Source organism: Burkholderia sp. Tr-20390 (assembly GCF_017104595.1).
GTDB lineage: Bacteria > Pseudomonadota > Gammaproteobacteria > Burkholderiales > Burkholderiaceae > Burkholderia.
The window spans coordinates 1-42,933 of the sequence record NZ_JAAGPC010000068.1; the positions used below are offsets into that span (position 1 = coordinate 1).

The window sequence follows — 42,933 nt, forward strand, 5'->3', positions numbered from 1 at the left end:
GACGGCCTGGCGCTGGCCGAGGAACAGCAGGCGGCGGCGGAGTAGGTCAGCACGGCGATGGATCCAGCGTCAGCGAGCGGGCGGGGCGGCTTTACGACTTGTGGCACGAAGCGGATCCGGCCGAGCGGCAGAAAATGTTGGCGGCCAGCGCCGGCCGATTCGCCACGACGGCGTATGACCTGAAGGACGGCCGATCGCCCGTGCTGCAATTTCGTGGTGTCGATGACTCGCCGGCCGGGGCGCTGGCTTTATCGAGTGTCGATGAACTGCGCTTCGCGGACACGTCGGCTCGTCGGTTCAATGCGGGGGCCAACCCTGCAACCGGACGGGAGGCTGACACCGTGCGCGACCAGCTCGCTCGCGATGTTTTCGAAGCGCGCGCAGCGCGCCGAGACTCGCCACGTGCGGAGTTTCAAGAGATCAAGCGCACGCTCGACGCGACGCGACTACTCGCGAAGCTCGCTCACACGCATGGCGTCATCCCGGCGAAATATCCGGTCACGAAGGGGCGGGACGGCAGCGACCGGATCCGCGTCGGTAATCGAAACCTGAACGTATCCGACTTTCTGACGAAGGAACTCAACCTACCGTGGAGCGAAGCCGCGCGCACGATGCGCGAGGTATATCGTGAACAGACGGGCGGCACCGGTCGCCATGCCGCGCGTCAGGTTCCTGCGCCGTCGTTGTGGAGGGAATTCCAAGGCCACCGCGATGACCTGGTCGCGCGGGAGCGTGCGCAATGGGTGGAGCAGGGCAGAAGCGAGCGGGAGCGCCGTAGCGCCGTCAGGTCTACATTCGTGACCTCGCGCAGCAGAATCAATGCTGACGAGGCGATGACGCCGGCGGAGAGGCGGGCCGCAATTTCGATTGCCCGGATGGCTCGTATCGAGCAGGAGAAGCTTTTGCGAGCGTCGATCGAGGCGGAGCGAGCCGATCTGAAGGAACGGATGCGCGTGCCGCTGGACGAGCGCTACCGGGCGTTTCTCGTTGAGCGCGCGCAGGCTGGCGACGATCGCGCGTTGGACGAACTGCAGCGTCTGCGGCCGGTCGACCTGCAGGATGCAGATCCGCTGCGCGCGCGGATCCGTGCCGCACGCCAGCTCGAGGCGAACGCGATCATTTACCGCTCGAGCGCCATCACGCACGAGGTCGGACGGAACGGTGACGTGACATACAAGCGAAACGGCGCGTCGATGTTGGTCGACGAGGGGAGGTCGGTTCGCCTATGGGAAAGCGATCGTGATGCGATCGAAACCGCGTTGCGACTCGCGCAGCAGAAATTTGGAGACACGCTCGCGCTCAGTGGCCCGGAGGAATTCCAGCTCGAGGCGGCCCGCGTTGCCGCCGAATTCGGGCTTATGGTGCGATTCGAGGATCCGATGCTTGACGCTGCGATGAACGAACGCCGGCGCGAGATCGAGGCCGAGCGAACGGCGCAGCGTGACCTGCAGCGCGAGATTGACGCGGTTGCTCGTCGACAGGCTCAGGAGCGCATGGGTAGCGTGCGTTCCGATCCGCCGGCACCCGGTGCCGATCGGACTCGGCCGGCGAGCGATGCTCCCGAGCGCGATAACGGCGATCCAGACATTGACCTCTAGCACCGGTGCTGTATGGATATACTGTATATCCATACAGCTTTGGTTGCTAAAAATGGGGACGGTTTGGGAGTATCGGTACGAGTACACCGACCTCGACGACGGGCAGGTGAAGTTATACCCGTTTTGGCTGACGCCAGCCGAGGCAGGGCACTGTTACACGCTGCTCGAGCACGATTTCGGGCGAAAGCTCAAGCACACGCGGCGGGAGCGGGTTGGGCCGCCTGCGTGGCGTGAAGCGCTGAAGGTGAAGCCACGCGGGCCCAAGCCGTTACCGGATTTCGAATCACCGGCCCACAGTGAGCTAGTCGCGTTGTACCGGCGTGAGCGCGATCCTGACGTTCGTCGTGCGATTCTCGAGATCGTCCGCGTGCGTCGCATGATGACCGAAATAGAGAGTCTAACGGCCACGATTCGCGCCGAGTATGGCGACAAGCTTGTGGCTCTTTACATGCTTCGCACTTTGCTGCGCAACGAGCGCCAGCGCACGGGCGAGATTGGCGAATAAGCCGCGACCGCCGGCCGCTAGGCCGCACCAGCACATTTTCTGTTTACGGGATCAGCATGCTCAACCGATTCTCATCGGCGTTGAACCGCGATCGCATTTCCTCATCGGTCGTCACAGCGAGCGCAAGGGACAGGCTACGCCAAACGCTCAACATGCCACGTGCTGCACTGATCGCTTCCGCTTTTCTATCCAGCTCGCTCGCGTAGGCAGCAATGACGTGCCGGCGGATCTCACATTCGACTATTTCAGTCACCTTCTCGTAGTTCAAAGTGTGCTTTCGGGGCAGCAGGGAAAGCATCGATGCTTCGGAGTCGGATACAGCGATTGCGGTCTTCAACGGAAGTGTTCTCATTCGCTTACTGCCCGGTGTGCGGCGGTGTCTATGTCTTGACGGAGCGGGGTAGAAGGGCGTTTAAGCGCGCCTGTGCTGCACCACGGCTCATCCCTTTAGGCAACATCGCGTCGGGATCTGCGGCCGCGTCCTGCAGGCACGAAATGACCGCGCTCGCAACGGGCGGGCGATCCTGTACGCGGCAGGTCATACCGAGGCCTGCGATCAGCGCTCGATCCTGAGCCGGCATGGTCAGAATCGACGGCCAGACCAACTGAATGCGCGCGATCGCACGCTCGCCTGCGTCATGACCGGCCTTGCGGCCGAACCACGTCGACGCGGCCCAAAGCGCCCAAAGCGCGGCCAGCGAGACGATGCCGGCCGCGACCATCATCCTGCGGCGCTGCTTGATGAGGAGATTGGTCATTACGCGACTGAAGGGTAGAAGCGGTGCAGCTTCGCAATCAACGGATGCTTACGCTTGAACTCGATTTCCTGCTCGCTCGCCGCGCGCTTCGCGTTGAATGCCGACATGAACGGAGCGTGTCGCTCCCGTGCTTCCTCTTCGCCGTATTTCTCAACGCGTGCTTCCCATCCTATAGGCCCGTCAGGGTCTTCGTTTCTCACGCGTTGCAATTCGTCATACGCTGCACTGTCGGCGTCCAGTAGAGCACGGTATTCGGTGAGCAGGCTGGTGCGATCTTGCACCGAATAGTGCATGTCGATCGCGCGCTGCAGGGCGATTTCCTCGAGCGACGTGGCGATGAGCTGCAGCGTGTCGAGCAGCTTTTCTTCGTTCTTTTCGTTCACTTTGAAACCCTCGTACTGGTGGACTTGTTGCGGCTTTTGAAGGAAATGCCGCCGCTGAGAAATGCGATTCGGATCAGCACAACGGCCAAGGCAGGGGTCGTCACATACGCAGCCGCCGAATAGGCCGCATGAAGGAGGCCGGCTGCGCAAAATTCAACGTCGTCGCAGCTCGTCATCGCTCGTCCGAACCACGCGAACGCAGTGAGAAGGAGGAAGAAGACGAACACAAACCAGAGTGGTGCACCGGGCCCGGTACTGTTATCGCTCGGCATATGATGGTTTGCGATTTTCATGGTCGGCATCCTAATGCTCGTACGTCAGCGATGCGGCAACGGCTACCAAACCAATCAGCATGATCGCGCCGTACCACATCTCGCCACCGTCCGGAAGGATCGAGCTAGGTACGTTCGCGAACAGCTTGAGCAGCAGAAAGATCGCACCCGAGAGGGCTAACGAGATCCCCCATTTCAGAGTATGGCTCACAATGTGCCCCTATTATTTGACATAAACTAATTTATCAAATTCGCAATAGCTCAATACTATCGTGACCGGCACCACGCGCGGATGCCAACGGCCTTGGTCCCAAGCCACAAGAACCGAGGAACGGTAACGGTCTCGACCGACAGAACGTCCAGGTCGTCGCGCTCGATCGCAGAATTTAGCGCCGTGATCGCCGCATCGATTTGTGCTGGCGGGTTGTTTGCATCGAGCTGGAAGAATGGAATTTCAATTACTCGGATGGTCATTACTTTTCTCAATGGCGCTTGTTCAGTCGACCAGTCCCAAGAGGCCCGGACTGCCGCCGCCGAACGATCGCATGTGTCGCATGACTTGCCAGTATGCCGGCGGACGGCTTCCGTCCTCGCTGACGATTTCACCGTTCGGCCGGGTGAGGCTAACTCGTTGACCGTCCGTGCTCCATGTCACTTTCCACCGCTCGACCACACCACTACTCAGGCGTACGTCGACGGACTGCTTTCCGGTCAGGATCGTGCATCCGGGCAAATCATCGTCGCACCGATCGGGGCCGTAGATGGTCTGCTTGTGGCCATCGATCAGCACGGGTGCATACCGATCGAGCGCGATTGTCGGCTGGCTGGCGCGCGCCGCTGATGGCTGCTCGGTAGCCGGTGCCGCCTGAGCGATCGACGCGACGAGCATCGCGAGCGCAAAAAGTGCTTTCGTTACCTTCATTGTCTAGTTACTCCTTCGGCGTCGTATCTTCGTCGGTAGCCGCTTGACTCAGCGACACGCTTCGCAGCCCGCTCGATGGAGTGACCGCAGATCTCTCGAGCGCGGTCAATCTGATCGACGCCGACAGGGTTTGCGGCAAGCCGTTCGATTGTTGGATCGCTCATGGTTACTTACCCTCTTATTCGTGTAGTTCGAATGCCAACGCCGCTACCCCCACGACGATGCAAATGAAGAAGCCGGCGGCCCAACCAATCTGTATTGCAGTCGGAAGGGTGCTCGTGGGAATAAATAGCGCTGGTAGGCCAATGGCCGCGGCTGTAAAAAGAAGAGCAGTGCTGGACTTCATCGCCGCGTTACATGCGCTGCAGCTCGACCGGGCCGAGGAAGGTCATCGCGAAGTAACCCGTCTTCGTCGTGAAGGGCTTGTTGCGCCCGTTATCCGACCAGCCGGCCGGCACGTGCACCAGGGCCGTCCCCTTCGTCTGGATGCCGACCGGATCGACGTCGACCGGATGATTCACCAGCTTTTCGAGATCGGCTTTCGTGAACGGAAGCACGTCCTGCGCATTTCCGGCGTCACCGACCCACGCCTTTTTCGGGCGACGCCACTCTCCCTTGCTGTACTCGTACAGCACGTAGCCGGCGGTTGTGTCGCCCTTCTCTACCTTCAGCAGCGGCGTGATTTTTCCGTCGTTGTGGAGATCGGCCCCGTACACACCGACCAGGCTGTCGACCGCCGGCGGCGTTGACTTCTCGCAGCCGGCCAGCAACACGACGCACGCAAACAGGAACAGGAAAATTCGCTTCATTGTTGAACACCTCTTCGTTGACTAATTAGTTCTTGCTACCAGCTTTGAATCCCATGAGCGCTCGATATCCTGCACCGTCTCTGACGTTCCGATCGCGCGCCCTATCTGCGAGTTTGTTGTCGTAGTCGAGAAGCATCTTGAACGTTGCGCTCTCTACCTGTGATAGGGCGTCTGCAATGTCGGCCTTGGCCTGCGTAGAGACCTTGTCATCTTCAGCAATCCAATGAAAGGTTGCATCCGGTACAGCACTCGCCTCGTCGATGTCGTAAACGCTGGACAGTGGACGGAGACACCCGATTGTCAGTGCGCCGCTAACAATGCTGAGAAGACATCCAAGCACGCCTAGCGCTGACGGTTGAGCGAGACCAAAAAGAGGCAGCATCGACCAAATGAATACGGCACCAGACAAGACGAGCGCGCCGAAGAAGTACGCCCAAGCGTGATTCTGTTTGTTTTGCTGATCAAGATATCGTTGGAGGGAGTCTCGAATTTCCATTGTCGATTCCTTACTATTATTTCGACTTCAGTTTTTCGAGATCCGCTCGCTCACGCTCCATCATCGCGAGACGCTGTTTCAGCTCGTCGAGGCTCTTTTCGATAGCCGCGCTGTCGACTACTGGTATCGAAGGTCCGGTGTTCCACGTGCGCGTCGTCATCGGGACGCCGGGGTGAATCATCACTGCTGTAACCGCTGCAGTGACTGCCGCTGAAGCTGAAATTGCAGCAGAAGTCAGGGCGATTAGAAGAGCGACCGGGAATTTAGTCTTCATTGGGCGTTACCTCCATGCCGACGCATCTGGAAAGACAGGTAGGCGTCGTACACAATTTCGAGCACCACGACCGCGGCCATGATCCACCGGCCGAACAAGAAATATGCGTCCGGAGCAACCATGCGCCACGTGAGGGCGGCCAGAATGGTGATTAAGATCCGCGCGACAACGCCGACGCCGAGAAGTCGATCAAGGGATTTCAGAAATCGCATCACTGGTTGCCCTCACTTTTTAGGAGCACGGTATTGGACCATGTTGCTGATGTCAATCGGAATTCCGATATTTCAAGGCGAGCGAGGCCGATCATGTGCTCAAAATCAGCCCCGCTTTAATGCGTTGATTAGACCTCGATGACGAGATCCGTGTACTTGGCCAGATGCCCGTCTGCGGTTACGAGCCGCAACGGCTCGGTCATAGCCTGTGCGACGAGCAACCTGTCGAACGGGTCACGATGAATGTCGGGAAGCCCGCGCACCATTGCAGCGTGTGCGACACGCACGGGTAGCTCTACGAAGCCGGCGGCCGAGATCTCTGCGACGAGCTCGTTCACGTCGACATCGAGCTTCCCGAGGCCGGCCTTGATCGACGCTTCCCAAATGGTCGCGGCACTGACAAAGACCTCGTCCGCATCCATGATGAGCTTGCGAGCGCTCTTGGATAGCTTCCTGTCGTCGAAGACAGACCACAAGAACACGTGCGTATCCAGCAGTAGGCGCATCACCGACCCTCGAACGAAGCCAGCACATCGTCAGGCAGCGGCGCGTCGAAGTCATCAGCGACCCGCCCCTTGCCCTTCAGGCCGCCGAAGCGCCGTTGCCGCTTTACCGGCTCGATGGGAACAAGGCGAGCTGCAGGTTTGCCAGCCTTGGCAATCACAATCTCTTCGCCGGCGGCTGCAGCGTCGACGAGCCGTGAGAAGTTGGTTTTCGCGTCGTGGATATTGACTGTGTGCATGACATGCTCCATGTGGACTAACTTGGACTAAGTATGATGTTAGTCCACCTTAGTCCGACCGTCAATAAAAAAGCCGGCCACGATCGTGACCGGCAAAGCGCCCCAATGCTTCCCCATTACCGAGGCGGGAAACGGATCCACACGGGGGGGGCTACTCAATTACTCAACTCAGCCCCTCACCAGACGAAACCAGCGCCGACACCAGCCGCGACAGTCCCGCGCGTGTTCGTCGAGCCGGACGCTTTGAGGATCCAGCGGCCGGCATAGGTGGACAGCCCGACTGCGAGCGCGGATTGGCCGGCATACGTGCCACCGCCTACCGACACAACGCTCTTGCCAGGCGCAGGCGCCTGCGGCAGCGACGCGATTGCCACTGCCGACGCGGTGCCGCCATTGGCGTCTGCACGGTCATGCTCGATCTGCGACCGCAAGCCGCTCATGGAGTCGTTGAGCTGCTTGACGTTGACTGCATCCGTGGGTGCTACGCCGGCCGACACATTGGCGAGCGTTCGGGTTACGCCAGTCGCGCTGTTGCCGAACGAAACGGTGTTGTCGCTCGAGGCGACCGAACCCTGACCTACCGCGACCGAACCATTGCCGAGCGCCGACGAGTTCGCGCCGATCGCCACTGCCCCGCTGCCGCTCGCTTGCGCCCCGGATCCGACCGCAACGCTGTTCGGGCCGCTCGCGCTCGAGTTGCCGCCAGCAGCGACCGACTCGGTGCCGCTTGCGCTGGCTGCAGCGCCGCTAGACGAGGCCGCAAAGTATTTCAGGTAATCAGGCACTGAGGTCGGCTGTACAACCGGCTGCTGCGCATGAACAAGCCCGTCTTTCACGTCGCTCAGGTTGTTGGTGAGCGCGTTGATCGCGTTCGTGTTGGCGGTAACGGCAAGATTCGTCGCATAGAGCTGCGAACCGTTCACCGCATCCGTGCTCGAGGCCGAAAGCGTCGCCGGCGCAACATTCCGCAGCACGACCGGAACGGTCGCACCCACACCGCCGAGCGTCACAATCGACCGGGCCGCGTTGTCGTACATCACCGCGTTGTCGGCCACGTTCGACACGGCTGCAGTGAGCTGGCCGACGTTGACCGCATCGGTCGTATCGACGCCGGCGGCCACACCCTTGAGCTGGCGCGCGCCGGCGGTGCCGGTCACGTCGACGGCCGAGCCGCCGGTCGTCGCGCCGACCGTGATCGTGCCGTTGCCCGGTGCGCCGCCCTGCTGTTGCACCAGCCCGACCGTGCCGGTCGAGATCCCGGTCGACAGGGTGCTGATCGCCGTCGTGTTGCCGGCGACGGCCTGATTGGTCGTGTAGAGCTGCGAGCCGTTCACCGCGTCGGTACTCGAGGCGGCCACCGCGCCGGCCGCGACATTCGACAGTGCGACCGGTGCGCCGGCGGCCGTGCCGCCGAGCGTCACGCGCGTGCGCATGGCGTCGTCGTATTGCACCGAGTTGCCGGCGACCGCACCCACCGCGTTGAGCTGGCCGACGTTCACCGCGTCGGTCGTGTCGACGCCGGCGGCCACACCCTTGACCTGGCGTGCGCCGGCGGTGCCGGTCACGTCGACGGCCGAGCCGCCCGTCGTCGCGCCGACCGTGATCGTGCCGCTGCCCGGTGCGCCACCCTGCTGCTGCACCAGCCCGACCGTGCCGGCGCTGATGCCGTTCGACAGGTTCGTGACTGCCGCCGTCGTGCTCGCAACGGCCTCATTCGTCGTGAACAACTGGCCGCCGTTGACGGCATCGGTGCTCGATGCCGACAGCGCGCCGGCCGCGACGTTCGTGAGCGCGACGGGCGCTGTAGCCCCTGCACCGCCGAGCGTCACCGACGTGTGGCCCGCGTTGTCGTACTGGACAGAATTAGCCGCGACGCTGGCAACCGCGTTGAGCTGGCCGACGTTGACCGCATCCGTCGTCGCCGTACCGGCCGCGACGCCTGAGAGCGCGCGTGCGCCGTCCGTCCCGGTGAAGTCGACGGCCGAGCCGCCGGTTTGTGCGCCGACCGTGATCGCTCCCGAACCCGGTGCGCCGCCGGTCTGCTGCACCAGACCGATCGTGCCGTTCACGACGCGCCCCGACAGGTTATCGAGGATCTGCTTGTTGACCGTCACGGCCAGATTGGTCGTGTTGAGCTGAGAGCCGTTCACCGCGTCCGTGCTCCCTCCCGACAGCGCGCCAGCCGCCACATTCGTGACCGTTGCCGGGCCAGCGCTGGCCCCCGGCGTCAACGCGTTACCCATCGTCACGACGTTACCGCTGATCGTGCCGGGCAACTGCCCGACGTTTGCCGCGTCTGTCGTCGTCGTGCCAGCAGTCACATTCGTAACGGCGCGCGTCAGCCCGCTTGTGCCAACGCTCACCACCTGATCTCGGCCGCCATCGTTGCTCTGGTAGCCGATGGCGACGGATTCGTTCCCTGTCGCGGTAGCTTGCACGCCGATGACGGTATCGCGCCATCCAGCAAACGAGTTAGCGCCAGCGGCTACCGAATTGCCGGAGGCATGTGCGCCGACGCCCAAGGCTGCACCGACGCCACTCGTATACGAGTCCTGCCCGATTGCCACGCCCCCGTTTGTCCCGAACGACGACGGATCGGCAAGAGCGTTGGTGCCAATCGCAATCTGCCCGTCGATCCCGGTATTTGCTCCGTTGCCGATGGCAATTGCGGCACTCGCGTTGTGGCTCGATGCTCCGATCGAGATCCCGCCCGAGCGCTCGGACAATGCCCCCGTACCGATTGCGATCGCGTTTGAAATGTCGCCTCCGCCAACAGTTCCGCCAACTGTGGCATTCATGCCAATAGCGAGGTTTCCGGAGGAAGTAGCCGCACCACCAGGAGCGATCGTCGCCCCGTAGCCGAGCGCCATCGACCCTGTGTCGGCGGCAGGAACGACGCGCGCTTTCGTGCCGATCGCAGTGCTGTCACTGCCGGCGGCCGTTGCGGCCGAACCGACGGCTACGCTGTCGGTTCCGGTTGCCTGAGCAGCCGCCCCGGTGGAATTGACCGCGACGTATTGGGCGTTCGCGTGGAAGGAAAGGAGGAGGAAGGTCGACGCAACAGCAGCCGAGACGAGCGTTTGACGCGCGCGCAGGCTACCGGCCGGAGAAAGACGGCTGGATTGATTCATTTACAATTACCCCAGAATAACAACGGTGGTTTGTGAATTCGCGCCGCTATCCGTCTCCCCGCCAAGGTCATCGGATTGCGGCGATTCTTTTTGTGCTGCAGGAAAGTTGCTCGCTGGTTAGTCCTCCTTCGGCGCGAAGTGCAACCATGTCATGAGCGTTGCGCGGCTTTCGGAGCAGACGAGCCACCGGTCGGTGTCTGTCCAACCTTGACTGAGCAACGTGGCTTGCGACGTGTCACGTGGGCCGGTCGTGAACGCCCGCACGTCGAAGACCGATGCAGCCCGCTCGAGCAGTTCCGCGTACCGTTGCTTCCCGTCGTGTGGACGCATGAAGTCGTGGATTTCCACGATCACATGCGCATGTCGAAGATCCTGCAGGCATTCAAGCGTCAACACATCAAACTCCGCGCTCTCGATGTCGATTAGTACGGTGGAGCGCGCCAGGTCGACGCCACGATCCGACAACTCACGTGCGAATGTCGGCGTCGCCGCGCCGTACAAATGAACTCGCTCCTGTACGCCGTTCGCTGCCGCGATCGCGGCGATGTTCTGGCGACTGGCATCCTCGATTTCGAAGCAGTGGCATTGCTGATACACGCCCGTCTTGACCATGCCGACCGCATAGAAGCCGTCTGCCCCGCCGAGGTCGACCAGTGTTTCGCGATCGACGGCCAGCTCGGCCAGCAGATCGCACACTTCCTTCTCGTAGAAGCCCAACAGCTTCGCCCCGTTGTCGCTCGCGCGCCACGTTGCGCGCGTGCCGATGTTGAAGCCAGCCAGCGGCCCGTGCTGCACCACACCACCGGTCACGTGCATGAGGCGCTGAGAAAGAAGAAACCGGTAGAGGTCCGCGCCATTCTCGAAGCGCTCATGCAACATTTCCAGCGCTTCGTCGTGAGAGATCGAACCGCCCCGCGACGACACCAGCTCACTGAACTTTGCCGCTTGGTCACGCTGGAAATCCAGCATCTGCAGCGCCTCGTCGTGCGTCAGATAGCGTTTGATGTGCTGACTCATACACCCGCCCTATCAAGCGTTGATTTCGAAGTCACGCGGATCCCTGCCACGGATCCACGCGGGCTCACGACCGCGGCCCGTCCACGTCGCTCCGCTCACCGGATCTCGATACTTTGCCGGCGGCTTCGGCAACGTGCGACCGCGTCGACCACCGAGATCCGCCGGCGTGATACCGAACTCGGACATTTCCTGTCGAATACGAGCGATCGCGTCTCGCTTCACGGCCTCGCGCGCCTTCTCGACGCGCTGCTGCAGGTCGCTCAACTCGGTCTTCAGTTGGAAATACGATTCAACACTTCCTTGCATAACAAAAGCTCCTTGCGTTCAGTAGGTGGAGTTGAAGGCCTGCGCGCTGCTCCAACGGCTTTCCCAATGCTCACTGTACTGCTTCGCTAACTCCGGATGGTTCCAGAGCACGATCGCGTTTTCGCTATTCGATCGCTCTGCAGCGGCACTGTAGTTAAATGAGCCCGTCTCGACGTGTTTTCCGTCGACGATCAGAACCTTGTCGTGCTGGATTTTGTACTGGCCGTTTACGCGCACCGGCACGCCGGCATTCACCAGAATATTCATCGCGGCGACTGCCGCCCTCGAGTGGCTTTCGCTCGCGTCGACAACAACGCGCACATCAACACCCCGACGCTTGGCGCGAACGAGCGCACGGGCAATGTCGGGGGCGGTAAAGGTGTAGGCCATCATGCGAACGCTCACGTCGGCCCGGTTGATGACATCAAGCACCAATGCCTGTGCGCTGCCTTCCGGCGAAAATCCCGCCTGTACAACAGCCTCCCCCACAGGCGCCGCGCGTGCGCCAGCGAGCAACGTAGGCGCGTATGTCGCCGCGACCGAGACTGCCGCGACCACCGAAGCCAGCCCACCACGGACCCACCATTTACGTTCGTTCATGTCTATTTTTTGAGGCTCGAAAATATCGCTTGCGGTCACTAGACGGCGGCAACCGCAAGCATTCAGTTACCAGTGAACGCGTTGGTTAAACTGGTTGTCGATGTACACATCGATCGCGCGCGGGCTTTGGTACTTCTGCCAGATCACCCGGTCGTACACGTTGACGCTATGTTCGTCCCCGTTCATCTGACTGCCGGCGACGTAGTAGCCGATCTTATTGCCGATGCAAGCTTGCGGCCCGGTCGTGAAATTCATACCCGGAAGAGATTGCTGCTCGGTAATCTGCGGCGCGCCAGCGAGCGTGTAATCCCTCTCCGTAGGGACAAACCACGTCGGCCGCGAGCTGGCCTTTTTCCCCTCGACTACCCACGTTCCTGCAGGTGCCGCCTTCAACGGCGACGGACACGGATCGTAGGGGGCCGTCACCTGCTTTGCGTAGCTCGAACCGTCGTTGCCGTCCGCCATATCGCACGTCGGGAACGGCCGGAAGTGCGCCAGATCGTCGAACAGCTTCGTGATCGGCGCGACGCACTCAGCGACGCCCATCGGGCCACCGTTCGACGACGGGTTCGCGAGGCACAGGAGCACCGTACAGCCGTAATCGCTGGCGTTCGCGTGGCCAGCGCCGGCGAGCATTCCGCCCGCCACCAACGCGCACCGAAGCGCCTTGAAAATCAGGTTAGAACGGGTGGTCGTCTTCATCGAAACCTCCGGTTTCTGCTGCGTTTTTGGTGGATTGGGAATGCTGCTGACCATCGCCGGACTTGCCCTGACCGCGCACGATCATTTGCATTTGGTCGGCCACGATCTCTGTCGAATAGCGGTCCTGCCCGTCCTGCCCCTGCCATTTGCGCGTCTTGATTCGCCCCTCGATGTAGACCGTCGCCCCTTTGGAGAGGCCTTCGGCCGCAATCTCTGCGAGCCGGTTGAAAAACGCGACGCGATGCCATTCAGTCGCCTCTTTCCAATCGCCACTCGCCTTGTCCTTGTAGCGCTCGGTCGTCGCGAGACGAATGTTCGTTACCGGATCGCCGCTCGGCAAATAGCGCGTTTCCGGGTCAGCGCCGAGATTGCCGACGAGGGTTACTCTGTTTACAGATGCCATGATCGTGTCCTCTTCAGTGTGGGAGAAGGTGAAGCCAGTTCAGCGCCAACAGCACAAAAGCGCCTCCGAACAACGTGCCGGCCGCCGAGCACACAACCAGCTCGAGCCAGCGACCAGGCGCGCGGGTGCGCGGCTCGGCTGCCACTTCGCGCACGGCCTCGAGAAGCCGCGTGCGCGCGTCGTCGGCGGCCTGAGTGGCGACGGCCGCGATCAGCGCCTCCTTCATCGCGCCAACCTCCTTGACCGCCTCCCGGAACTGCGTCGTTCGGGTATCGAGGCCGCGAAAAACCCTTTCGGCCTCTTCCTTGAACCGGAGCACCGCCAGATCGCCGCCGTTCTCGATCTCCTTGCGAGCCAACGGGATAGCGGCCGACATCGCCGTTACCACGTCGTGCAACTGAATCAACTCGCTCAGGACTTCGGCCAACAGCGCGTCACGTGCCGTCGTAGCTGTCATGGATTGCTCACTTCGTGAGTGCCTTGAACACGCTGTCCAGCTCGGCCTTTACGCCGACAGCGAGTCGCTTGATCGACACCATGCGCGCGAGCCGTGCCTTGTCTTCTTGCGTGTGTGCTTCTCGAATGAGCGCGCGATAGTCGGTCGGATCCGACAGGATCTCGTCGATCGACTGGTGAGCGTCGGCGGCCAGCGAATAGATTTCGTTGACGTGCATCACGGCCTCACGCCGAAGCGTGAACGTCCGGCGATCCGCGTAGTACGCGAACAGCGATTTGAACTGTTCCTCGACCGAATATCTCGGATCCACACGATTGAACACAACGCGGATCCGCTCTTTCTCGATGCCGATGTCTTCGGAGAGTGCCGCGATCGTCGAAATCGTGTCGTTCCCCTGCTTCTGGTCAGGCACGGTCGGCACGATGAAATAGTCGAATTCTTCGTGCGAGCCGACATAGCTTTTCATCAGCTCGACGAAATCCTCGACGTTCGACGCGCCAATATCGACGACGGCGCTATCGAGCATCATCATGTTTTCCTGAATCTCGCCAAACTGTTCGCCGCGAACCGTTGCCGCTCCGGCACCGCCCGCGTTGATCGACTCGACCGAGATAATCGGCGCGTTATCGAGGCGCGGTGCAAGCAGATGAATCGCGACGGTCGACTTGCCTACGTTGCCCGAGAAGTTGATGACGACGGCTTTTTTGTGGCTCATGTGTTGAATTCCTTAGAGGTATTGCGTGAATGAAGACGATCCCGTTAGCGGCTGATTTCCATGCCCGGATCGCTCTTGGATTGCGTCGGTTGCGACTGCGTCGGCTGTGCAGCGCCACGGTCAAAGAAAGCCGCGCGGGCCTGCTCGACCGTCGACCGCGTTGCTTGCGGAGCAGGAACATCAAGCGCACGGCCCTTCGAAACAGCGTCTACAGCAGCCGCATTGAAGTCAGCACGCACGCGGTCTTTAACTGTCGTCGGCTGGCCGTCGATCTTTTGCTCCATCACCTTGCGAGCAGCAGCGGTAGCGGGGTTGTGCAGCTCGCGGCGAGTCGCGGCCAACAGGTCGCGCGCCTGGTCGTCCGGAACGTAGCCGGACACCTCCATGCCCGCCAATTGAGCTAGCACCCACGCCCGACGATCCAGATCGGCCGGCGACGTGCTGGCGTGCGACTGCGCGATCGAGCGCGCGTCGGTCTGCAGTGCCGCGTCGCGTTCTTCCCGGATCTTGCGCACCAGATCGGCCGGATCGTCGGTAGATGCCCTGCTCTGGTCGCCCTGTGCGGGCCGATCGGTCGCCGGCGGATCCGTGCGATCGACGGCCGGCCCCGAGGCCTGCTGAATGGTGTTCGTGTTGTCACGCTCGCCCCCGTTGATGCGCATTTCCTGCCGGGCCATCTCGAGCAGCGCGCGATCGCTTTCCTTCGGGACGAAGCCGCGCAGCTCGACCCCTGCCAGCTCTGCCGTGATCCACGCGTTGCGGCGAAATTCTTCCGTTCCGCGTACCTCGAGGACTGACCAGTTCTTCGCCTTCGCCACGTCGACCATGTGCGCGATGACCTGTCGATCGTTGCTTTCAGTGGACAGCGCCTTGCCCTTGTCCTCGAAATGCACCGACTCGCTCTTGCGGTCGTAGAACTTGCCTTCGTGAGCGTGATACTGCGATGCGACGCGCTTCGGAATGCTGTAGCCAGTCTTCTCGAACACCGGCTTGACGGCCGGCGCGTCGGTTGCTCGAACGTCCGCCGCGTCACGATCGCCAGCAGCAGCCGGCGACGACGCGCTGTTGGCCCGCTCCTTGCCGACCGTCCGGGCGAGTGTGGCGCGCTCCTGCAGGAGCGCTTCGGCCGCCATCCGATCCGTTTTACGGGCCGCCTTGACCCGATCCAGATCGGTCGCCTGCAGGCGCTCGAGCGTCGGCTTGGCAGGCTCGTTGCTGGCTTCCTTGGCGTTCGGCTCGTTCGCGGCTTCTCCGAAGCTTTCCCGCTCGAAGACCTGCACGCCCGGAATCTCGGGGTCGCCCTCGAGCGCCCGATGAATGCCCCGGTCGGCGGCCTGGTGCCGGAATTCCGTTGCGATGTCCGTCTCCGGGTCGATGAAATCGGGCGTCGGCGCGTCGGTACGCGACTCCCGCCACACGTCGGCCGCCGCATACCAATCGAGGGATGCGAGATCGCGCAAATCGTCGACCGACTTGTTCAGCGCTTCTTTGTCGGTGCGCCAGTCCAAGCTAGACAGTTCGGCACGCAGGGCATCGGCGCGTTCACGCACCAGTTCCGGGCTATGTACGTCAATGGTGTTCATGCGGTTTGTTCCTCATTTTGGTTACGTTGGCTTTGCGAATCGACAGTCGCCATCACCTCCTTGAATGACGGCATCAGTTGACAAAGCGCGGCGACGATCTCGCCTTGATTGGCAATGTCGGCCGCCTGCAGGACGGCCAGCTCGTCGACGCCCACCGGCACCAGTTCGGCCCCCTTCGCCGCATCGGCCGCAGCACTGGCCGCCGATGCGGCAACCATTGCCGCGTAGTGAGCTTCGATGTCGATGATCGGAACCTCGACGGACAGCTCGCCCTTAACGAGTGCCGCGTCTTCCAGTTGCACCTGTGTCGGCATCTTCTTGCCGAGGGCTGCCAACGACGGGCTGAGTGCCTTCAACCGATCGATGAACAGCGGATCCTTGTAGAAAAACGCCTTCTCGCAGAGGATCGGCTTGCAGTTTTGGAGCGTGATGATTTGCTTGCTAGGGCCGAGCGTGCGAAGCTCCTGAGCCATCATGAGAGCGCGCTTTTGATCCGACTCATTCACGCTTCGCGTGGTCGACTTGCCCGTACTCCGGCCCTTCCCCTTGGAAACCATCGTGAAGTAGCCAAGCGTGCGCTCATAGGCTTCCGCGTCGTCCTGATCGCTCGGCGGATAGAGGATCTGCGCCACATGGTTCGTCATGAACGCGCGCGTTCCCTGCTTCCCATACAGCTTGTCGTCCTCGAGCTGCGACGTGCTTTGAAAGATCGAGAACAACCGCAGGTCGTACGAACGGATGAAGGCCGTAGCTGACGCAAGCAACGGAATACGCCCCGCTGCCGCGATCTCGTCAGCAAGGATCAAGCATTGATACTTCAGCTCCGGGTTGTCGGCCGCCTGCTGACGCATGTTTCGCCGCAGCAGGTCGGAGAAGAACAAATTGATGAGTTCGCCGGCGTCTTCCAGCATGTCGGGCTGAATGCCGAAATAGATCGACATACGGCGCTTGCGAACGTCCGCGAGATCGAAATCAGATGCGCTCGTTGCAGCGTCGACGAACGGATCGTCGAAGATCTGCATCGGCCCGTCGAACGTCGAAAGCGTGTTGCCGATCGTGTTTTCCGGCTGGCTCAAAAATCGCTGCAGAGCGTCGCGACATTGCGGGCTCAACGCCGGCAGTCGGCCACCGACAGCGCGATCCTTGAGCACGCCGGCAAGGTAGTCCTTGACCGGCTTTCCCTTGCCCGATCGCTGGCGCAAGATCTCGCCCATCGTGCACGGGAGATCAGGCGTTTCCAGCAGGAACAGCGCCAGGCCAATAAAGAGGTTCCGCGCGGAGTCGTTCCAGAACTTCGATTTCGGATCGACCCGCGCGGGCCAGAACGTCTGACCGATCGAGCGGCACTCGGCCACGCGGAACCGAGCCGGCCGCTTCTTGACGGAATCGAATATGTTCCACCGATGCGTTTGGCCAAGCTCCGAAAACGGCGCGAACAGATAAACGTCCTGCCCGTGCCGTTGCCGAAAAAGCGACGTGTATTTGAAGTTTTCGAGCTTGAGGTCGATCGTGACCGTCGAATCCGGATAGGTGAGCAGGTTCGGGATCACGACGCCGACGCCCTTACCCGACCCCGGCGGCGCAGCCAGCGCGATGAACTGCTGGCCGCGCAGCGTGAGATAGCCCAGCTTCGGATGCTTTCCGATGATGACGCCCGGATGCTGTCGCGCGCTCATTTACGCACCTCCACAAGCCCCGCCTTCCGAATTTCATGCACATTCGCAAAGCGCGCGCTCCCGTGCAGCTCGATGCGGCCATTTCCCCGGATCAGGTAGACGATTGGGATCAGCAGCGGCAGCGCCGACACAATCGCCGCAACGGCCGTGCTGGCCACCAGCGCACGCTTTACCGCGACGATGTGACCGAACGCGATCCAGTACCGGTAAAGCGTGGTGATGCCGATCGACGAATCAGGGAGCTTTTCCAGTTGCGCAAAGAGCGTCGCGCCGGCGAACTGCCCGGCGACTGCGAAGCCGGTCAGCACGGCCAGGCCACCGACCACGCCAACAATCACTTTGGCCGGCTTCATACCTGGCCCCGCTGCAGCTTCCACTTCATCACCGGGTCATAGAACAACTGCGTCATCTTTTTGGTACCAGTCTCCATGAACAGCACCACATCGACCGTCCGCCGGACTTCGTTGAAAACGAAGTCCCAATCGAGATTCATACCGACCGGGCTTTGCTTGATGAGCGTGGCGATACGCACAAACGCCGAGATAGGATCGTTCGCGTGAACCGTCGTCAGCCCGCCGGCGTGTCCGGTATTCAGCAGCGACAGGTAATCCCATGCCTCATCACCGCGCAGCTCCGAGATATAGCAACGGTGCAACTTCGCGCGCAGGCTCGAGCGCACCAGCTCGCGCGCCGGCAGGCTGTCGCTGAAGAACATGTGGACGCGGTTCCAGTGGTACGGCAGCGAGAATTCGTGCACGTCCTCGATCGTGCCGATCCGCTCGTCGCGCGGAACCAGATCAGCAAGCGCTTTGAGAAGCGTTGTCTTTCCCGACCCGGTTCCGCCAACCGGTACGACGTTCAGCTTGTTGGCGATCGCCAGCTCAAAAAAACGCTGCATGTCGCCGTTCGCTTTCGCTTCCAGCATGTCAAGCTCGAATTGCTCGAGCTTCACGTCGGCAGGTACGTCAAGATGCATCGATACATCGCGGAAGCCGTCGAATGTGCCGTACTCATGCAATTGCGCGATCGTGAAGCGCTTGTCGCTCGGGATTCGGATCGTGATCGAAACCGTGCCGGCCTCGACGGCGGGCGGCACCATTACTTGCCCGCGCTGACCATCAGGCAAGGTCACGGGCTTGATCGGCTCCTTGGCCGAGATCTGCCCTTTCTTGTCAAACACGACAAGGGCATTGGCGAGCTTCTTCAGCCGCTCGAGGCTGCAGTCGGGCGCATCGTGCCGCACCCAACCATCTCGACCTTCCACAGCAATCTCGCCCGCGCGGTTCACGGCAACTTCCGTGACTCCCTCCGCAGCGAGAAACGCACCGATCCCACACTGACGCAGAAGGCTGCGCACAGTTTGCGAGCGATCCATGTCATCGATCGCGACAACGTTCGCTTCGTTCATCGCGTCACCCCTTGCGCCGGCACCAGTTCGAAGAAGCTGGAAAAGTCGATATCGCGAGCGACGTAGATATACGTAATCGCGCCTTGATTGACGTACCCGGTCGGCGGAATGTTGATTGTGTTGCGCAGCGTCTCGTTGGCGAGATCCTGAGTCGATTGCGCCGTGCTGGTGAGCGAAATCGTCGAGTTGTTGCTACCGACCGACCGCTGCGCGATGGCTTGGCCGAAATCGCTCACAAGCCCGACCATCAGCGCCCCGCCGAACCGCTCCCAGAAATGGCGCTCGACATACGCAGGCATGCCACTCGCGCCGAGTGCGTCGGTCACGGGCGAGTCGAGCGGAATCGTCCGCTTTTGATCGTCGATTCGCGTATACATCGCGAACATGCGGGCTTGCCCCTGCAGCAGCGCCTGTTGCTGCTCACCGAGCGCCATCGCACCTTTCCGGATCAACACGGTCTTGCCGTCCGCGGATAACACGTCTTGGGTGAGCTGGCACGATGTCATGCTGGCATAGGTCGACACCATCCGATTGCCAATGCAGGGAATCATCGTTCCACGCTTAAGCAGATACGTGAGATCCGGCAACAGACCCGGCTTCACGACTGCCGCACGAGAGGCCGAAGAGACGGCCATTTGTTGATCCAGAGCGCCCTTTCCAGAACCACCGCCGGCGGAAGCGCCACCACCAAGGAGTGAGCCGCTGCTGTCACCAGCCCCCGCGACACCCGCGAGATCGGTCTTGCTCGAGCCGAACACGTCAACGCCTTCCGACAGCCTGCGTTCAGCCGGCGTTTCAACGTGTTGACTGGAACCTGCACGCTGCGCCGTCTGCGTTGTCGCGGGTGCGCTGGCTGCTGCATCCGCTGGAGCCTGCATATTGCCGTGCGCCTGCGAGGCAGCAGCATCAATCGCCGCCTGTCGACGGCGCTGCGCGTCTTCCCGCTCCTTGATCTGCTTCTTCGCCGCCTCGAGATCTGACGTATCGGCGGTTTGCCCGGTACCCTTCGGACGCGCAGCCGCTTCGGCTTTATCCGCGTCCGCCTGGTCGCCCAAGCGCTTGACATACAGTGCCGCCATACTGGCCAGAAGGATGACCGCGACAATCGCAATGCCGGTGAACAGAAGCGTATTCATGCGAGTACGTTTCTTGCCTTCGAGCGACGGGATGCCGCGTTCCTCGTCAGGCGCGGTATGGATTTGGTTCTGATCCGTCATTTCGATTGCTCCTTCGTGATACGCACCATTCCCGGCACCGTCGACCCGCTCGCGTTGTAACTCCCGTCCGCCGGACCGTCGTTGCGAATACCCATCACGGCATTACCGAGGCGGAGCAGCCATTCGCGGCCGACGCCGTGAACTACGAGCGTGTCCCCGTCCATGTGGACGTTCGCGAGCGCTTCGGAACCGTCCGGCAGGATCGCGAAAACGCGCGGCAGGTCGCGCCCCGTGGCGTATTGGAGGTACGTCAACGTACCGTCGTCCCACATCGCCGTAGGCGAAAGCGCGTCATCGCCACGTTTCATGTACGACTCGTTGCGGTGCACCGATTGCGCACTGGACGCCGCCGCAAGGCCGCGCGCCAAATCCTGCTTACGCGCCAGTTCGGCCGCGTTCTTCGCGCGCGTGTCCGGGTAATCGAATCGGAGCATCCACGTCGTCGGCTCGCCCCGCTTCGCCGTCACCAGCGAAAACACATACGTCCGCTTGTTGGTCACGACGAGAAAATTGGTGTCCGGCTTGATCTTCGTCGGCTTGAACTGCACCCAATTCTTGCCCTTGGACGCCGACCACGCCTTGCCGTCGCCCATGCCGGCGCCGTTGTCCGCAACTTCCTCACCGTCCTCGAGCATGAGAAGAACAGCCTTGCCCGGTGCGGTTGCGATCTCGTACTTCTCGTTCTTGTCGTAGACGGCGCACTGCACATTCGGATCCGTTCCACATGGGCCAGGAATCACCGTCGCGACGGCCGGCAGCGACGCCACGGCCAGCATTACCATCATCGAAAGCCGTTTCATCGTGCACCCCCTACGACAACACCCGACGCAGCCGCAGCAGCGGCTGGTGCCGGTTGCTGATCAAATTCCGCCGGCGCACGGCTCCAGTCCCGCGCCACTTGGTAGCTCGTCACCTTGAAGCCGCCCGGATTCACGTCCTGAATCTCTTGCTTCTCGGGCAGGTCTTCGCGCCGGTACGCGATCGTGGCGACCCAATAGGTCGTCTGGCGTGTAATGCCGGGATTGAGCGGCACGAATTCTTTCGAGAAGAACACTTGTGCGGTCTTACCGACGAACGTAATCGCCCCGACGTGAGCGATCACGCGCGCCTGGTCTTTCAGCATCGTGAGCGGCGACCCGGCACCTCGAATGAATCTGTCGTACTCGGCCCCCTCCTGCGGCGAGCTGGTTGCGATCACCGCCATATGCATGTCGTTGACCGTCTCCCAGTCATACCCCTCACGACGCTCGACGTACTGCCGCAGCGCTGCACGGTCTTCCTTTTCCCCGAACGTCACCTTCCCTTTCGAGCTGGTCGGCAACACGTCGATCTTGCCCGTCGAACTGTCGACACGAAGTACCGCCGGCGGGTTCGGAACCTTGAGGACTGCTAATCCTATGGCTCCAATAACGGCGATGCCGGCGACGGCACCCATAATATGCATGCCGCGTTTCGAGATCTTCGTCACAGCTTCCTGTGTTTCCTGCTTGGTGCGCTCGAGATCGCGTGCTTGCTTCAGATACCACTTCGCCATATCGATATCGCTGACCTCTACCGCCGTCGAGGCCGCCGTCGTGCCGGCAGCGCTGGCCGCCAACTTCTTTTTTCTGTTAAACATGGTCATTCCCCTTACTGGCTTTGCGTGTGGTTGACCGGCATCCATTCACCGGTCGGCTGCGGCGGCTTAGGCGCAGACCCGCATGCCGCGAGCGAAATGATCAACAGACCTATCGCAATCTTTTTCATATCCTGTCCTCAATTCCTTAGAGTGAATCCGCCTACTTCCCTGTGATCTGACCGCCAGAGCTGCCGGCCCCGGCTCCCTTGCCACCGCCACCCATCTTTGACAGCGCGGCTGCTGCGCGCCCCGCCATACCAAGCTTGCCGACCATGCTCGAGATCCCCACACCGCCGGCCAGTTGCGACGCCAAGCTCGGCAGGTTGAGCGAGATAACGACGAACGCGACGCCCATCATCACCAGTTGGAACAGTGCGAGCAGCGTGATATCGGACGGAACCATCGACTGCGCAAACCGGATTTCCAGCATCCCGGCTGCAGCAAACAGCGCCACCAGCAACCCGTAGTTGAGACACTGTCCCGCCCACGCATCAAACAACCTGCGCGTGCCGGGAAACAGCGCGGCCCCGATGAAGGCTGGCCCAAGCGCGAGTAGCAACATGAGCGCGAACTTGGCGAGGATGATGTAAGCCGCCGCGATCGCGATAAACGGCAACGCGAACAGCAACGTGATGACAATGAATGCGATCGCGTTCATCGTGTCCTCGATACCACTTGCCTCCTGATAGATCTTCACCATCGCCTGGACATATGCCGACGTGATCGAATCCAATGCGGATCCGGTCGACGTCGTCCCGCTCAACGCGCGGGCGAGGTCATCGCCAAGGCCCATAAAGAACGGGACGACATACTGCGTGTAGTAGCTGATGTTCAGACCGAAGACGAGAATCGCGGTCCATGCCGCCATTCGCTTCAGGAAATCGGAAACCGGCTCTTCGTTCACACCGCGCCAATACGACAGCACGATGAGAAGCAAATAGACCGAGAAGCCGGCTCCCATCAGCGGGGTAATAAGGGAAATGATCCGCGCCGAACCGCTGTTGATCGTTCCCATCAGGTTGTCGTCGAACGCAGAAAACAACTGCGTGAAGACGGTTACGTTTGTGTCAGGTGCGCCGGCCACGTGAGCCTCCCGTATCCGTTACTGTTGGATACCCAAGAGCTTGTTCTTGAACTCACGATGCCGCTGCTCTTCAGCAAGCTGCATCTCGCTTTCCTGCAACTGCTTCGCGAGGTTCAACCGCGTCTGCTCGTTCTGCACCATCGTGTATTCGGCCGACCAACGGTTTTGAAGATCGGCCTTCGCCGCCGGATCCTGCGTCAGATCGGATTGCGCCATCAGTGCCTTGATGTTGTCGAGCCGCTTGATCGTCGCGTCATAGGCCTGCATCGCCATCGCCTTGTTGGCTGCAAGCACGTCGTTGTATCGCTGCTGCCCCGGCGTGAATGCGCCCGTCAGTCCTTCGTCCTGCAGGATCTGGTTCGCTGCGCCCGTGATGCCGCCCATCTGGCCAGCTTTAACGAGGTCGTAGATCGACTGCCACTGATCGGGCAGGTAGTTGCGAAGCGCCGGATTGTTCAGGATCTGACCGAGGCCGCGGTTCCCCACCACAGCGTCATACTGGCTTTTGAGCTGGTCATACTGCTGTTTCATGCTCTGCACCATCATGATCGCCTGCTGAATGCTCGCGATATCGATGACCGGAATGCCGCCGGCGTGCGCCGTCGAAACAAAGAAGGTGGTCGCCGCCGCACAGATCGCCTTGCGCATGATCTTCATGATTCTTTTCTCCGTATTCAGGGCCGCTGGCTCAACGAGCAGTAGCCGAGGTTTTTGCCTGCTCGAGCGCAAGAAGCTGCTTGAGCGTCGTATCGATCTGGATCAGGGTGACCAGCGTTTGTCGACTCACATCAGTTGTAGCCGACACCTGATTGCCGACGACATTCGTTCCCACCGTCGCGTGCTGCCCGACACTTTGTTGATACGCTTTCACCTGCGCGATTGCCTCCTGCACCCTCGACGCTCCGTCGATGTCAACGCCCGGAATGCCGACCGCGTACACACTCGTTGCTGCACACAGCAGTGCTGCGGCCGTCACGCTCACGAATCGGTGTTTCATTTACGTACTCCTTCGAATGGCCTGTTACGCGGCCAGAAGCCGCTGTGACTGACGACGTTGCTCGCGCTCGATCGCCCTCTTCCTCATCGCTTCCTCGAGCTTCGGGAGCCACACCGACTCGTCGGCTCCGTACTCGAGGCGCAGCTTCGTGCGAACCTTCCGCTCGAATACGCGGTCTTGCAGGATCGGCAACCAGATATCCGGGTCTTCGCTCGTTTCACGAATGATTTCGTGCATCAACGCGCTGTTTTCAGGCGTGCCGGACAGCACGACGATTTCATCGTCGAACCCATACAGATCCATCGTTGCGAAGGCTGATTGGTTGCTCTGCTTGACAAGGAACGTGCGCGACGATTTCGATAGCTTCACGAATTCGTCGTGTTCCTTCTTGGTCATGTTGACCTGCTGATAGATCTCGAAGCTGCTTTCCGGGTCAGGCAGGAAGATCTTGGTTGCGGTCAGGCTTCGGATCTGCGGGAAGATGTGACTCTTCATCGCCTGTTCGGGCTGCTGCGATACCAGCACGACGAACTCACCTTCCTTACGCCCGGACGCCAGCGCCTTCTCCATCATTTCCCATGTCATCCGGAACTTGAGCGCGGCCCAAAACTCTTCGATGATCGTGCACATAAGCCCACCGCCCGCTTGCATGAGCGACTTCAGGTGCAACAGATACGCGAACAACGGTTCCGATGGCTCGTAGCCTTCGACGAGGAATTGCGTCACGTCGAAGCACACGCGGCGCAGCTTCGTGACATCGATCATCGATCGCGCCGGGTTGTCGAAAACCCACGCGAGCGGGCCGTCACCAGCGTGACACCAGCGCGCCAATCGGAGATAGAGACTGTTACCGTCCAGCTCCGGAATCGACTCGAGCAAGCGGCTAAACGTGCGCAGTCGCGGGTCGTCGAGATCCATGACCGTGTCGACCGCGCTTTTGATGTCCTTCTTGTCTTGAGGCGAAAGCGAGCCGTCGTCGTTGCGCGCGCAGGTGTTGACCAGGTCGTAGAGGAACTGGCGATTCGTCGGCGTGTCGTCGAGGTCTGCAAGAGGGGCGCACCCGGTCGGCTCGCCACGCTTCAGCGCGAGATACGTTCCGCCCACGGCGCGGAACCAGATCTCCATACCGCGCCCGAAGTCGAGGCCGAACAGCATCGGATCGAACCGCTGAAAGAACGAAGCGACCCCGAGCTGAATGGTCGTCTTACCGACCCCTGTTGACCCGAGGATCAACGTGTGTCCGGCGACCTTTTCACCGATGTTCGTTTCGTCGTCGCGCGTTGCGTGGTAGTTGAAGCAGTAGAGTTTCTTCGACTTCGTTTGAAGCGGAATGACGGCGGAACCATCCCCGATCGCGTTCCCGCGCGACTTGCCGGCCGAATAATCGTGAAGCGTGAACGTCGAGGCGAGATTGCGCGAGGTTTTCGGCATCGGACGCGGCTTCGTCTTCGCCCCCGGAATCTGGCTGAAGAACGTGAAAGGTGCCGACAGGGTCGCCTTTACCCAACCGACGCCGCACTCGCCCTTCGATCGGACCTTGACCAGTTCACCGTTCTCCTTCGCCTGCTTCGCAGTGTCGCCATACACAATCAACGCGCCGTGATAGTCGCCAAACGCCAGCTCGCCGGAACTGACATAGCCGCGTGCGTCTTCAATCTCCTGGATCTGATGCTTGGCACGATCGCCGGAGGATGCGAGCTTGTTGACCTGACTGCTGAGAGCCTTGTCAGCTTCGTGCGCATTCAAACAGCCAAACGACTGCGTAATGGTGAACTCAGCGGGCAGCGTGAGCAGCGGGTTAAGCTGGCCCCAACCGCTTTCCGGAAAGTCCTTGAGGTCGAAGCAGCTCGCATACTTCTCGCCCATTTCGCTGCGGATAACCAGCAGGTCGTAGCCGAAGTGCAGCCACGAATCCGGAATGGCCTCATAGGCGGGCGCTGCAGTGACCGGTACCGCCGTCTCCTCACCATTGACGAGGCCGGCGAGGAACTTATAGGTATTTGAGAATTGAATGCCGTTTCTTTCGTATACCTCAAGATATTCCGGATCGTAATCGCGGAGCGATTTGAACGCCTCGTCCCCGATCTGTTCGACGGCTCGGATCCCGTCGTCGAAATCGCTGTACTTCAGGACAAGCGACAGCCAGAAAGAATTTTCGTAATAGTTGCCCTCGCGGAACCGCCCGAGATACTTGTCCGCGAATTGCTGAAGAAACGCCGAATCGAAGGAATACTCCTGTCCGAACTCGACCTTGCGGCGGCTGAACGTAGTCCACAATGAGAGCTTGTTCCCATGGTCACGCCCGAGGCCTGCAAAGGTCGCGCTCAGGTTGTCGTAGAGATTCTTGAGCAGCTCGTCGTTGGCAGACTCGAACGGGATGCCGGTCAACCGCAGGTTGACCATTGCTCGCCCATCTTCGAAGTTGGTCACGCGCGGCGTCACCGGGCGGCCGATTCTCGGCAACCAAGATTCGGTCGGCGGAATCGACCCGAAGTCGCTGCTGGTACGTGGTTTCATAATCGTTTATGTCCTCAGTGGGATTGCACGGTCTTTTCGCGCTTGAACGGCCGCCGGTATACCGCGAGCGTTCGGCCGTATCGAATCGGCGCGAGCGTCAGGGTCTTGCCGAACTTCAGCCAGTTGCGGCGCGCAAGCACGCACCTGATCTCGAGGGCGATGATGCGAAGCGCCTGATCGTCCGTCTTGCAGATCTCACGGAAGAACAACACCACCGGGATTCCCAAGGCTCCGAACGACAAGCCGCCGGGGCCGAAGAACAGCGCGCCCACGAATGCCGCAACGACTGAGCCGACCGCGACGAGCAGCAAGGGCATCATCGGAACGCCCTTCCAGTTCGCCACGCGGCCTAGGCCGGCATACGCTGAGTACTTCTCTTTCGTTTGGCCGGCCATGATTTCAGTTCACGAAGACGTTCCAGAGCCACGGCGCGAGCACGGACGTAGCACCCGCCACCGCCACCCACCCAACGGCCTTGCCGAAGTCAACCCACGTCGTACGGTCGCCCCACGCTTCAACAGCCTTGTAGACGAGATAGATCGACGCGCCGATGCCGCACAGACCGTAGAACCAGATCTTGAAATTGGTGACAGCGCTCGTACCGGAGTCGAGGCCACCAGCCATCGCGGGCGTTGCGATTACTGCCGCCGCCGCAGCAATAAGCAGTACTAAAGACATATTGGAAACTTTGCGTGTGGTCTTCACGTGCTTTACTCCTATGAAATGCCAGCTATGCCGGCGGGTTAACTACTTGATGAAATCCCCGAAAGCGTCCCACGGTTGCGCCTTCGGTTCCGACTCGGCTGCAGCCGCGGCTTCGCTTTTTCCCTCCCCGGTAGCCGACGACGCAGCTCGAGAGCGAACTACGGCCTTCTTCGCAGCAACGCCATCGAGCACGACCGGGATTGCAGGCACCACGCTCGGAGCCTGCGCCGCCTGGCCCGCGTTGGCGGCAACACGCTGCACGTAGCTGGTTCCCTTGAAATCCGCCTTGAACCCGCGCGTGAAGTTGCCGCTGTAGTAGCAGCTCAACGCAGCACCAACCGCAGCGCTTTTTCCAACCGCCGGAACGGCCCTCGAGTAGCAGTCGTGCAAGATCCCGCTGCCGGCCTTCAGGTTCGCGCACATGTCGAATACCGTTTCGTAGGTCAACCCGTACCGGTTGAGATTCGCCTTGTTGACCTGCCCGAGACCCATGCTGAAATTCAAACCTTGCGCATCGAGAGCACGTGCCGTTGCCACCGCTTCATCAAGTGTCTTGGGCTGGCGCTTCAGATGCCCGCCGACAACGCCGATCGCGAACGGATTGAAGCCCGATTCAGTGCGTACCAACGCCTGCAGCGTCGTCGGATGAACATTCGGCGCGCACTGCTGCGCCAGTACCGCGAAATCCATCATGCCGTTACCTTCTTGCCGAGCCCCGGCTTCGTGAAGCCGCGCAGCATGCCCCGCTTCGCAGGCGGCTTAAAATTCGGTTGGCCGTTCGCGTCCGGATACGAGGCGTCGCAGCTCGGGTCGCTACGGAAGTTTGAGCAGCCCCAAAACGGGCCTTTTTCTGCCGTGCGTTGACGCAGCAACCCTGTTTTGCACTTCGGGCATGGAACGGTCGGGGCAACCGGCAGGTTCATCGACGCAGTGCGCAGCATTTGCACGATCTTCGTGACAAAGACGGAGGTTCGATCCATGAACTCTTCGAGCGTTGTTTCGCCGCTTGCGACGGCATCAAGCGACAGCTTGAACAGCCCCGCCATCACTGGATCCTTCACGACACCCGGCAACGCATCGATCAGGCCTCGAGCGGCCTTCGACGATTCGAACTTCGTCTTGCTCGTCTTGAACTGCTGCAGGAAACTTCGATCGCGCATGCCTGCAACGATGACGGCCCGCGTGGCAGGTGTGCCGATGCCGGCGATCGCCCCATCGTCACCCTTAGGCTTCAGGCGCTCCTTGGCGGCCGGGTCGTCGACGTGCTTGTAGAGGTTCACCATCGCTTGCAGCAGCGATGCTTCGTCGAACCGTTCCGGCGCACTCGTTTTCCGCTCGAGTGCTTCGCAGGCACGACACGTAGCGGCATCGCCAGCCTGCATGAGAGGCAATACCTGCTTGTCTCCGTCGGACTGCGTATCTCCGCCCTCGTCGTCGTCCGATTTGTAGATCGCGCGCCATCCCGCAGAAACCGGCGTCTTACCGCTCGTACGGAATACCTCCCCATCGATCGACAGTTCGATTTTTGTTTCCGAGTCGACCGCGTGCGGATAGAACATCGCGATGTAGCTACGCACGATGAGCTGGTAGACGTTACGCTCGATCTCCGTCAACGCCGAGAGGTCAGCAACGCCCTCGGTCGGAACCAGACCATAGTGCGGGTTGCCTTCCATCTTTTTGTCATTGAAGGCCTTCGACTTGATCGACGTATCCGCGCGTTCGATAAGCGGAACAAGGTCCGGGACGTTCTTCGCGATCGCCGCGAGAATTACAGGCGCATCCTGATGCTGCACTTCCGACAGGTAGCGATTTTCGGTTCGCGGATAGCTCGTTACCTTGTACTTCTCATACAGCGCTTGCGCAGCTTCCAGAACCTCCGCCCCCGTGTATCCGAACTGGCGAACACCGGCGACGGTCAACTCGTTGAGCGCGAGCGGCAGCGGCGGCGCAGTTTTTCGAGGCTCGCGTTCGTATTCGGTAATCGCACCGACCTTACCGGTCAAACGTGCGACAAGGCCTTTTGCAACATCGCTATCGACCAAACGGCCAGCATCATCGAGGCCACCCTGATCGTCGGCCGGTTTCCAGTTCGCTTGAAACGAACCGTTTTCGTGATCGATATTGGCGACGAGCGCATAGAAGGGGATTGCCTTGAAATTCTCGATCGCCCGGTCGCGATCGACGACCAATTTCAACGCTGGCGTTTGAACACTACCGACCGTGAGCGGGCCGCCGTCGTAGCCAAGCTCTTGCGCGCGAATCGTCGCTGCTCGCGTGAGGTTCAACCCGAACAACCAGTCGTAGCGGGAACGTGCTTTGGCCCATTTATTCCACGCACGGAATTGCGGCTCGCTGTTGTCGCGCATGTTCGCCAGCGCTTCGCGCACCTTCTTTTCGTGCACGTCGTTGATCAACAGGCGACGAACGGGTTTCGTGTTGCCAAGGTATTCGAGCAATTCGTCGACCAGTAACTGACCTTCCGCGTCCGGATCACCAAGGTGAACTACTTCGTCGACTTCCTTCAACAGCGATTCAATCGCATCGATGTTCGCCTGAAGCTTCTCCTTCGGATGCAGGATCCAGCCGTCCGACGCCGGAATGATCGGCAGGTCACTGGCACGCCAAACCTTGTTACCGTTCGCACTCACCGGTAGGTCGTCAGGAAGGTATTCATCCGGCATCGCCTGTTCAAGCGCGTGGCCAGCCAACGGAACGAGAAAATCGTCACCGACCTGCGTTACACGCCCTTTCTTGACCGGATCGCCCGGAAGTACAGCAACGACGGCCGCCACGACAGAAGGCTTTTCACCAATGATGAGTCGCTTCATTTGCGGCTATCCTCCGCCCTACCCTGCCGGGCCTTGAGTTTTTTGTGTAAGGCGAGCAATTGCAACGCGAGATCCCCGCCCGGTTGTTCCGTCGTACCGCGCACCAGGTCGCTGATGGTCGACTGTCCACAGCCGCATTCTTTCGCCAACTCAACCTGAGTCCAGCCGCCGGCCGCTCGGTTGGTCAGCTCCTCAACAATCGTTTGCCAGTTCATAGTAAATATCGGAATTCCGATTGACCGAACAATATCGGAATTCCGATTGGTATGTCAATCGGAATTCCGATTGCCGGCTGCTCTATCGTACAAGCATGGAAAATTCAAAACAGGGGCGCACCCCGTTCGGCGAGCGCCTACTACGTGCGAGGCGCAAGAGAGGGCTATCTCAAAAACAGGTTGAGATGCACGTGGGGATTGCTCAAAGCAATCTGGCCGAGCTGGAGTTAAAGGGAACGAGTTCAGGCTTTACGGTGCAGCTCGCCTTACTTTATGGCGTCAATCCCGTATGGCTGGCACTTGGCAAGGGGCCGATCACCGGCCACAAACTGGTGCCCGATTGGCTCGAATCGTTAACTGACGACGAGCTGGAAGCGGTAAGAAAGTACGCTGCCTTACTGATCGCGGCGCGACCAACCAAAAGCTGATCCGCCGGAAACTGGTGAGGATCCCGCGCCTGCTCTAGGGCGCCAGAATCATGCGGCGGCACTTAACAAACCAAGTAGGACCGCCGTACTCCATCTATTTCATGACTGCCGCGCGCGTTGAGACAAGCGCGAGTCTATTTCTTCATACAACCCATACGCGTCACGCACTGCACTTGCTGCAAGACGCTTTGCATGTGCGAGCGTCCGAGGATCGCCAGATCCGTCTTCAAACGCAGCAAGAAGAGTGCGTGCGCCGTCGACCATCGAGGCCCAATCCATGATTCGATGCATAACGTCGAGGGCATACGACTCGCTCAACGAAGGCGGGTAATCATCGCGCCGGGCCGGCACGTCGTCGATTGGCTTAACCAGCTCGACACCAGAGCACACGATAAATTCCGGCTCTGCACTCTGCTCGGCCATGATGAACCGATTGCGGAACAAGAAAGGGCGCGGACCGGTGCGCGTCTCGATTACTCGCTCAACGTCTTGCGGTCGACCTTGCTCGAAGAAGCGCGCGATGTTTGACCGCGAGCTTTGACCCTCGTCAGCCGACATGAACAGCTCTTGCGCGTTCTCGCCAATTACGTTTTCTTCCTTGTAGCCGGTGTGCTCTTCGGCCATTCGATTGAAGCGGCGAATTGTCCCGTCACGATCGAGGACCACAAGAATCGAGTTCACTTCCGATACGACCTGCTCGGCAAACGCGATCGCCTGCATCGAATTCTTCGCTACCGCTTGCGAGTCGCGCAACACCGCTGCGACTCCCGCCCACTCTACGGCGTTGATCTTCTTGCCAACCAGGTGCAGCTCAACCTTTTTCCCGAAGATCTGCACGTCAAGGATCAGCACGGCAGTAACGCCCGTGAGCCTGCGAATCTCTTCAGCCTGTCGGGCAGACACCCTTACCGGAAGATTCGGCTCGATCGTGCCACCTTCCTTGGACAATACGAGCTCGTCGCTGCCGCCGGAGAACTTCCAGATCGGACTGGTCGTCCCGAGATAATCGTCAAGCTCCTGAAAAGCTGCTCTCTTACCGTTCATGCACCTTCCACCATCAGTCAATCAACATCGCCACAACCGCGCGCCCGTACAGCCGTCAGACGACCTTACGACGCGGAAACTTGATGACATTGCTCGAGCCCAGCTCTTCAAACGCCTCGAGCATTGCGTCGGTCGGGACGAAATTGGGATCCGCCGACACGACGCCTCGCCACTTCCGATCAGCAACTTTCTTCCCGACCAGATACACCGGAACATGCTCGCCAGAAAAGCTGACGGAACAATGCACTTTGTCGACATCGTCACCGAGCGACTTAATCCGGCCAAGTTGATGTGTGTCTAGTTCCGACGAAAGCTCGACCGCATGCGAAGTGGTGCCGAGGCGGATAACGTTGCTGTCGTCGGTGACTGTCCAGTACGGGTTAGCAGCGCCAAAACGAAGATTCAAGTACGCATTCACTTCCACGAAATTCATTGCTCACTGTCCAAGCTGGTTCATGTAAATCCGTCGAACGCGCACCCTAGAGCGCACGCAAAACGTTTGCCAGCGCAGTTAGAGCAGCACGTCACAGAGACGTTCCGAACCTAAACTATACAGGGCAATCGGTTATCCGATTGCTTACGGAGAGTAAACAATCGTCAAATTAAGAACAATCTTATGATGAATGGTGTGGTAGCGCACCATCGAAGGCGGGTGCGCATGGTAGGTGCGAAGCTCGGATTCTGACAAATCCGTGGTCAGCCTGACATCATCGCAAGGCGTCAGAATAGACGCCCCTGCGGATCCTTGTTAAAGCGGAATTTAAAGCCCGTGATTTTGCGGCCGGCCAGCTTGATCGCCTCCCATTCGATAGTCAGGCTGTTTTTCTCCTGCAGCTCCTTGACGGCCGGTTCGATAACTCGGCGGCGTAGCTGGCCGGCGTCCTTTACGCAGCTTTCCGGTGCCCCCATCGCCTCACAAAACTCGTCGTAGTTGATCATCACCACGCCCTTATCGCGATACTGCGCCATCATTTCCAGCAGCCGCCAGCTATACATCGAACGCAGATCGGCCGCGTGGCGCAGCTTGTATCGCGTGAATTCCTTTTCGATGCCGAGCAAGTAAGGGGCAATCGACGGGGAGAACTTCAGCTCGATCCAGCCAGGCGTGAGCGTATCGACCTCTTCGTAGATCCACCGCACCTTCCGGCGCACCTTCACTTTCTTGCCCCGCTCGAGCTTTTCGTCGTCCCACTCGACCTCACACTCCCACAGGTCGGCCGCGGCCTTCTTTAGATCGACGTAGGCGTGCTTCGGATCGATCTGAGGGTAGGCTTCCATGAACTCCTGAGCCGTGACACGCACCGTCCAGCCGGGGGCCGCACCGATGGCCGGATCAATCGCCGTAGCCCGATGGAGGAAGATCTTGGGCTTAGGGTTGCACTTTGCAATTGCGAGCGCCAGCAGCCGCTTTTCGGAGAGCTTCATCCGTTGGATCCGGCGCACCAGCTCGTTACGCACCGTCACGCTCCGCTCGTACGACTCGGGGCGCTCAATCTCGGCAAGTTCGTTTTCGCTCATTCTGACGTTTTTGTGGTTATCCTGACACGAAACAATCTATGTCAGAGTTTGGAGAGGGTCAACAAGGCTGCCTAAATTTTCATCAGGCACCACGAAAATGTCAGGCAAACCACGTTTCTGCCCGACGAGGCCACGGAAAAGCCTGACTAACCACTCAAATGTCAGGCAAACCACGGATTTGTCAGAATCGCATGCCTCAAAGCCTTATCCAGTAAGGGTTGGAGCGATCCGACAAACAGGTATACAAATTGGTTTACAAGCAGGTACAAATATCTTTTACAAAGCCGCGCCAGCAACGCCTGTTGATAACAGCCCCGCCCCGTTTTGTTGCCGCTCCAAACGGCATCGGAACACCCGCGCCCGACCGTGGACGGCTGCGCTATACACACCGCAAGGGTGTGCATAGCCCCGGCCTAATGGCCGGGGTACCGCACCCGCCCACCGTCTCCCCGCGACGTGCGCCCTACGGGCCTGACGCGCCCCGGAGGGGCTTGTCTCATTGAGAGATACGGATGAATCCAGAAAACCAGTCGCTAGCATTACGGCCTGGATTCAGCCACTAGATAGCTATCAGATATCTAGTAGATATCCCCGTCAGGGGTAGTAGTCCTCGATTCCCATTTCGCGCAGCCTACGAATCGCTGCGATTCCGCGCTCGAGCACTTCACCAAACGGAGCGGCCAAAAATTTTGCTTCCGCTTCCAAGTCGACAACACCCTGTGCCGTCAGCTTCACCCCCTTCTGGATGTTTCGTCCGGTCCTACGGCGGTTGTCACTAGACTGGCCGGTGCCGCCGCTCGGTTGAGCAACGGCCTGCTCTGCCCTACTACCATCGGTTGCTACCGGTGATCCCGCCGGCTGACGGCTCGGAAAGCCCGTTTCTTGTGCGATTCTGTCGACTACTTCGGGTGCAGGGCGACTTGTCGCCGCTGCAGAGCGAGGGGTAAAACCGCTCAGATCGAGGGGATTCTTACGCTCTGCCATTTCACGCTACCTCCTGCGAAGGGCTCATCCCTTCGCGCAGCTTCGTCACGACTTCATTTGCGAACTCTTCGGCGTTCGCGATTGCCTTGTCGAGATTCGAAACGTCGTTAGGGTCGAGATTGGCAAGGGGCAAGGCGAAAGAGAACATCGCCTTGAATGCCTCGCGCTCATTCAGCTCAGTGTCGAAAAGTGCAATGCCTGCCTCTTTGAACGTGCTGCTGATGTGCTTCATCGTTCGTGTCCGGATGATCGGGCTGGTCCGCGTCAGCAAAACACCGTAGGGCACTTTTCGGCGCGACATCTTCTCTTGTTGTTCAACGACCTTGAGCGCGCGCGAAGCCTGAGCCGCATCAAGTTGCGAGCCTTGCATGGGAATAACGATCAGATCCGCTTGACTCACCGCCAGGATGACGATCTTCGCCGCTGTTCCTTCAAGGTCGACGATGACGAACGGTGCCTGCGCGGCCGCTGCCTCGATCTTGTCAATGATGTTCTCTTCGTCAGCATCCGAAATGATGGTCATTCGGTCAGGTTTTGCGCCCCCTGCCGCCCACATTGCAATGGGCTTATTGGGATCGGCGTCGATCACCGCAACGTCAGTGCTTCGCGCGATCTGATCCGCAAGAACCAGCGCGGACGTGGTTTTACCGACTCCGCCCTTTGGGCTAACGACAACGATAACCGGCATCTGGAATCTCCTGTTTTTGGACAGTATGGGTAGCTGATAGCTCCCTGATAGCTATCCGACACCTATCAGCTACCCGGTAGCTATCGGATAGCCGTAGGATAGCAGATAGCTACCGGATATCAAACAAGTATCCGATAGCTATCGGATATCTATTGGATATCCATCAGATATCCTTGTTTTTCAGAGGTAAGGTATCGGGTAGCTATCGGGTAGCTATCGGATAACCGACAAGCGCAAAAGCAGTCCTATTTATACTTGACGTAACCTTTTATGTAACCTAGAATTCTATTCATGCAGTCACGGCAAGGCTGTAAAAAGCGAGGCCCCGACCGGCGGCAACCGGGCGAGGCCTCTAACCAACCGCTAACTGAGTGGAGTTGAGCAGTGGCTATCCAGCATTTTACCTGCGCGCAGACTGCGGCCTTGATTCGTAAGGCTTTGAAGGAAGCTTTTCCGGGTGTGAAGTTTGGCGTGCGCAGTCACACGTACAGCGGCGGGGCGTCGATTAGCGTGAGCTGGACGGACGGCCCGAATGTCGCTCAAGTCGACGATGTTGCTACGCGCTTCAAGGGAGCGTACTTCGATGGATCCATTGACTACCAAGGCAGCATCTATCACATGATGGGCGGCCAGCAGGTTCGGTTCGGCGCGGACTACGTCAACACGCGCCGCGACCATTCGCCGGAAGCGATCGAGCGGGCGATCGACACGGTTTTCCGCCGTCTGCGCGGCAATTTCCGCGATGCTGGCATCGATCGGCCGACTGTCGATGATTTCACCCACGGCCGGCTCTGGAACGTTCAGTTGATGTCCGGCGGCCGTGACAGTGTGCAGGCCGAAATCAACAACGTGCTGTGTAAGCATTCCGACCGCCTCAAGGTCGTTAAAAGCCCGACCGCCGGGAGCGTGTTCGTAACGCATGACGACGGCTATAGCCGCACCAATGGCGCCGGCATGTCGGCCGTAGCGGTGCACTGAAGGGGGGATGCAATGCCAGTGTTCAGCGTCGGCCAGGTCAAGCAGGCAGTGAAATACTGGCGTGCGCGTGAGGCGGTCGCAGAGCGGGGCCAGCTCGGCCCCCGCGCTTCCGCGCTCGTCGACCTCTGCGACCGTATGGCCGTGAGGCGCATTCGAAAGATCAAATCCAGCGGGTTGACGCAGCAACAAGCGGAAGCGCTGGAAATCGCGTTGTATCAGCAGGAATTGCCCCTGTAGGGGCTCCCCGCGCTCGAGCCGGCGGCAACCGGAAGAGAGCGCTTAACGTAGCAACTGAGTGGAGATTGCAATGATGATTCTTAGCGAGGAAAAGAACGATGTGCATCATGACGACGTTCGGCAGCCGATCAAGATCCCGCGTCGCGACTGGATGCGACTTCCGGAGAACCAGCGCGACGTGCAGAACGAACAGCTCTACGTGCTTTCCAGCGTGAGTCGTCGGCCGGCGTTCGTGCGTGCCGTTCTCATCTAAATTCAACTGCACGGCCCGCCTTGGCGGGCCATCCATGAGGGCGGCGGCAATGAGCGCGACCAAACGAATCAACCAACTCGAAATTGAAGTGGGCAACATAGTGCACGCTTACGGCGCGCGCTTCGAAATCACCGAGGTTCGCACCTACCCTGAACACGACGCGCGCTTGCTGGCGATGGGCCGCGAGAAGGTTGTTGCGGCTACCGGCAAGTGGATCGATGGCCGTATCGAAACGGGCTACTTTGGCCCGGACAAGGATTTCAATTTTCAGGGCAACGCCGGAGCGTTCCTGATGATCGAATGCTAGACATAACGCCCGCTACGGCGGGCAACCATGAAGTTGAGGGGGAAAAGTGGCAAAGCGACTGACTGAAGGCGAATTCGAACGGCTATTGCCGCACCTGCACAGGGTCAAAGACCGGACGCGGCAAGTGTTGCGGGAGGTGTTGGTGAGTGGCCGGACGCAAAACGCGGTCGCACTCGAGGTTGGTATCACGCGAAAGGCCGTCAATCAGATGGTGAGCGCCGCATGGGAAAAGCACCTGGAGCACGGCGCGATACCGGACGGATGGGTGACGGGCACTGTCACGTTGCCCGCCGACCTGATGGAAATTGTCAGGGATATGGAGCAGAAGGCGCGCGCGCGCCTGGCAGCTCAACAGTCCGAATAACCCGACTGAAAGTAAGCTATCGGATAGCTATCGGATATCTACTGGATATCCTACAAAATCGAGCGTTGCCGCTCTATGACTCGGAGGATTCGCGCCAGATGATCCCGAGGCCTGCAGCGTCGCATAACAACGCCCATGCCGAATATGGTATCGACGTTTCCCCGCTGATCCACTTCCGGACAGTGCGGCCATCGCTCTTTGCGGATAGGCCTAGAAAGGCTTCTGCAGCTCGGCCGCTGAAGCCTGCGCATCTGACTACCTCTTGAACTTCCGGGCCGGTCGGTTCCGCCCAATGTCGAGCCGGTTGCAGGCATTCAGGCCGAATTTCGAGCCGATTTTCGTTGCTCATGGTCATTTTCCGTTCAATGCTATCTAGCCCCCACGGCTGACGCCGCGGGGGATTCACGCAGCCTGCGGCTGCTTGACGACCCCACCATCGGGCCGCAAAGGCCCAACCGGATCGACCCGTCGCTTTCGCGACGGGTCGGCGCTCTCCCCACGCTTCGCGCGGGTCCCCGTGCGCCTCGATCCGGGCGCGACGGCGCGCGCGACCCAATTGCGGCCCATTACAGCCCCTGGCTTGCAGAAAGTGGGGCTATCACGGCGTCGCGGGATCGCCGGCGCAAATGGCAAAACCCGGCCTTGCGACCGGGTTCCCTCAATTATCCGTTAATCGATGGCCCTGAAAATCTCGGCCTGCTCGGGGTGTTGCAGCGCGAAGGCTCGCAGTGCGTGATAGCGAGCGATGTAGCGATCATCGCCGTAGATCTCAGCCATGTGACAGAGCGCGTACAGGGTGACAACGATCCCGAATGCTTCAGCGCCCATCTTGCCTTCGTAGAAGTTCAAAGGGTAGACGACTTGGATCGGGCCTTTCATTTCCGGTGCGGCGTAGAAGCCACCGTTGGACAGATTGAAGAAGTGCCAGTAACCACCGTTGTATTCCGACGAAAGGCGCGACGCCCAATCGTATAGGAAACTTTCGCCTTGAATGTAGCGGGTGCCGAAATGAAGCGGCAGAAACTTAAGGCGCAATTCCTCGACAACCAGCTCGGACAGGATCTTGATTTCGTTTGCTTCCACGGTTTTTCTCCGGTTTTGGGCCTCGACAGAATGTCTGGCCACATGAATATAATAGGCCTTTTAGGCCGTTTGATCAAGAGAAATGTGATTTATTTTGTTGAGTAAATTAGGTAAATTTAATATAATTTCCATGTGGCCCGCTGCTCGGTGTGGCCGATAACCGGAGAAAGCCCGTGAATAAAAGAGAATTGCGCGCGCGTGAGTTGTCGTCAGATTTCCCCGCCGATCAGGGTGCGTTGCTGAAAATCGCTCGCGACGCCGTGCAAGCGATGCACGTGGCCGTAGTTGCTGGCGATGAAGCGGCGGCGGAATCGGCCGCAGATCGCTATGACGCGGTCGTTTGGAGGCTCAACGGCGACACCTTTTTTGGGTGCCGAGTGGGTGCGGCAGAGGTCATTGAGCAGCATTGCCGCGCCGAAGCGGGAAACATTCCGATGTGGGGGCAGGCGGGGGAATTTTTAATCGATGTTTTGGGCGTGCGCTCGATTGTTGAGGTCGATGACGGATTTGGACGATTTAGGATTTTTTTCAAATTCCATGCTGTTGATGTGCATAAACAATTTATTAGCGAAACGGGATTCCGTTCGCATTTTGAAACTTTTAAATCAGGGCGGGCGATCGATGAGGTTGCAAAAGCGATCTTTGCGGCCTTTCTCACGAAGGGGCGCACGATGATCGACCCTGACCGTCGCGAAGACCTCGAAAGCAAGAATGCGTCGAAATGGCCGTGGATCGCTGCACTGTCGCCGGCGGCGCAAGGTGATGTGGCGCACGTGGAGACTACCGGGCAGTTTGCGTTCGGGTTCTGATTGTTGCGTTGCCGCAAATGTAATGGAGGCCCGCAAAACGTCGATTTGACGCGGGTTTCCGGCCGATTCGATAGCAGCTGCAGGGATGCACACTGAGCTGCATTTTTGTGCGGTGCAATTGTATTGCACAATACAACAAGGGAAACATGAAGCCGACCGCCGAGACATACGCCGAGCTGCAATTGGGCTATGACACGTTCAACAAGCGACTTTTCGACAACAAGCTACCGGAATGCCTCATCACGTTGCAGCGGGAAAAGCGGGCCTACGGCTACTTTTCAGCAGAGCGTTTTGCTAATCGAAACGGCGATAAGGTCGACGAAATCGCGATGAATCCGACTTACTTCGCCGTCGTGCCGTTGATAGAAATTATGCAAACGCTCGCGCATGAAATGGCGCACCTTTGGCAGCATCATCACGGCAATCCGGGCCGGGGCCGTTACCACAACAACGAGTGGGCCGACAAAATGGAAGCCATCGGGTTGATGCCTTCCAACACCGGTCGACCAGGCGGTAAGCGGACGGGCGATCAGATGGCCGACTATCCGATCGAAGGCGGACTATTTCTTGAGGTGTGCGGCGATCTGCTGACCCGAGATTTCAAGATTTCGTGGTACGACCGGTTCGCTTCAGCCAGCCACGTGCAAGTTGGACAGAACAGTTTCGGGCTGACGCTCGATTTGCCGGAAGGTGCGGCGAGCGTGGCGGCGCTCGAAGGCGTTGAAATGGCAGCGGTAATCAGTCCTTCCGCGAGCGGGGCCAGTAACAAAAGCAACCGCTCGAAATACACGTGCGCCTGCGATATCAACGTGTGGGGCAAGCCCGGATTAAATCTTGTCTGCGGTGATTGTGCCGAGCAATTCAGCGAACAAGTGTAGTTCCGGCGCGGCCTTTCGTAGAGCCGCGCGCTGCACACCTCTTTCTCTGCCTGCTGAGGTTATTTCCCGATGTCGGATCGCGCGCGCCGTCGCGCCCGGATCGAGGCGCACGGGGACCCGCGCGAAGCGTGGGGAGAGCGCCGGCCCGCCGCATTCGCGGCGGGCGATTCGGTCAGGCGGATCCCTTTCCGCGCTCACGTAGCTGGGCGCTCAATGAGCTTGCGCTAGTTGTCGTGTACTGGCGCGCGTGCATTTCCCGAATTTCGTGTTTCGACAGATCGGGGCGCTCGGCCGCTAACTGTTCTATGGTTTTGCTGCCTTTGGAGGCTGCATGCAGGCGCGTCGGCGGCTCCGATCGGGTGTCGGGGGTGCGAAGGGTGCTGCTTGCTTCGCGGCCCGTCTGGGGGCGCTCGTTGCGTGCTCGCAGGCGGCGAAGTGCTTGTTTGAAGCCCGACATCGTGAACGTGAACCCGCCATCGTGCAGGGTGCGAAGGATGTGTTCGTGTCGCACACCTGCAGCGATCGCGGCCTCAACGTCTTCAAGCACGTCGCGCAAACGCGCTGTCTGTGATCGTCGGTCGGGGCTTCGCGCCAGCGCGCGGAGTTGGGATGAAAGATCGCTATCTGACATGGCGTTTTTCCGTGTTTCTGTAGTCAAAGTGTATCCCGATTGGAGCAGTACGGGAATATTTCAGACGATCTCGGACTGGAGGCTGTCTCTCATGGCGCTAACCTGTATTTTTAGTGAGCAGGTCAGGCACGACGCATATGTTTACGGATCGCTACGCGCTCCGTAAAATATGCCGTGCCAAAGGGGCGGGCCCCTTTGAAACCCCCGCGGCTGCGCCGCGTGGAAACCCGCCGGTCGGCTGCGGTGTGGGTGAGTGGGTGCGACGCACCTGGTCAGATTTGCAGGGAGGGCGGATGGCCAAAAAGAAGGGCGACGAAGAACTCGGCAAGACGATTGCGTGTCGGCTCACACCGTCGCAAACGCAGCTCTACATGGCGAAGGTGAAGGCGTCGGGCCTCACTTCGTCGGAGTTTTTGCGGGAGGCGGTCATCGGGAACCGCACGACGATCGTAGCGAAGCCGAAGGCCTCAGTAGATCGAAAGCGCGTGCTGTTCGTGTTCAATAAGACAAGTAACAACCTCAACCAGCTCGCGCATCGTGCGAATGCAGACCACGCGAGCGGGAAGCTGTCTGAGGCGTCGTATCTGAAGCTGCTCGATCAGCTGCAGATGATCGCGCGCTACCTGAAGGCGACATTGCCCCATGTTGATTAGAGTCAGCGGCTACCACGATGGCGTTAAGGAGTATTTGGAAAACGGTCAGAAGCAAGACCGCGAGTTTTCGCGCGACGAAATGGACGAGCGCGTGATTCTCGCCGGCGACCTCGAGATCACGAACGAGATCATTCAATCGATTGAATCCGAAGGTGAGCGTTATCACACGGTCACGCTGTCATTTAAAGAGGATGAGATCGACAGGGCGACGCTCGCGGCGATCGTGAAGGACTTCGAGGCGTTCGCATTGACCGCGTATCGCCCCGACGAATACAGCTTCTACGCAGAAGCGCATTTACCGAAGATCAAAAGCTATCTGAACCGAAAAACTGGTGAGCCGGTAGAGCGCAAGCCGCACATTCACATCGTGATTCCAAACGTGAATCTGCTTAGTGGTCGTTTGTTGAGGCCATTCGATAAGGTCAGCAATAATGCGGCATTTATCGACGCGTTTCAGGAGCACATCAACCACAAGTACGGCTTGGCCAGCCCGAAGGACAATCGGCGTACCGAGTTTACGAGCGCGTCTGAAATGATCAGCCGGTATAAGGGCGATGCGTTCGAGGGTGCGAATAGTGAACTGAAGGGGAAGATTCTCGAGGCCGTGCTTTCGCGCGACATCACCAGTCAGGAAGATTTCCGAGTGCTTCTGCAGGAGTTTGGCGAGGTTCGCACGCGAAACGCCGGAAAAGAAACCGAATACGAGAACGTGAAGCCGGCGGACGCGGCTAAAGGCGTCAACCTCAAAGAGTACGTGTTCACGCGTGACTTCATCGAGTTATCAGCGGCCGACAAGCGGGCCGTCATCGAACGGCACATCGAACCGAAGTACGAGACAGCGGGTCAACCGCGCCCGACTCCCGATGCGCTGCAGGCTACGTTGCGCGAATGGCATGACGTGCGCGCGCTGGAACTTAAGTATCTCAACTCTGGAAATCAGCGGTTTTACCAGGCCTATCGCGAGTCGTCATTGGCCGACCGCTTGCAGATCCTTGCTGCCCGTGAGCAGCGCTTTTATGAACGTTACCAAGACGGAGTGAACCATGACCGACAAGCAGGCAGGCCGAGCGGACTTTCTGGATATGCTGGACGATCATTTGGCCTCAAGCGCGGCCGAGACGCCGAACGAGCCGGCGAACCAGCTCGAGGGCGGCGATCAGCTCGAGAGCGAGCAGGCGGGGAGCGCGGCTCGCCCGAGCGCGGCACCCGCGCCCACGCCCACGCCCACGCCGTCTCAGGGCTTGGGCGCGATCGTCAGTATGACGCTGTCGAACATCGCGCCGGACAGGCGCCCGAATCCTTCGACCGTATGCGAAGTGTGTCCGGCGTCGGTTTGGATGGCAACGCCGGCCGAGGTGAAATGCTACTGCCGGCTGATGCACCTCGTTACGTGGAGGACCAAGGAGCAGGAAACGGAGATGACGCACTGCGACGGCCTGGCGCTGGCCGAGGAACAGCAGGCGGCGGCGGAGTAGGTCAGCACGGCGATGGATCCAGCGTCAGCGAGCGGGCGGGGCGGCTTTACGACTTGTGGCACGAAGCGGATCCGGCCGAGCGACAGCAAATGTTGGCGGCCAGCGCCGAGAGATTCGCGGTGAAGGAGTACGGCTTTAAGGGCGGCCGGCCGCCGGCGATACAGTTTCGCGCGCTACAGGAGTCGATGGCCGGGATCAAGCAATTGTCCGATGTCGACGGGCTGCGATTCACGGACACTCGCGTGATGCACGACGACGCGTTTCAGGAGATCCGCCGAGCGCTCGAGGCATGGCGTCCAACTGAATCGACCGGCGTTCAGCTCGATGTCAGCGAGCGGGCGGGGCGGCTTTACGACTTGTGGCACGAAGCGGATCCGGCCGAGCGGCAGAAAATGTTGGCGGCCAGCGCCGGCCGATTCGCCACGACGGCGTATGACCTGAAGGACGGCCGAT

Annotated in this window: 57 protein-coding genes; 12 read left to right on the forward strand and 45 right to left on the reverse strand. The window is 59.9% G+C overall.

The window, feature by feature from the left end; all coding sequences use genetic code 11:
• Both G3N98_RS19730 and G3N98_RS19735 read left to right on the forward strand, forming a co-directional pair.
• The coding region (locus G3N98_RS19730; RefSeq protein WP_346779093.1) for an LPD7 domain-containing protein at positions 1-1,598 on the forward strand (1,598 nt) is incomplete at its 5' end.
• 52 nt (positions 1,599-1,650) lie between these two features.
• Positions 1,651-2,103 carry a hypothetical protein gene (locus tag G3N98_RS19735; protein WP_206148963.1) on the forward strand — a complete coding sequence of 151 codons (453 nt, stop codon included), beginning with the start codon at positions 1,651-1,653 and terminating at the stop codon, positions 2,101-2,103.
• Positions 2,104-2,146: 43 nt separating this feature from the next.
• Here the strand turns inward: G3N98_RS19735 and G3N98_RS19740 are convergent, their stop codons facing one another.
• The 37 genes from G3N98_RS19740 to G3N98_RS19920 all read right to left on the reverse strand — a co-directional run bounded on the left by G3N98_RS19740 (position 2,147) and on the right by G3N98_RS19920 (position 30,150).
• On the reverse strand, positions 2,147-2,440 hold the full coding sequence (locus G3N98_RS19740; RefSeq protein ID WP_206148964.1) for a hypothetical protein: 294 nt from the start codon (positions 2,438-2,440) through the stop codon (positions 2,147-2,149).
• Between the two features lie 43 nt (positions 2,441-2,483).
• Positions 2,484-2,861 (reverse strand): hypothetical protein, encoded by a 378-nt coding sequence (locus tag G3N98_RS19745; protein ID WP_206148965.1) that lies wholly within the window; start codon positions 2,859-2,861, stop codon positions 2,484-2,486.
• On the reverse strand, positions 2,861-3,244 hold the full coding sequence (locus G3N98_RS19750) for a hypothetical protein (protein WP_206148966.1): 384 nt from the start codon (positions 3,242-3,244) through the stop codon (positions 2,861-2,863). The genes G3N98_RS19745 and G3N98_RS19750 overlap by 1 nt, the downstream gene beginning before the upstream one ends.
• Entirely contained in the window at positions 3,241-3,537 is a 297-nt protein-coding gene (locus tag G3N98_RS19755; RefSeq protein WP_206148967.1) for a hypothetical protein, read from the reverse strand. The genes G3N98_RS19750 and G3N98_RS19755 overlap by 4 nt, the downstream gene beginning before the upstream one ends.
• A gap of 10 nt (positions 3,538-3,547) precedes the next feature.
• Positions 3,548-3,727, reverse strand: coding sequence for a hypothetical protein (locus G3N98_RS19760; RefSeq protein WP_206148968.1), 180 nt, complete (start codon positions 3,725-3,727; stop codon positions 3,548-3,550).
• A gap of 56 nt (positions 3,728-3,783) precedes the next feature.
• Positions 3,784-3,990: a hypothetical protein gene (locus G3N98_RS19765; protein ID WP_206148969.1), complete on the reverse strand. Its 207-nt coding sequence runs from the start codon at positions 3,988-3,990 to the stop codon at positions 3,784-3,786.
• Positions 3,991-4,012: 22 nt separating this feature from the next.
• Positions 4,013-4,438 carry a hypothetical protein gene (locus G3N98_RS19770; RefSeq protein ID WP_206148970.1) on the reverse strand — a complete coding sequence of 142 codons (426 nt, stop codon included), beginning with the start codon at positions 4,436-4,438 and terminating at the stop codon, positions 4,013-4,015.
• Positions 4,439-4,791: 353 nt separating this feature from the next.
• Positions 4,792-5,247 carry a membrane lipoprotein lipid attachment site-containing protein gene (locus G3N98_RS19775; protein WP_206148971.1) on the reverse strand — a complete coding sequence of 152 codons (456 nt, stop codon included), beginning with the start codon at positions 5,245-5,247 and terminating at the stop codon, positions 4,792-4,794.
• Between the two features lie 25 nt (positions 5,248-5,272).
• Complete coding sequence (locus tag G3N98_RS19780; RefSeq protein ID WP_206148972.1) at positions 5,273-5,743, reverse strand: hypothetical protein; 471 nt, start codon at positions 5,741-5,743, stop codon at positions 5,273-5,275.
• A 16-nt stretch (positions 5,744-5,759) separates the two neighbouring features.
• A complete protein-coding gene (locus G3N98_RS19785; protein WP_206148973.1) occupies positions 5,760-6,017 on the reverse strand; it encodes a hypothetical protein in 258 nt (85 codons plus the stop codon).
• Positions 6,014-6,229, reverse strand: a complete 216-nt coding sequence (locus tag G3N98_RS19790) for a hypothetical protein (protein WP_206148974.1) — start codon at positions 6,227-6,229, stop codon at positions 6,014-6,016. The genes G3N98_RS19785 and G3N98_RS19790 overlap by 4 nt, the downstream gene beginning before the upstream one ends.
• A 128-nt stretch (positions 6,230-6,357) precedes the next feature.
• Positions 6,358-6,735 (reverse strand): type II toxin-antitoxin system VapC family toxin, encoded by a 378-nt coding sequence (locus tag G3N98_RS19795; protein WP_206148975.1) that lies wholly within the window; start codon positions 6,733-6,735, stop codon positions 6,358-6,360.
• Entirely contained in the window at positions 6,735-6,971 is a 237-nt protein-coding gene (locus G3N98_RS19800; RefSeq protein WP_206148976.1) for a type II toxin-antitoxin system Phd/YefM family antitoxin, read from the reverse strand. Before G3N98_RS19800 ends, G3N98_RS19795 begins: the two co-directional genes overlap by 1 nt.
• Positions 6,972-7,147: 176 nt before the next feature.
• Entirely contained in the window at positions 7,148-10,102 is a 2,955-nt protein-coding gene (locus G3N98_RS19805) for a YadA-like family protein (protein WP_206148977.1), read from the reverse strand.
• A 117-nt stretch (positions 10,103-10,219) separates the two neighbouring features.
• The gene (locus G3N98_RS19810) at positions 10,220-11,119 is read right to left on the reverse strand and encodes a hypothetical protein (RefSeq protein WP_206148978.1); all 900 of its coding nucleotides are present in this window, start codon (positions 11,117-11,119) and stop codon (positions 10,220-10,222) included.
• A gap of 12 nt (positions 11,120-11,131) precedes the next feature.
• Positions 11,132-11,425 (reverse strand): H-NS histone family protein, encoded by a 294-nt coding sequence (locus G3N98_RS19815; protein WP_277396906.1) that lies wholly within the window; start codon positions 11,423-11,425, stop codon positions 11,132-11,134.
• A gap of 18 nt (positions 11,426-11,443) precedes the next feature.
• Positions 11,444-12,025: a phospholipase D family protein gene (locus G3N98_RS19820; protein WP_206148980.1), complete on the reverse strand. Its 582-nt coding sequence runs from the start codon at positions 12,023-12,025 to the stop codon at positions 11,444-11,446.
• A gap of 66 nt (positions 12,026-12,091) precedes the next feature.
• Positions 12,092-12,661: a hypothetical protein gene (locus G3N98_RS39850; RefSeq protein WP_241025996.1), complete on the reverse strand. Its 570-nt coding sequence runs from the start codon at positions 12,659-12,661 to the stop codon at positions 12,092-12,094.
• A 43-nt stretch (positions 12,662-12,704) separates the two neighbouring features.
• On the reverse strand, positions 12,705-13,130 hold the full coding sequence (ssb, locus tag G3N98_RS19830) for a single-stranded DNA-binding protein (RefSeq protein WP_206148981.1): 426 nt from the start codon (positions 13,128-13,130) through the stop codon (positions 12,705-12,707).
• 13 nt (positions 13,131-13,143) lie between these two features.
• Entirely contained in the window at positions 13,144-13,587 is a 444-nt protein-coding gene (locus tag G3N98_RS19835; RefSeq protein WP_206148982.1) for a hypothetical protein, read from the reverse strand.
• Between the two features lie 7 nt (positions 13,588-13,594).
• Entirely contained in the window at positions 13,595-14,302 is a 708-nt protein-coding gene (gene stbB, locus G3N98_RS19840) for a StbB family protein (protein WP_206148983.1), read from the reverse strand.
• 44 nt (positions 14,303-14,346) lie between these two features.
• Positions 14,347-15,885, reverse strand: coding sequence for an LPD7 domain-containing protein (locus G3N98_RS39855; RefSeq protein ID WP_241025985.1), 1,539 nt, complete (start codon positions 15,883-15,885; stop codon positions 14,347-14,349).
• Positions 15,882-17,561 carry a type IV secretory system conjugative DNA transfer family protein gene (locus G3N98_RS19850; RefSeq protein ID WP_206148984.1) on the reverse strand — a complete coding sequence of 560 codons (1,680 nt, stop codon included), beginning with the start codon at positions 17,559-17,561 and terminating at the stop codon, positions 15,882-15,884. The genes G3N98_RS39855 and G3N98_RS19850 overlap by 4 nt, the downstream gene beginning before the upstream one ends.
• Positions 17,558-17,914: a hypothetical protein gene (locus G3N98_RS19855; protein ID WP_241025986.1), complete on the reverse strand. Its 357-nt coding sequence runs from the start codon at positions 17,912-17,914 to the stop codon at positions 17,558-17,560. Before G3N98_RS19855 ends, G3N98_RS19850 begins: the two co-directional genes overlap by 4 nt.
• Positions 17,911-18,969 (reverse strand): P-type DNA transfer ATPase VirB11, encoded by a 1,059-nt coding sequence (gene virB11, locus G3N98_RS19860; protein WP_206148985.1) that lies wholly within the window; start codon positions 18,967-18,969, stop codon positions 17,911-17,913. The genes G3N98_RS19855 and virB11 overlap by 4 nt, the downstream gene beginning before the upstream one ends.
• On the reverse strand, positions 18,966-20,186 hold the full coding sequence (locus G3N98_RS19865) for a TrbI/VirB10 family protein (protein ID WP_206148986.1): 1,221 nt from the start codon (positions 20,184-20,186) through the stop codon (positions 18,966-18,968). The genes virB11 and G3N98_RS19865 overlap by 4 nt, the downstream gene beginning before the upstream one ends.
• Positions 20,183-20,986, reverse strand: a complete 804-nt coding sequence (locus G3N98_RS19870; RefSeq protein ID WP_241025987.1) for a TrbG/VirB9 family P-type conjugative transfer protein — start codon at positions 20,984-20,986, stop codon at positions 20,183-20,185. Before G3N98_RS19870 ends, G3N98_RS19865 begins: the two co-directional genes overlap by 4 nt.
• Positions 20,983-21,804: a type IV secretion system protein gene (locus tag G3N98_RS19875; RefSeq protein WP_241025988.1), complete on the reverse strand. Its 822-nt coding sequence runs from the start codon at positions 21,802-21,804 to the stop codon at positions 20,983-20,985. Before G3N98_RS19875 ends, G3N98_RS19870 begins: the two co-directional genes overlap by 4 nt.
• A 160-nt stretch (positions 21,805-21,964) precedes the next feature.
• On the reverse strand, positions 21,965-22,888 hold the full coding sequence (locus tag G3N98_RS19880) for a type IV secretion system protein (RefSeq protein WP_346779094.1): 924 nt from the start codon (positions 22,886-22,888) through the stop codon (positions 21,965-21,967).
• 18 nt (positions 22,889-22,906) lie between these two features.
• Positions 22,907-23,545, reverse strand: coding sequence for a P-type DNA transfer protein VirB5 (virB5, locus tag G3N98_RS19885; protein ID WP_206148987.1), 639 nt, complete (start codon positions 23,543-23,545; stop codon positions 22,907-22,909).
• A 31-nt stretch (positions 23,546-23,576) separates the two neighbouring features.
• A complete protein-coding gene (locus G3N98_RS19890) occupies positions 23,577-23,885 on the reverse strand; it encodes a hypothetical protein (RefSeq protein WP_206148988.1) in 309 nt (102 codons plus the stop codon).
• 24 nt (positions 23,886-23,909) lie between these two features.
• On the reverse strand, positions 23,910-26,402 hold the full coding sequence (locus G3N98_RS19895) for a transporter (protein ID WP_241025989.1): 2,493 nt from the start codon (positions 26,400-26,402) through the stop codon (positions 23,910-23,912).
• A gap of 14 nt (positions 26,403-26,416) precedes the next feature.
• Positions 26,417-26,797: a VirB3 family type IV secretion system protein gene (locus tag G3N98_RS19900; RefSeq protein WP_206148989.1), complete on the reverse strand. Its 381-nt coding sequence runs from the start codon at positions 26,795-26,797 to the stop codon at positions 26,417-26,419.
• A 4-nt stretch (positions 26,798-26,801) separates the two neighbouring features.
• On the reverse strand, positions 26,802-27,107 hold the full coding sequence (locus tag G3N98_RS19905) for a hypothetical protein (RefSeq protein ID WP_346779095.1): 306 nt from the start codon (positions 27,105-27,107) through the stop codon (positions 26,802-26,804).
• A 42-nt stretch (positions 27,108-27,149) separates the two neighbouring features.
• The gene (locus G3N98_RS19910) at positions 27,150-27,800 is read right to left on the reverse strand and encodes a lytic transglycosylase domain-containing protein (RefSeq protein ID WP_206148990.1); all 651 of its coding nucleotides are present in this window, start codon (positions 27,798-27,800) and stop codon (positions 27,150-27,152) included.
• A complete protein-coding gene (locus G3N98_RS19915) occupies positions 27,797-29,935 on the reverse strand; it encodes a DNA topoisomerase (protein WP_206148991.1) in 2,139 nt (712 codons plus the stop codon). Before G3N98_RS19915 ends, G3N98_RS19910 begins: the two co-directional genes overlap by 4 nt.
• Positions 29,932-30,150 (reverse strand): helix-turn-helix transcriptional regulator, encoded by a 219-nt coding sequence (locus G3N98_RS19920; protein WP_206148992.1) that lies wholly within the window; start codon positions 30,148-30,150, stop codon positions 29,932-29,934. Before G3N98_RS19920 ends, G3N98_RS19915 begins: the two co-directional genes overlap by 4 nt.
• A gap of 20 nt (positions 30,151-30,170) precedes the next feature.
• Between G3N98_RS19920 and G3N98_RS19925 the strand changes: the two genes are divergently transcribed.
• Positions 30,171-30,578 carry a helix-turn-helix transcriptional regulator gene (locus G3N98_RS19925; protein ID WP_241025990.1) on the forward strand — a complete coding sequence of 136 codons (408 nt, stop codon included), beginning with the start codon at positions 30,171-30,173 and terminating at the stop codon, positions 30,576-30,578.
• A gap of 99 nt (positions 30,579-30,677) precedes the next feature.
• Here G3N98_RS19925 and G3N98_RS19930 read toward each other — a convergent pair whose 3' ends face one another.
• The 5 genes from G3N98_RS19930 to G3N98_RS19950 all read right to left on the reverse strand — a co-directional run bounded on the left by G3N98_RS19930 (position 30,678) and on the right by G3N98_RS19950 (position 34,812).
• Complete coding sequence (locus G3N98_RS19930; RefSeq protein ID WP_206148993.1) at positions 30,678-31,622, reverse strand: PAS domain S-box protein; 945 nt, start codon at positions 31,620-31,622, stop codon at positions 30,678-30,680.
• A 55-nt stretch (positions 31,623-31,677) separates the two neighbouring features.
• The gene (locus G3N98_RS19935) at positions 31,678-32,055 is read right to left on the reverse strand and encodes a hypothetical protein (protein WP_206148994.1); all 378 of its coding nucleotides are present in this window, start codon (positions 32,053-32,055) and stop codon (positions 31,678-31,680) included.
• A gap of 287 nt (positions 32,056-32,342) precedes the next feature.
• On the reverse strand, positions 32,343-33,140 hold the full coding sequence (locus G3N98_RS19940) for a replication initiation protein (RefSeq protein WP_206148995.1): 798 nt from the start codon (positions 33,138-33,140) through the stop codon (positions 32,343-32,345).
• 594 nt (positions 33,141-33,734) lie between these two features.
• Positions 33,735-33,875 (reverse strand): hypothetical protein, encoded by a 141-nt coding sequence (locus G3N98_RS19945; protein ID WP_206148996.1) that lies wholly within the window; start codon positions 33,873-33,875, stop codon positions 33,735-33,737.
• A 250-nt stretch (positions 33,876-34,125) separates the two neighbouring features.
• Positions 34,126-34,812 carry a ParA family protein gene (locus G3N98_RS19950; protein WP_206148997.1) on the reverse strand — a complete coding sequence of 229 codons (687 nt, stop codon included), beginning with the start codon at positions 34,810-34,812 and terminating at the stop codon, positions 34,126-34,128.
• Positions 34,813-35,196: 384 nt separating this feature from the next.
• Between G3N98_RS19950 and G3N98_RS19955 the strand changes: the two genes are divergently transcribed.
• From G3N98_RS19955 to G3N98_RS19975, 5 genes are all read left to right on the forward strand, one after another.
• Entirely contained in the window at positions 35,197-35,790 is a 594-nt protein-coding gene (locus G3N98_RS19955; RefSeq protein WP_346779096.1) for an LPD29 domain-containing protein, read from the forward strand.
• 12 nt (positions 35,791-35,802) lie between these two features.
• On the forward strand, positions 35,803-36,027 hold the full coding sequence (locus tag G3N98_RS19960; RefSeq protein ID WP_241025991.1) for a DUF3717 domain-containing protein: 225 nt from the start codon (positions 35,803-35,805) through the stop codon (positions 36,025-36,027).
• Positions 36,028-36,097: 70 nt separating this feature from the next.
• The gene (locus G3N98_RS19965) at positions 36,098-36,280 is read left to right on the forward strand and encodes a hypothetical protein (protein ID WP_206148998.1); all 183 of its coding nucleotides are present in this window, start codon (positions 36,098-36,100) and stop codon (positions 36,278-36,280) included.
• A gap of 49 nt (positions 36,281-36,329) precedes the next feature.
• Complete coding sequence (locus G3N98_RS19970) at positions 36,330-36,587, forward strand: hypothetical protein (RefSeq protein ID WP_241025992.1); 258 nt, start codon at positions 36,330-36,332, stop codon at positions 36,585-36,587.
• Positions 36,588-36,633: 46 nt separating this feature from the next.
• Positions 36,634-36,951, forward strand: a complete 318-nt coding sequence (locus tag G3N98_RS19975) for a TrfB-related DNA-binding protein (RefSeq protein ID WP_346779097.1) — start codon at positions 36,634-36,636, stop codon at positions 36,949-36,951.
• 73 nt (positions 36,952-37,024) lie between these two features.
• Here G3N98_RS19975 and G3N98_RS19980 read toward each other — a convergent pair whose 3' ends face one another.
• Entirely contained in the window at positions 37,025-37,300 is a 276-nt protein-coding gene (locus G3N98_RS19980) for an XRE family transcriptional regulator (protein WP_206148999.1), read from the reverse strand.
• 320 nt (positions 37,301-37,620) lie between these two features.
• Entirely contained in the window at positions 37,621-38,034 is a 414-nt protein-coding gene (locus tag G3N98_RS19985; protein ID WP_206149000.1) for an antirestriction protein, read from the reverse strand.
• A gap of 173 nt (positions 38,035-38,207) precedes the next feature.
• Between G3N98_RS19985 and G3N98_RS39860 the strand changes: the two genes are divergently transcribed.
• Positions 38,208-38,843, forward strand: a complete 636-nt coding sequence (locus tag G3N98_RS39860) for a hypothetical protein (protein ID WP_241025993.1) — start codon at positions 38,208-38,210, stop codon at positions 38,841-38,843.
• A 146-nt stretch (positions 38,844-38,989) separates the two neighbouring features.
• Positions 38,990-39,721, forward strand: a complete 732-nt coding sequence (locus G3N98_RS19995; protein WP_206149001.1) for a SprT-like domain-containing protein — start codon at positions 38,990-38,992, stop codon at positions 39,719-39,721.
• 172 nt (positions 39,722-39,893) lie between these two features.
• Here G3N98_RS19995 and G3N98_RS20000 read toward each other — a convergent pair whose 3' ends face one another.
• A complete protein-coding gene (locus G3N98_RS20000) occupies positions 39,894-40,352 on the reverse strand; it encodes a hypothetical protein (protein ID WP_206149002.1) in 459 nt (152 codons plus the stop codon).
• 137 nt (positions 40,353-40,489) lie between these two features.
• On the opposite strand from G3N98_RS20000, the gene mobC reads away from it, so the two are divergent.
• Entirely contained in the window at positions 40,490-41,005 is a 516-nt protein-coding gene (gene mobC / locus G3N98_RS20005; protein ID WP_241025994.1) for a plasmid mobilization relaxosome protein MobC, read from the forward strand.
• A partial coding sequence (locus tag G3N98_RS20010) for a relaxase/mobilization nuclease domain-containing protein (protein ID WP_206149003.1) occupies positions 40,995-42,933 on the forward strand: 1,939 nt, incomplete at its 3' end. The genes mobC and G3N98_RS20010, both read left to right, overlap by 11 nt.

What these genes read in the sequence shown, in the direction of transcription:
- G3N98_RS19940 (WP_206148995.1), bottom strand. Translation starts at nt 33,140, where the DNA reads ATGAGCGAAAACGAACTTGCCGAGATTGAGCGCCCCGAGTCGTACGAG.
- G3N98_RS19755 (WP_206148967.1), bottom strand. Translation starts at nt 3,537, where the DNA reads ATGAAAATCGCAAACCATCATATGCCGAGCGATAACAGTACCGGGCCC.
- G3N98_RS19915 (WP_206148991.1), bottom strand. Translation starts at nt 29,935, where the DNA reads ATGAAGCGACTCATCATTGGTGAAAAGCCTTCTGTCGTGGCGGCCGTC.
- G3N98_RS19810 (WP_206148978.1), bottom strand. Translation starts at nt 11,119, where the DNA reads ATGAGTCAGCACATCAAACGCTATCTGACGCACGACGAGGCGCTGCAG.
- G3N98_RS19815 (WP_277396906.1), bottom strand. Translation starts at nt 11,425, where the DNA reads ATGCAAGGAAGTGTTGAATCGTATTTCCAACTGAAGACCGAGTTGAGC.
- G3N98_RS19960 (WP_241025991.1), top strand. Translation starts at nt 35,803, where the DNA reads ATGCCAGTGTTCAGCGTCGGCCAGGTCAAGCAGGCAGTGAAATACTGG.
- ssb (WP_206148981.1), bottom strand. Translation starts at nt 13,130, where the DNA reads ATGGCATCTGTAAACAGAGTAACCCTCGTCGGCAATCTCGGCGCTGAC.
- virB11 (WP_206148985.1), bottom strand. Translation starts at nt 18,969, where the DNA reads ATGAACGAAGCGAACGTTGTCGCGATCGATGACATGGATCGCTCGCAA.
- stbB (WP_206148983.1), bottom strand. Translation starts at nt 14,302, where the DNA reads ATGAGCCACAAAAAAGCCGTCGTCATCAACTTCTCGGGCAACGTAGGC.
- G3N98_RS19950 (WP_206148997.1), bottom strand. Translation starts at nt 34,812, where the DNA reads ATGCCGGTTATCGTTGTCGTTAGCCCAAAGGGCGGAGTCGGTAAAACC.
- G3N98_RS19895 (WP_241025989.1), bottom strand. Translation starts at nt 26,402, where the DNA reads ATGAAACCACGTACCAGCAGCGACTTCGGGTCGATTCCGCCGACCGAA.
- mobC (WP_241025994.1), top strand. Translation starts at nt 40,490, where the DNA reads ATGTTTACGGATCGCTACGCGCTCCGTAAAATATGCCGTGCCAAAGGG.
- G3N98_RS19820 (WP_206148980.1), bottom strand. Translation starts at nt 12,025, where the DNA reads ATGAACGAACGTAAATGGTGGGTCCGTGGTGGGCTGGCTTCGGTGGTC.
- G3N98_RS19795 (WP_206148975.1), bottom strand. Translation starts at nt 6,735, where the DNA reads ATGCGCCTACTGCTGGATACGCACGTGTTCTTGTGGTCTGTCTTCGAC.
- G3N98_RS19800 (WP_206148976.1), bottom strand. Translation starts at nt 6,971, where the DNA reads ATGCACACAGTCAATATCCACGACGCGAAAACCAACTTCTCACGGCTC.
- G3N98_RS19770 (WP_206148970.1), bottom strand. Translation starts at nt 4,438, where the DNA reads ATGAAGGTAACGAAAGCACTTTTTGCGCTCGCGATGCTCGTCGCGTCG.
- G3N98_RS19920 (WP_206148992.1), bottom strand. Translation starts at nt 30,150, where the DNA reads ATGAACTGGCAAACGATTGTTGAGGAGCTGACCAACCGAGCGGCCGGC.
- G3N98_RS19875 (WP_241025988.1), bottom strand. Translation starts at nt 21,804, where the DNA reads ATGTTTAACAGAAAAAAGAAGTTGGCGGCCAGCGCTGCCGGCACGACG.
- G3N98_RS19890 (WP_206148988.1), bottom strand. Translation starts at nt 23,885, where the DNA reads ATGAAACACCGATTCGTGAGCGTGACGGCCGCAGCACTGCTGTGTGCA.
- G3N98_RS39850 (WP_241025996.1), bottom strand. Translation starts at nt 12,661, where the DNA reads ATGCTCGCCGGCGCTGGCCACGCGAACGCCAGCGATTACGGCTGTACG.
- G3N98_RS19850 (WP_206148984.1), bottom strand. Translation starts at nt 17,561, where the DNA reads ATGAGCGCGCGACAGCATCCGGGCGTCATCATCGGAAAGCATCCGAAG.
- G3N98_RS19775 (WP_206148971.1), bottom strand. Translation starts at nt 5,247, where the DNA reads ATGAAGCGAATTTTCCTGTTCCTGTTTGCGTGCGTCGTGTTGCTGGCC.
- G3N98_RS19855 (WP_241025986.1), bottom strand. Translation starts at nt 17,914, where the DNA reads ATGAAGCCGGCCAAAGTGATTGTTGGCGTGGTCGGTGGCCTGGCCGTG.
- G3N98_RS19785 (WP_206148973.1), bottom strand. Translation starts at nt 6,017, where the DNA reads ATGAAGACTAAATTCCCGGTCGCTCTTCTAATCGCCCTGACTTCTGCT.
- G3N98_RS19835 (WP_206148982.1), bottom strand. Translation starts at nt 13,587, where the DNA reads ATGACAGCTACGACGGCACGTGACGCGCTGTTGGCCGAAGTCCTGAGC.
- G3N98_RS19970 (WP_241025992.1), top strand. Translation starts at nt 36,330, where the DNA reads ATGAGCGCGACCAAACGAATCAACCAACTCGAAATTGAAGTGGGCAAC.
- G3N98_RS19870 (WP_241025987.1), bottom strand. Translation starts at nt 20,986, where the DNA reads ATGAAACGGCTTTCGATGATGGTAATGCTGGCCGTGGCGTCGCTGCCG.
- G3N98_RS19980 (WP_206148999.1), bottom strand. Translation starts at nt 37,300, where the DNA reads ATGAGCAACGAAAATCGGCTCGAAATTCGGCCTGAATGCCTGCAACCG.
- G3N98_RS19735 (WP_206148963.1), top strand. Translation starts at nt 1,651, where the DNA reads ATGGGGACGGTTTGGGAGTATCGGTACGAGTACACCGACCTCGACGAC.
- G3N98_RS19965 (WP_206148998.1), top strand. Translation starts at nt 36,098, where the DNA reads ATGATGATTCTTAGCGAGGAAAAGAACGATGTGCATCATGACGACGTT.
- G3N98_RS19745 (WP_206148965.1), bottom strand. Translation starts at nt 2,861, where the DNA reads ATGACCAATCTCCTCATCAAGCAGCGCCGCAGGATGATGGTCGCGGCC.
- G3N98_RS19865 (WP_206148986.1), bottom strand. Translation starts at nt 20,186, where the DNA reads ATGACGGATCAGAACCAAATCCATACCGCGCCTGACGAGGAACGCGGC.
- G3N98_RS19765 (WP_206148969.1), bottom strand. Translation starts at nt 3,990, where the DNA reads ATGACCATCCGAGTAATTGAAATTCCATTCTTCCAGCTCGATGCAAAC.
- G3N98_RS19900 (WP_206148989.1), bottom strand. Translation starts at nt 26,797, where the DNA reads ATGGCCGGCCAAACGAAAGAGAAGTACTCAGCGTATGCCGGCCTAGGC.
- G3N98_RS19930 (WP_206148993.1), bottom strand. Translation starts at nt 31,622, where the DNA reads ATGAACGGTAAGAGAGCAGCTTTTCAGGAGCTTGACGATTATCTCGGG.
- G3N98_RS19995 (WP_206149001.1), top strand. Translation starts at nt 38,990, where the DNA reads ATGAAGCCGACCGCCGAGACATACGCCGAGCTGCAATTGGGCTATGAC.
- G3N98_RS19910 (WP_206148990.1), bottom strand. Translation starts at nt 27,800, where the DNA reads ATGATGGATTTCGCGGTACTGGCGCAGCAGTGCGCGCCGAATGTTCAT.
- G3N98_RS19805 (WP_206148977.1), bottom strand. Translation starts at nt 10,102, where the DNA reads ATGAATCAATCCAGCCGTCTTTCTCCGGCCGGTAGCCTGCGCGCGCGT.
- virB5 (WP_206148987.1), bottom strand. Translation starts at nt 23,545, where the DNA reads ATGAAGATCATGCGCAAGGCGATCTGTGCGGCGGCGACCACCTTCTTT.
- G3N98_RS19790 (WP_206148974.1), bottom strand. Translation starts at nt 6,229, where the DNA reads ATGCGATTTCTGAAATCCCTTGATCGACTTCTCGGCGTCGGCGTTGTC.
- G3N98_RS20000 (WP_206149002.1), bottom strand. Translation starts at nt 40,352, where the DNA reads ATGTCAGATAGCGATCTTTCATCCCAACTCCGCGCGCTGGCGCGAAGC.
- G3N98_RS19935 (WP_206148994.1), bottom strand. Translation starts at nt 32,055, where the DNA reads ATGAATTTCGTGGAAGTGAATGCGTACTTGAATCTTCGTTTTGGCGCT.
- G3N98_RS19780 (WP_206148972.1), bottom strand. Translation starts at nt 5,743, where the DNA reads ATGGAAATTCGAGACTCCCTCCAACGATATCTTGATCAGCAAAACAAA.
- G3N98_RS39855 (WP_241025985.1), bottom strand. Translation starts at nt 15,885, where the DNA reads ATGAACACCATTGACGTACATAGCCCGGAACTGGTGCGTGAACGCGCC.